The sequence below is a fragment of the Undibacterium sp. Jales W-56 genome (assembly GCF_025548535.1).
GTDB lineage: Bacteria > Pseudomonadota > Gammaproteobacteria > Burkholderiales > Burkholderiaceae_D > Undibacterium.
The window spans coordinates 460565-517190 of the sequence record NZ_JAJLQW010000002.1 but is presented as its reverse complement, the minus strand read 5'-3'; the positions used below and the strand labels follow the sequence as shown (position 1 = coordinate 517190).

Sequence of the window (56626 nt, the reverse complement as noted above, 5' to 3'; positions counted from 1 at the left end):
CGGCCGCTTTTATCGCAGGGTAAAGTCGCCAGCTATATTCCGCAATTGTCGAAGGTGTCGCCGCAACAGTTCGGCATGGCGATTTTTTGTCTTGATGGCCGTCAGTTCTCGATTGGGTCTGCTGGCGTGAAATTTTCATTGCAGAGCGTGACGAAATTATTTGCGCTGGCCCTGGCATTTTCTCGTGAAGGCGATGCGATCTGGACCCGGGTCGGCCGTGAACCGTCGGGTAATCCGTTTAATTCCCTGGTGCAGTTGGAATACGAGCGCGGCAAGCCGCGCAATCCCTTTATCAATGCGGGGGCCTTGGTCATCAACGATATTTTATCGAGCCGTTTCGTCCAGTCGGATATTGCGATTTTGCAGTTTGCACGGCTGTTGGCGGATCAGCCGGATATCGATTTTGATGTGACAGTGGCCCAATCTGAACGGGAAACTGCGCACAGAAATTATGCGATTGCGCATCTGATGAAAGATTTCGGCAATCTGCATAATCCTGTGAAGACTGTGATCGATAGTTATTGCCGTCAATGCTCGATTACGATGACGTGCGCAGAACTGGCTAAGGCCGGGAGTTTTCTGGCGCAGCATGGAACGATACCCTGGAGCGGTCAGCAGATTCTGGACGCGAGTTCTGCCAAGCGCCTGAATGCCTTGATGCTGACCTGCGGCACCTACGATGCGGCGGGTGATTTTGCGTATCGCGTGGGCTTACCCGCCAAGAGCGGCGTCGGCGGCGGGATTTTGGCCCTGGTGCCGGGGGAGCTGGCTGTCGCAGTCTGGTCCCCGGGCCTGGATCCGACCGGCAATTCGCTGGCCGGTACCTATGCTCTGGAGCGTTTCACGACTTTGACGGCGCGCTCGATTTTTTAACTGCTTTCAAACCTGTTCTCGTCAGGTCATGAATCCCAGGTTACGGTTGCTGAAATTCGTAATATTCGGGAATACGTCATTGATTTGCGTGGTGCTGAGGCCAAACCAATTTGCCAGTGTGGCGCCGTATTGATCTACCGAGAATTGCGGCAGCAAACTACCTGATCCAACATCCATATCATGCTTGAGCCCGGTGACAGGGAAGGTGCCATAGATGTCTTTGCCCTTGACCGCGCCGCCGACGATAAAGTGATGCGAACCCCAGCCATGATCGGTGCCGTCACCATTGCTGGTGAAGGTGCGACCGAAGTCCGATGCCGTAAACAGGGTCACGGAGTTACGTACGTCAGCCCCTTGCAGATTACCCATGACGCCATCGAAGTAGGCGAGGGCATGCGACACTTTGGCCAATAAATCGGCTTGTGAAGTACGCTGGAAATCGTGCGTATCGAAGCCGCCCATACTGACAAAAAATACCTGCCGTTTCGCACCTAATGCATTGCGGCCGGCGATAATCCGGGCAACCGTTTGCAGTTGAATCGCCAATCCGTTGTTGGCCAGCGTACCGGTATTGGGATTGGTGTACTGGGTCGGGTTGGGGACCCCGGTACCGCCTGCCGCCGCCATCGCCGGGCTCAGTAAGCTTTGCGCATTGATGGCGCGGCTGGTGACGATCGCATGTTCTTTTTGCAGCAAATGGCTAGCGTCTGCGGTGACAATGGCGTTTAAAGGATTGGCCCCGGCGCTGGCGCCGAATAATGGGCCGCTGAGTCCGCCTATCGGCACCGCACCGGACGCATTGACCTGATATTGTTTGACGGTTCTGCCTGCCAGAAAAACGGCGTTACCTGAAGCCGAAATCGAGGTAAAAATAGGATTGCTATTGTTGGCCGCCATCAGGTCGCCCATGCGACCGCCCCAGCCATACGCCGCGCCTTCCGGTGCATAGGCTTGCCAGAGCGATTGCTGATCGTTATGCGAAAATAATTTAGGAGGACGCGGCACACTTCCGGTCTTATATTGGGCAAGCGTAGTCGGCACCAGCAAAGGGCCGACGTTGCTGATAATCGCCGCGCGACCGTTGTCGAATAAGCCCTTGAGTTCGCCCATACTGGGATGCAGCGCAAAACTGCGTCCCGCCTGTGTCGAATTCGGAACGATAGGCAGCACCCCACCGGTCATACCAACTGCGGGCAAGGCGATTGAGCCGGCTTCGTTGGTGGTGCGAACAGACAGATATTGCGACCATGACGTGCTATCTGTCGCCAATACGGTATTCGCGTGATCATTCGCGCCAAACATGAATAGGCACACCAGCGCCTTGTAGTCATTTGGTGCCGTTTGCGCAGCAGCCGATGCCATGGTTGCCAGGTTCAGCGCGAAGGGCGCACCGGCAGCGCCCACCACGGACAGTGCGGAAGACATACGCAAAAACTCGCGGCGCGATGCATTGATTTTAGAACTCATCTTATTCTCCGGTTATTTTTGCGTCAGATATTCTGGTGATGCCATGGTCAGGAAGATGCTGAGATAGACGCGATTCTTTCTGGCAGTATCAGCGGCGGTCGTGCTGTTGGCCGGTATCGCCACTGAATTCACCGCGGCCAGGATCTGATTACGCAAGCTCGCGCTCATCTGATTCGCGGTGAGTAATAGGCTGATCTGGTCCAATAATTTGTCCGGGGTGTCTGCCAGAGGGATCAGGTTGGCGTAGTCGGCTTTGACGTCGCGTGAAAAACCGGTGCCATTGGGTATCACGTCACGCATGAAGTTCAGGTAGCCGACCACCGATGTTTCGCCGGTAATTTGAAATTCCGGCGCGACCAGGTTCAGGCCGGCGATACTCGTGTTGGGCGGGACATAACCCGGGCGATAAAAATTGAATACGGAAGAGGAACGCATCGGTGTTTGCCCCAATGCGTTGAGGGGATCATCTAAATTACCCATCAAAAAGCGCGCAGAGGTCGATTTGGCGCCGAAAGAACGCATCCAGTTGGCAAGCCGAACGACCGGCTCGCGCAATTTGCCGGCGATGAAATTACTGCTGTCGACATCGGCACGTGCTTCCGGATCGAGCAATATGGCCTTGATAACGGCTTTCATATCGCCCCGTATACCTTGTCCATTATTCGCGAAGGCTGCCGCGACCCGGCTCACGTAGGCCGGACTGGGATTGCTGGTCACCAGACGCTGTATCAATTGCTTGCCAATAAAAGGCCCGACATTTTCATGGTTGTAGAGCGTGTCTAAGGCCGTTTTCAGGCTAGCTTCGGGGTTTGCCGTGGTCTGGGCGGCCACGGTCACGCCCAGAAAAGTCTTGTCAGACGTGGAGTGAAATTTCGGATAGCTCTGCATCGGCTTCCAGTCGCGATCCGGATCCGCATTGCCGCCAAAAAAACGCGAATCTGTTTTATCCGGACCTGCCCAGCTCCATCCCGTGAATACTTTGGCCAATCCGGTAATGTCGGCATTGGTATAGGTCTCAATGGCCTTGCCATTGCTGAGCTTGGGCGTGCCGTCCTGGTTCAGTTGCACCAGACCGATGGTTAATAATTGCATGACCTCACGCGCATAGTTTTCGTCGGGAACTCGTGTGCCGGATTCTTTTTGATTGCGTAATGAGGTCAGATAAATTCCCATCATGGGATGCAGCGAAACGGCTTCCAGCAGAGTCCGGAAATTACCAAATGCGTTACTCGCTAAGGTGTCGTAATACGAAGCCACTCCTCGCGGGTAATTGTTGACCGTACTATCCTGAAACGAAACCACATAAATCTGCGACAAGGCATAGGCGACTCTTTGGCGTAATTGGTCATCGCCGGTAATTGCCTGCTGCCAGAATGATTCAAAAAATTGATTTTGATTGAGTGTGGTAGTCGCGGGTAGGGTAGCGCCGATGCTATCCATGTAATTGCGATGCAGCTTTTGAGGCGCGGCAAACTGCGTGTCGAGCCAGCCGCTGTAACCCTGGTTCACGACAGTGTTGATGTCTGAGCTGGTGACGCCAAAGCTTGCCTGACCGAGAAAACGCGCAGCCTGTGTCGCCGTAGGCGGTGCTGTCGTCACAGGCGGAGGATTTGGCGTGCTTCCGCCGGAACCGCTGCCGATACTGCCGCTTGAACTGCCACCGCCACAGGACGAGAGCAGCGCTGCCAACAGGCTGGTTGCGAATAATTTGAGAAATCGTTTCGGCATCTTACTGCTCCGTATTTGTGGGCGACGGCTATAACGGGTGATTTTAATATCCATGGGTGTGCGAATTAATCCGCATTTTAGACCGGACAAAGTACCATGACGGGCTTAATCGCTTCCCGGAAATGGTGTGAGATTATGTAAGGAAACTTGCGAAATGTAACAAAGGGTAAGCGACATGCTGAATCTGTCGTCAGGATGTCATCGCTCATTTACTCGGTCTCAGCCAGCGTTTGATGGACAAATGCCGATAAGATCAATTTTGCCTGGGTCGGGACTTCGATAAATTCAAATCCATGACGATATTCGTCGCCTGTTTCGGTCGGGCTGACGGATCTGAGGATGATTTTTAATACCAGATACTCATCATTGCCTGCTGCATTGACTTTGAATTTGATGGTGCCAATGTCGTTCTTTTTACCCAGCGGCTTTTTGATCACACCCGATGTGCCGCCCATACTCAAATCCCCCAGCGTGGCGGCAGCGGTCTGCTCCGGTTCTCCTATCGTTACTGCGGCAATTATTTTTACGCTTGCACGCGAGTTTTGACGAATCGTAGTGGAGCGCACTTGCTTGGGATAGCTTAAATGCAGATAAGCGTGTGGGCTAAAAACGGATTTCATGGCTGAGGCGGTGAAGGCATACGCTTTTTTACCGGGGAAGGCGCGCACGATAAAAGTTTGCCCGTCCCTGACTAAAGCGCCTTTACCTTCGATCATCGGTGCCGTGACCATGATAGATTTATTTTTGACGAAGCCAATCAGACGCACGGTGTAACGCAGGTTGGCATTGTCATGCACTTGCAGGTAAAAAATTTCACCGACATGCCAGCGCACGCTATCGAGCTCAATCATCGCTTCTTTAGTGAGTTCTGATGCAGGTCTTTCCGGTGCCGTTTCCGCTTTGTTTATGGCGGCGGGAGAGTTTTTTTTGCCGACGTCAGCCCATAAGGTGTCTGAGCAATAGCCGTTCTCTACTAAATCGTTTAATTGCTGTTCGTTCCTCACGATGGAACCTGATTCCAGCAGCAAATTTCCCCAGGCGTCATAAACTGGCCAAGGCGTTGCCTGACCGACTTTGACTTCTGTTTTTTTGATGGGAATTAACGAAGACAATTCATTCATGTATCAACTTTGATGCCTGTAGTGAACTGATTTTTATTGTATCTCGAAATGAGTGGTTTTAAGATAATGCCAGCTTAAGCGCCGCAAAGAAAAAAGCACTTGTACACACAAGTGCTTTTTATTTATCGCTATACCGATCGGTCGGCATCCGGCTGCTTACACTGCCAGTTCGGCGCCGAGTCGCACGCAGTCAACAAAATAACCGCGTTTTCCGTTAACCTCGGCTTTTACCAGGCCGTGACAGTCTGTCTCGAAACCCGGAAATTTCTCGTTGAAATCACGCACAAAGCGCAGGTAATCGACAATAGTTTTATTGAAGCGCTCGCCAGGAATCAACAGGGGAATACCCGGCGGATAAGGGGTCAGCAGGATGGCCGTAACGCGACCTTCCAACTCTTCAATTGCCACGCGTTCGATTTCTTTGTGCGCCATTTTAGCGAAGGCATCCGATGGTTTCATCGCAGGTTGCATATCCGACAGATACATTTCCGTCGTCAATCGCGCCACATCGTGCGATTTGTATGCCTCGTGGATGTTCTGGCATAAATCGCGCAGACCCATGCCTTCGTAGGTCGGATTCGCCGCTGCGAACTCAGGCAGAATCCGCCACATCGGCTGGTTCTTATCGTAATCGTCCTTGAACTGCTGCAAGGCAGTCAGCAAGGTATTCCAGCGACCTTTGGTAATGCCGATCGTGAACATGATGAAGAAGGAATACAAACCGCATTTCTCAACGATAACGCCATGTTCCGCCAGATATTTAGTGACGATCGATGCCGGAATGCCTGATTCACCGAATTTGCCTTCCAGTGACAAACCCGGTGTGACGATGGTCGCCTTGATCGGATCCAGCATATTGAAGCCCGGCGCCAGCTTGCCGAAGCCGTGCCAGTCGTCTTCTGCATGAATCATCCAGTCATTGCGCGAGCCTATGCCATCTTCAGACAGCACGTCTGGTCCCCATACCTGGAACCACCAGTCTTGCCCCCATTCTTGATCGACCTTGCGCATGGCACGGCGGAAATCGAGCGCTTCCAGAATCGATTCTTCTACCAGCGCAGTGCCGCCCGGCGCTTCCATCATGGCGGCAGCGATATCGCATGAGGCAATGATCGAGTATTGCGGCGATGTCGAGGTGTGCATCAGGTAGGCTTCGTTAAAGCTGTCTCTATCCAGTTTGACGGTCTCTGATTCGCGCACCAGAATTTGCGAGGCTTGTGAAATACCGGCCAGCAATTTATGGGTGGATTGGGTAGAAAAAATCATCGACTTTTTAGCGCGCGGACGTTCTTTGCCAATCGCATGCATGTCCTTGTAAAAGTCATGGAAAGTCGCATGCGGCAGCCAGGCTTCATCGAAATGCAGCGTGTCGATCTCGCCATCCAGCAATTCTTTTAAGGTCTCTACGTTGTACAAGACGCCGTCATAGGTCGATTGCGTAATCGTCAGAATACGTGGTTTTTTGTTCTTGGCTTCACGCGCAAAGGGATTGGCTTCGATTTTTTTGCGTATGCTTTCCATGGAAAATTCTTCCAGCGGAATTGGTCCGATGATGCCCAGATGATTACGGGTCGGCATCAGGAACACCGGGATCGCGCCGCACATGATGATCGAGTGCAAAATCGATTTGTGGCAATTGCGATCGACCACCACGATGTCGCCCGGCGCTACCGTGGAGTGCCAGACCATCTTGTTCGAGGTCGAGGTGCCGTTGGTCACGAAGTAGCAATGATCGGCGTTAAAGATACGCGCAGCATTGCGCTCCGACGCCGCTACCGGACCGGTGTGGTCGAGTAGCTGGCCGAGTTCTTCTACCGCATTACAGACGTCGGCGCGCAGCATGTTCTCGCCAAAGAATTGGTGAAACATCTGACCGATAGGCGATTTCAGAAACGCCACGCCGCCCGAGTGTCCAGGGCAATGCCATGAATAGGAGCCGTCATTGGCATAATGCACCAGCGCGCGGAAGAACGGCGGCGCCAGGCCATCCAGATACGATTTGGCTTCGCGGATGATGTGACGCGCGACGAATTCCGGCGTGTCTTCAAACATGTGAATGAAGCCATGCAATTCGCGCAGGATGTCGTTCGGAATATGGCGCGAGGTGCGTGTTTCGCCATACAGATAAATCGGGATGTCGGCGTTTTTGTAACGGATTTCTTCGACGAAGGCGCGCAGGGATTTCAGGGCGTAATCGGTTTCTTCGGTCGAGCCGCCGCCGAATTCTTCGTCGTCAATCGACAGGATAAATGCAGAGGCGCGTGATTGTTGCTGCGCGAATTGCGAGAGGTCGCCGTAACTGGTGACGCCCAGCACTTCCATACCTTCTTTTTCCATCGCGTCAGCGAGTGCGCGGATACCGAGGCCGGAAGTGTTTTCAGAACGGAAGTCTTCATCGATGATGACGATGGGGAAGCGGAATTTCATGAGGTCTCCAAAGAGCTTGTTACAAGGGAGACGCCTGGGCAAGTGAAGCCGGTAGGAAAAATAAATTGCCGACTTAGATCAACCGCTTGCGCGCCGAAAAATTCAAAGAGCGAATTTTCTCAGATATGGGGGCGAAGATGTGAAAAAAAATCCTCAATCGCAAGCTCTGGACGAAAATTTCATCCAAGCGTCATATTGAGGACTGATATTGTCAACTTTGTACCACGTCAGAAGCGGTAACTCGCTGCGGAAAAGATGGTGACTGGTGTTTTTTGAAATACAAAAGGACTTCGACTCGCATCGCCAGTCAGATACTTCACTGATGCACCGGTGGTCAAAGACCAGTTTGAATCGATGCTCCAGTTCCAGGTTGCTCCGACCTTGACATCGGTCAGGCCCGCGGATGGCGTGTATTGGGTATATCCACTGGCAGCAGATTGCGCTGCATTCACGCCAAAATACGATTGGGCAAACGCAGCATTCGCCCAATTCGCGCCAAAGCTCGCGGACAAGCGATGCTGGGTATTCAGCGAGGTGGTAGCGCGACCGCCAAGACTCAGTTGCAAGCCATTGTGATCCACTCCTGAGCCATAGCGGACAGAGGAAGTGAGCGAGTAATTCTGATTGACGATGTAGTTCAGGAAGGCGCCTGGCTCAATCGCGGCACCGACATCGCCAAGACCGTGCAGGCGATCCGAACGCGATTCATCGCGGGCCGCTTCGACGGTCATTCTCAAGCCATATTGCAGATTAGGGTCTTTAGAAAAATTATAGCCAAAGCCCGAGATCGTACTGGCAAAAGCACCGTTTCTCCACTGCGCATCCAGTAGCGGATAAGCGGCGAGCCGGCGTTCATCCGAGCCGGTATAGCGTGCCGCAGAATAGGCGGCGGCACCTAGTGAGAAGTTGACATCTTTAGGCAAATACGGACTCGGAACCAGCTGCGCATACTCAGAAGTCTGCGCATTGGCCGCGAGGCTCGCACAGACTAGTAGCAGGGGAAGGAATTTTTTCATTTTATGCCCTGAAATCAATCGCTTAGATATGTAACCAGGCCAGCACTGCCAATACTACACCTACTCCAGCAACGCCATAGGAGCCAAATTGTAACCATTTCTTTCTGGTCAGCAAGGCGATTGCCGCCAGTGCGATAGAGATTTGTAGCGCGGTCGTTGCCTGTGCCCAGCGATGATGCTGGTGCAGGGAAGCCTCAGATTTGTGGTCCCATTCCTGCGATTCTGCTTCTAACTTCTCGGCGTTTAACTTGATGGCTTCTTTTTCGGTTTCGTATCTAGCCACTTTTGCCTTGTATTTTTCCAGGTCGGCACCGGGCAAGATCATGGCTAATTCGGACAAATTCTGTTTATTGGACTTGGCCTGGTAAAAATTCCATTGATTCGACGCTTCGGTCTTTTTGATCGCCGCCTCATTTTTGAACATGGCGGCGTCGTTTTGCGTAGCGCCACCTTCGTAGCCAAACAGCGCGCCGACAGTTGCTATGATAGCGGTCATGACCGCGATTTTGCTGGCAAAGTCGTCGCCGCCGTGAGCGGCGTGCTCGAGTTCGTGATCATGGGGGCCGTGTACGTGAAAACCTTCATCTGACATGATATTTCCTCAATGGGTGAATGATTGACGCTGGTAAGTGACGAAAGCATACGCTAACCGGTTTTTTTCTGAAATAAAGTTCTCTCTTGCAATTTCTTTCCATTCTGAGCGATCGATGGCAGGAAAAAAAGTATCGCAATCAAAAGTTTGTTGTATTTCGGTGACGATCAAGGTGTCTGCCAATGGCAAGGCTTGTTGGTAAATTTCTGCGCCGCCAATAATAAATGTCTGTTGATCCGCCACCAGCGCTTGCGCCGCAGCCAATGAGGCAACTGATTCTACGCCCTCATGTTGCCAGTCGGGATTGCGTGAAATCACGATATTGCGCCGGTTCGGCAAAGGCCGGCCTATCGATTCAAAGGTCTTGCGTCCCATCACGATAGGATGGCCGCTGGTAGTCCGTTTGAAATGCGCCAGATCCTCAGGCAGATGCCAGGGCAGAGCGTTGTTAATGCCGATGCCGTTCTGGCGATCAGTGGCAACGATAATGGTGAACGATGACATGGTAATGAAATTGGCCTGAATTCGAATGTTAGACGGCGACCGGCGCTTTGATATGCGGATGAAATTGATAGTCGATGAATTCGAAATCATCAAACTGATAGTCGAAAATGGAATCCGGCCGACGTTTGATGTTCAATTTGGGCAAGGGCAGGGGATTGCGGGATAATTGCTCGGCGACCTGATCCATATGATTCGAATATAAATGGCAATCGCCGCCAGTCCAGATGAAATCACCCACATCCAATCCGGTTTGCTGCGCGACCATGTGCGTCAACAGCGCATAGGATGCAATGTTGAACGGTACGCCCAGGAATATGTCGGCGCTACGCTGGTACAACTGGCATGACAACTTACCGTCTGCGACGTAGAACTGGAAGAGCGCGTGGCAAGGCGGTAATTTCATTTGTGGGATATCGGCGACATTCCAGGCGGACACGATCAGGCGACGTGAATCCGGATTGCTTTTGATTTGGCTAATCAATTGGCTGATCTGGTCTATGTGTCCGCCATCCGGTGCCGGCCAGTTACGCCATTGCGAGCCATAGACCGGGCCGAGATTGCCGTTTTCATCGGCCCATTCATCCCAGATCGATACGCCGTTTTCTTTCAGATATTGGATATTGGTTGAGCCGGCCAAAAACCAGATCAGCTCATGGATGATCGACTTCAGGTGCAGTTTTTTGGTGGTCAGCAGGGGGAAGCCTTCCTGCAAATTAAAACGCATTTGATAACCAAAAACAGAGACAGTACCGGTGCCGGTACGATCTGTTTTGGCGGTGCCATGTTGTTGCACATGGCGCATGAAGTCGAGATATTGGCGCATGATCAGCTTTGAAAAAATTTGTGAGATTGTAACGGGTATTCGCGATTAGCAGGGGTTTGACAGATACTCCCCTGATTTTTTAAAGGGATGATGCTGAATCGGCAGTTTTTGATTGGGTTTTGGAAATATACTGGTCAGGAGTATATGTTGATTGCTTATTCCAATTCGGTGCTGAGCTTAGTTATTCAACAAAGGATCGTGGGACTCGGTCTGGCCTGGCGCAACCAGTGGGATGCTGATCTCAAAACGAGTGCCTTGACCGACGGCGCTGATGACGCGAATTTCGCCACCCAGCACATTGTTGATGATGTTGAAGGTGATAGACAGCCCTAGACCGCTGCCGCCCTGGCCGAATTTGGTGGTAAAAAAAGGCTCAAAAATGCGTTTAATGATATCCGGCGGAATGCCCTTGCCATTGTCTTCAAATACGATCAGCACATGATCTCCCTGGCGCTGCGCCACGCAACGCATATGACCTTCGGTGCAACCATCCAGACCATGCGATACCGCGTTGTTCACCAGATTCGTAAATACCTGGCCGAGTGGACCGGGATAGCTGTCGAGTTCAATGTCGGCAGGAATATCGATTTCCAGCGTGAAAGGTGTTTTGCGCAAACTCGAATTCAACAGGGCGACCAATTCTTGCAGCATGATCAGCAAACCAAACTGGCGTCTTTGCGCGCTCGATTGATCAACCGCGACTTGCTTGAAATCGCCGACCAGACGTGCAGCATGCTGCAGGCCGCGCAAAAGCAACTTGGTGGATTCGCTGGCCATCGCCGCGTAGCGCGTCAGGCTCGATTTACGCATAGCGCCTTCATCCATCATTTGATTCAGGTGGCGGGTTTCTTCTTCCAGTGTGCTGGCGACCAGTAGGCAATTGCCAAGCGGCGTATTCAATTCATGCGCGACGCCGGCAACCATGGAGCCGAGTGCCGCCATGCGCTCAATACGTGCCAATTCATTTTGTGCGCTGTTGACGTTGCTCAGGGCTGTTTCTAAGGTCAGATTTACCGTTTCGAGTTCCTGAGTGCGCTGCCTGACTTTGGATTCCAGCGTACCGGAGTATTCAAGCAATTGCTGATTCTTGACTTCGAGTTCGGAGAAGGAACGCTGCAAGGCTTGCCTGGTGGCTTCCAGACTGAGGGCTAAACGGCCGAGTTCATCTTCACGTTTGAGTGAAATAGGCTCATTGAGCTGGCCGTTAGCGAGGCGATCGGATTCGCCCATCAATAATTTGATGGGCTCGACTAGCCGCCATTGCAAAACCATCAAAATAAATACCACGGCAACGACCAGGGAAACTAAGGCGGAGCTGGCATAGCGTTTAAATTCCGAAGCCAGATTGTCGCGCAGAATGTCTTCTGCGAGCGTCAGTTCTACTTCACCAATAACCTGCTCACCATGCTTAATCTGGCGTTTTTCGACCTTAAACGGACCTTCCTGAGATTTTCTGCGGACATTGTTTTTGATGAATTCTTTGTGGTCGGGCAGGGTAACGACCCGAATTTCTGCGACGCGCGGATCCGAGTACACCACTTCGCTGGAGATGTTGGCGATTTCAGGGGTGATTTGCCACAGTGGTTCACTCAGGATCACTGCGAGAATATCGGCTAGTCGTTTGTGGTCCGCGTCAGTTCGCTCGTGCGCGACGCGTTCAATACTGCTTTGGTAATACGGGATTAGAACGACAAAGGGGGCGAGAAGACCGAATACAACAGCAAGAATGATGGCTAGCCTGAGTGTGAGCTGGCTGCGGATCGCAGATAGGAGATGTCGAAACTGCATTGCAAGATCCTTGTACATCACTTCTTGTTAGCGAGTGCTGGAGACGTTTCTCGTAGCGTGAATGACGTGTCAGCGTCAAACCAGAGAACGCGGACTTGCATGCGTCTATCCTCCAAGCCAGACGATATATATGCCGCTTCACAGCATCCATACTGAAGGCTTGTTGATAATAAAATATTTTGTACGCTTAGGCAAGATGCGAGTGAGATCGCTGTGGCGTTTTGCGTGTTTTAACAACTTACCGAAAGTTATCTGGTTTCTTCTATCCATGCCATCTGTATGGCTTCCAGAATTTTTTCGCCAGAATGATTCGGATCATCGTCAAATCCATCGAGTTCGCAGACCCAGCGATGCAGGTCAGTGAAGCGTATCTTTAGCGGATCGATATCAGGAAACTTGTCGTACAAGGCTTCTGCGATTTGAAAAGTGTCTATCCATTTCATGTTCGTCTCCTGATGTTGATGGTTACGGCAGGTAGCTTAGTGATTCTCACGAGCGTGATTGATCGTGTATTTCGGGATTTCGATCGTGATGTCTTCCTTGCCCAGCTTAACCTGGCACGACAGGCGCGAAGTCGCTTCTAATCCCCAGGCGGCATCCAGCAAATCCTCTTCATCATCCGTCGATTCATTCAGCGACTTGAAGCCTTCACGGATGACCACGTGACAGGTGGTGCAGGCGCAAGACATTTCACAGGCATGCTCGATTTCGACATCGCTTTCGACCAAAGCTTCGCACAAGGACTTGCCTTCCGGCGCATCGATCACGGTGCCTTCGGGGCACAAAACCGGATGGGGTAATACGATAATTTGGGGCATGGCTATCTCAATTCTTTCTTCATTCAATATGGCGTCATCATTCGATGCCGGGATGATGCGCGATGGCTTAAATATCGTCCAGTTTTTTCCCTGCCAGAGCAGTACGCACGCTTTGATCCATTCTGCGTGCCGCAAATTCTTCCGTACCATCGGCCAGCGCGCTGATCGCTGCTTTCAGATGACTGTGATCGTCGCCTTGCATCCGCGCTCGAACTGTTTGCATCAGGCTGGCAATGCCGGCACGTTCTGCCTCGCTAAGCAGCGCAGCATCGTTGTCCAAGGCTGATTGGGTCGCTAATAAAATACGTTCTGCCTCGACCTGTTCTTCCTTGAGTGCGCGTTGTTGCATGTCCGCCGAGGCAGAAGCAAAGGAGTCTTGTAACATGCGTGCCACTTCATCGTCGCCCAGGCCGTAAGAGGGCTTAACGCTGATCGATGCTTCAACGCCGGAGCGTAATTCACGCGCCGATACCGATAGCAGGCCATCCGCATCGACCTGGTAAGTAATCCTGATCCGCGCTGCACCGGCGGCCATCGGGGGAATGCCGCGCAACTCAAATCGCGCCAGCGAGCGGCAGTCGCTTACCAGTTCGCGTTCGCCTTGAACGATGTGGATCGCCAAGGCTGTCTGGCCATCTTTGAAGGTCGTGAATTCCTGGGCGCGTGCGCAAGGTATGGTTGAATTGCGGGGAATGACTTTTTCCGCCAGGCCGCCCATGGTTTCTACGCCTAAAGACAACGGGATCACGTCCAGTAATAGCCAGTCGTCGCCCGGCGCACGATTGCCGGCTAACAGGTTCGCTTGTATCGCCGCACCGAGCGCGACCACTTTATCGGGATCGATATTGGCCAATGGTGTGGTCTGGAAAAAATCGCCGACGGCTTTACGTACATGCGGCATGCGGGTTGCGCCGCCGACCAGTACCACACCGTCGATATCATCTGCCGACAACTCGGCGTCGCGTAGCGCTTTGCGGCATGGCGTGATCGTTTTAACGACCAGATTCTGCGTCATTTCGGCAAACGCGGCGGCGCTGATTTGCAGATGGACGCTTTCGCCTGAGCTTAATTTGGCATCAATGAAAGTTGACGGTTTACTGGATAAAATTTCTTTCGCCTCACGCGCCTTGACCATCAGCAAACTGGTGTCCTCATGCGACAAAGGCGCGACTTTGGCTGCCTGCAAGATCCAGCAAAATAAACGGTGATCGAAGTCGTCACCGCCGAGCGCAGAATCGCCGCCGGTAGACAAGACTTCAAAAACCCCTTTGCGCATTTTTAAAATCGAGATGTCGAAGGTGCCGCCGCCGAGGTCGTATACGGCATACGTGCCTTCCGACGCGTTATCGAGGCCGTAGGCGATCGCTGCCGCAGTAGGTTCATTCAGCAGGCGCAGAACATTTAATCCAGCCAGTTTGGCGGCATCTTTAGTTGCCTGGCGCTGCGCATCATCGAAATATGCAGGCACCGTAATCACTGCGCCGACCAGATCGTCGCCCAGTGCGTCTTCGGCTTGCTGGCGCAGGGTCGCCAGAATCTGAGCGGAAATTTCGACCGGGCTTTTGAGGCCTGCAACAGTCTTGAGTTGCACCATGCCGGGTTCATCATGAAAATCGTAGGGCAGATTTTCTGCGTAAGCGATGTCTTTCAGGCCGCGTCCCATGAAACGCTTTACCGACACAATGGTGTTCTTGGGATCGTTACTTTGTTCGGCTTGCGCCTTGAAGCCGATATGCGCGTGACCGTTAGGCAAATAACGCACAATCGACGGCAGCAGCGGCCGGCCTTGTTCGTCGTTCAAGACTTCGGGAATGCTATTGCGAACGGTCGCGACCAGGGAGTTGGTGGTACCCAGGTCGATCCCTACTGCAAGTCGATGCTGGTGTGGGGCGGTGGACATGCCCGGTTCTGAAATCTGCAGTAATGCCATGATGGTATGGTGGCGATGGCGAACCATCAACAAAATAGGGCAATTTAAAAAATTGCCAGGTTATTCGAAATTACCTGATCGAAATTGACTCGGCGAATATCACGATTAGTCTTCCAAGGCTGCAATGTCGGAAATATCGGCAATGAATTTTTCAAGAAACATACAGGCGCGAATCTGCTGTGCGGCCAAGCGGTAGTCATGCATATCGAGTGTTGTTCCGACCAGATCGAGTTGTTGCTTGAGTGCGGCTCTTAATTCATTTTCCAGCTGGTCCATCGCTTGCACATCGCTCGCCTGCCGCGCATCGTCGAAGGCTTCGCGCCATTCCATTTGCTGCATCAGGAAAGCGGCGGGCATGCTGGTATTGGATTCGGTCTGTAAATCGACGCCTTGCAATTCGCATAGATACTTGGCGCGCTTCAAAGGCTTTTTTAAGGTTTGATAGGCTTCATTTGCGCGGGTTGCCCATTGCATGGCGACGCGTTTTTCGGCATCGCTCGCCTGCACAAATTTATCAGGATGTACCTTGCCTTGCACCTCGCGATAAGCGGTATCCAGCTTGGCCTGATCCAGTGCAAATTGCTGCGGTAACTGGAACAGCTCGAAATGATTCTGCATCCGCTAACTAACTTTCTATCTCTGTACTTTAAATACGGAAGCTTTCGCCACAGCCGCATTCATCTTTGACGTTCGGATTGTAGAATTTGAAGCCCTCGTTCAATCCTTCGCGTGCGAAATCGAGCTCGGTGCCATCGATGTAGGGCAAGCTTTTCGGATCGACAAAAACTTTCACGCCATGCGATTCAAACACCTGGTCATCACTGCCGACTTCATCGACGTATTCAAGTTTATAAGCCATGCCAGAGCAGCCGGTCGTGCGCACACCAAAGCGCAGACCGATACCCTTGCCACGTCTTTCCATATAGCGGCTGACGTGTTTGGCCGCTTTTTCTGTCAATGTAATTGCCATGATGGTTCCGATACTTGATGCAAAAAATCAGGCGCTTTGTTCTGTGCCGTGCTTGGTTTTGTAATCGAGTACGGCAGCCTTGATCGCGTCTTCTGCCAAAATCGAGCAATGGATTTTGACCGGTGGCAAAGCAAGTTCTTCCGCGATCTGGGTGTTCTTGATGTCCAGCGCTTGATCCAGCGTTTTGCCTTTGACCCATTCTGTTACCAGAGAGGATGAGGCAATCGCGGAACCGCAGCCATAGGTCTTGAACTTCGCATCTTCGATAATGCCATTCGCACCGACCTTGATTTGCAATTTCATGACGTCGCCGCAGGCTGGTGCACCGACCATGCCAGTGCCGATAGTGTCGTCACCTTTGTCGAATGCGCCGACATTACGTGGATTTTCGTAGTGATCCAACACTTTTTCTGAGTAAGCCATTTTGATGCTCCTGACAAATTTGTTAATGCAACTTAATGCAAACTACGCAGTCTGCGCGAAATTAATGTGCCGCCCATTGGATAGTGCTGATGTCTATCCCGTCTTTATACATATCCCACAACGGCGAGAGTTCGCGCAATTTGGCGACTTTGGTTTTCAGCAGGTTGATCGCAAAATCAATATCTTCTTCGGTCGTGAAGCGACCGATGGTGAAGCGAATCGAGCTATGCGCGAGTTCATCGCTGCGACCAAGCGCGCGCAATACATACGATGGTTCCAGACTGGCCGAAGTACAGGCCGAACCGGACGATACCGCGATCTCCTTGATCGCCATGATCAATGATTCGCCTTCGACATAATTAAAGCTGACATTCAGGTTGTGCGGCACACGATGTTGCATGTCGCCGTTGACATAGGTTTCTTCGATTTCGCTTAAACCTTTGGCCAGGCGATCGCGCATGCTTCTCACATGCGAGAGCTCACTGTCCATCTCTTCTTTCGCAAGGCGGAATGCTTCGCCCATGCCGGCGATCTGATGCGGTGCCAAAGTGCCGGAGCGGAAGCCGCGTTCATGCCCGCCACCGTGCATTTGCGCCTCTAAGCGCACGCGTGGTTTGCGACGGATATACAAAGCGCCGATGCCTTTAGGCCCATACGATTTATGGGCAGATAAAGACACCAGGTCGACCTTGGTATTTTCCAGGTCGATGACAACTTTGCCGGTCGCCTGTGCCGCATCAGAGTGGAACACAATGCCTTTTTCACGGCACAGTTCGCCGATTTCAGCGATCGGCTGAATCACGCCGATTTCATTGTTGACCCACATGACGGATACCAGAATCGTGTCGGGACGGATCGCGGCTTTCAGTTGTTCCAAGGTGATCAGCCCGTTGTCTTGCGGCTGCAGATAGGTCGCTTCAAAACCTTGACGTTCCAGCTCACGCACAGTGTCCAGCACAGCTTTGTGCTCAGTCTTGACCGTGATGATGTGCTTGCCTTTGGATTTGTAAAACTGCGCCGCGCCTTTGATTGCCAGGTTATTGCTCTCGGTTGCTCCGGAGGTCCAGACGATTTCGCGCGGGTCGGCATTCAGCAAGGCGGCCACATGACCGCGCGCTTCTTCAACCGCGGCTTCTGCATCCCAGCCATACATATGACTGCGAGAAGCCGGATTGCCGAATTGCGCACGCAAATACGGCATCATTTTATCGGCAACGCGAGGGTCGACCGGTGTAGTCGCCGAGTAATCCATATAGATAGGGAAGTGCGGTGACCTGATCGTATCAATCAAGCTTTTTTCCAACGGGGCATTCATGTGTTACTCCAAAATGGCGACATGGTTAAGACGAATAGTTTAAGAAGCGATGTGCAGATTCGGTACGGTTTTGTGCTGTACTACCACGACATTTTTTTCTATATTTCTTTGGTGCTGCTGATTCACTAAATCTTGCAATGAGACGGAATCCAGGTAATCGACCATCTTCACATTCAATGTCGCCCACAGTTCGTGGGTCATGCAGTGGATGCCGTTGCTGTGATCGCTGCCGTGACAAGAACCTTTGCCGCCGCACTGCGTTGCATCCAGCGGTTCGTCAACGGCGATGATGATGTCCGCCACCGTAATTTTTTGGGCTTTGCGCGCCAATGTATAGCCGCCGCCCGGGCCACGCACCGATTCGACAATCTCGTGGCGCCGTAATTTGCCAAATAACTGCTCAAGATAGGATAAGGAAATATCCTGCCTCTGGCTGATGCCAGCCAGCGTGACAGGGCCTTTGTCCTGGCGTAATGCCAGATCAATCATAGCTGTCACAGCGAAACGGCCTTTGGTAGTCAGGCGCATGAATGGTTTGCTCCAAGCGAAAATTCACAATACTCTAAATGGTTGAGTATTTTGTTCAAGTATAGCAAACTTGAGTAATTTTGTCAGGTATAGGCTAAAAGCGGAATCTGGGAGGACAGGGCGGGATGGGAGAAACGATTGAATGAACCATGTTCGGATAGGAAGACGTATGTCAGATGCGCCTTCCGGCAGCCATTATAGCCTGAGAGGCGCAAGCGTGCTGCGGTAAGGCTTTTGGGAAGTCCCCTTGTGCGGATAAATGCGATAGACGCGCATCAATATCACAATGTCAGCGCCCATCCGATTGCAAATACATTTGCTCCACTTTTTCCCTGGCCCAGGGCGTTTTGCGTAAAAATTTCAGGCTCGACTTGATACTGGGATCGAGCGTAAAGCAGCGGATATTGACTTGCTGTGCCATTTCTTCCCAGCCATATTGCGCGACCAGGTGGGTAAGAATGGCTTCCAGTGTAATGCCTTCGAGTGCAGGTTTTTGCTTGGGCTGATTCATGATTGTTGGTCGAATGCCTGCATGTCGCGATAGGCGGCTTGTTGCCGGACTCTTTGTAGCCACGCCCTGATCGCAGGATAGGCATCCAGATCAAAGCCTCCTTCGTGGGCGACATGCGTGTATGCGTACAAGCCGATATCGGCAATCGTGTAGCGTTCCGCGACGAAGAAGCTGTGCCGTGTCAAATGTTGCTCCATGACATCAAGCGCATGGTAGCCCGGCGCCATTTTTTGTTGCAAGCGCTCTTCATGTTCTGCCGGACGCCCCAGATAGCGCACGATATAACGTGCCGTCGCGATATACGGTTCGTGGCTATATTGCTCGAAGAACAGCCATTGCAAGACTTGCGCATGCTGCAGGCGTTCGGTTGGCAGCAGCGCAGAACCCTCTGACAGGTAATGCAAAATCGCATTCGATTCAGACAGGCAGGTGCCATTTTCGAGTTCGAGTAAAGGGACTTTGCCGTTAGGATTTTTCTGTAAAAAACTCGCGGTCTCGGTTTCCTTGTTCAGGATATTGATTTTGATCCATTCGTGGGGGATCTGAAGTTGAGTTGCTGCCAGTTTGATTTTGTAGCAGTTGCCGGAATAAATGTCGCCGTAAATTTTAATCATCATGATGGAAGAGTCAGTAAATGTGCTTTGCGTTCCGCAGTGTAATCCCACCATGGCAGGGCAGGAGCGCCTTCCATGAATCGTACTGCAGAAATAAAGGTGTCGATCACGCAGGGATCATGTCTGGCATTGGTCAGGATGCAGAGATCGTGGTACATCGCATATGGATCGCAGCTTTTCAGTTGGCCGGGCTGATGAATGCCCAGCAAGCGCAAATCTGCTGCGCAGGCTTTACCGATATTGGGAATCTGCTCAAGTTGTTGCGCGTCCTGATGGTGTTTGACTTTTTTCATGCGGTATTGATGGGTGGCGTAGTTGATTGCTCACCGGCCTATTTAGCTTCTGGTCGGTACCAGAGTTCTGGCCGGTTAAATGGTGCTTTGTCGGTTTTAAGCAAAGGGTTTTTCAGTTCAATCACGATTCTTTGTTTGATGTTGGCCTTTTTTATGGCGGAACCCAAATGTTTTTGGAAAGTTTTTTCGAAACTACCATTCTTGATCATTTCTTCAAACCCGTTTTGCAATGCCTTTGCCATTTTGGGCTCTCTTGGCGTGACGAAAAAATATAGGGCCGATGGATAGTGTAAAACAATGTATTTATCGATGTGCAAGTTCAGATCTTGATGAATCTCAAGTTCTTTGTTGATTTCAAAAATGGAGCGTGGAAAATAATCAAACCGACCGGCCTTTAACATCCTGAATAAAGGTTCATAAGAGGTCGAGGTTTCGACCGGCAGATGATTGGCTTTTAAAATACGCACATCGGGCCAGTCAAATTCTTGTCCCGCCGAAAAACGACTTAACTCTTGGATGGATTTGATATCGCAAAATAGCTCGGCGTTAGTCTGAGTCAGCAAGGGGATGCGCCACCCAATCAAGCCTTTATCGATGGGCACCCGGATCGGGATGAGTTGCGCTTCCCGCTCGTCGGTAGTCATCGTCCACATGACGTCAATGCCACCTAGCCCTGACACCATCTCATAGATAGCCCGTGCTTGCTGCATAGGGTCGGAGTTCGGTACTAGCTGGAAAGGCTGGCCACTATATTGAATCGCCAGTTGCAGTAGTTCCAGAATGTAGTCGCCGTGAGGATCGGCGATGGCGGACAGGCGAGGGTAGCGTATGACTTTAGCAGGCTCGGCGATTACTGGCGCAGTCAGGCAGAACAGCATAGCGATCATTGATAATAATTTCCGCAACTGCCTGATAGTCATTTTGTCCCCATCCATGACGGTTGTGTCGTGCCTCCGCTTATTTTAGTGTATGCAATCGAACTCGTGGGGCCTAACTATGTCGTATGTCGTTATTTGTTGTAAGTAATAAAAAACCGTCAGTTCCTATGAACGTGACGGTTTTTTTATTGCTGCAATTTCGGCCTGGTCAGATGTCGAAACTGATGCCTTGTGCGAGCGGTAAGGCATTGCTGTAATTGACCGTATTGGTCGATCTGCGCATGTAGGCTTTCCAGGAATCGGAGCCGGATTCGCGACCGCCGCCGGTTTCTTTTTCACCACCAAAGGCACCGCCGATTTCTGCGCCGGAAGGGCCGATATTCACGTTGGCGATGCCGCAATCGCTGCCGCTGTCGGACATGAAGCGTTCTGCTTCCCGCATGTCGGTGGTGAAGATCGACGAGGACAAGCCTTGCGGTACTTCGTTGTTCCAGTCGATCGCCTGTTGCAGATCGGTGTAACGCGCAATATACATAATCGGCGCGAAGGTTTCATGGTGCATGCTCTGGGTTTGCGTCGGCATTTCTACTAAAGCCGGCTTGACGTAGAAACCGTTTTCGCAACCGTCTACCATCACGCGTTCACCGCCGAAGACCTGGCCTTGTTCGGCGCGGGCTGTTGCCAATGCGGTTTGCATTGCATCAAATGCAGCGCTATCGATCAATGGGCCGATTAGCGTGGATTTGCTGCCCGGATTGCCGATAGGCAGGCCAGCGTAGATTTTTTTCAGACGCGGCACCAGCGTGTCGTACACGCTGTTGTGGACGAACAGGCGGCGCAACGTGGTGCAGCGCTGACCTGCAGTGCCGACGGCCGAGAAGGTGATGCCGCGGACGGCCATTTCCAGATCGGCGCTGCCTGTGACGATCATGGCGTTATTGCCGCCCAATTCCAGAATCGTGCGTGTCAGGCGTTTGGCACAGGCTTCTGCGACCTGGCGACCCATGCGGGTGCTGCCCGTTGCGCTGACCAAGGCCACGCGTTTGTCGTTGACCATTTGGGCGCCGGTACTGCGGTCGCCGATGATCAGTTCTGCCAAACCTTCCGGTGCGTCGCTGCCAAATTTAGCGACGGCTTTCATGAACAAGGCATGCGTTGCCAATGCCGTCAGCGGTGTTTTTTCCGACGGTTTCCAGGTTACGCTATTGCCGCAGACGAAGGCCAGTGCTGCGTTCCAGGCCCACACTGCGACCGGGAAGTTGAACGCGGAGATCACGCCGACGACGCCGAGCGGATGCCAGACTTCCATCATGCGGTGCCCAGGACGTTCGGACGCGATCGTCAGGCCATACAATTGACGCGACAAACCGACTGCGAAATCGCAGATGTCGATCATCTCTTGCACTTCACCCAGACCTTCTTGTAGGATTTTGCCGGCTTCCATGGTGACGACCAGGCCAAGCGCTTCTTTATGCTGGCGCAGCTCTTCGCCGAACAATCGGACTAACTCGCCGCGACGGGGTGCCGGTACATTACGCCATTGCAAAAAAGCCGCTTGCGCCCGGGTGATTTTGGCATTGACCTGATCGGCATTGTCTGCGCGCAAAGTCGCTAGAGGCGCGCCGTTGACCGGTGAGATGCTAGGGATGTCCTGACCTTGATAGTCGGCGAGATTGACGCCGAGCTGGTTCAGGACAGTGACGATATTCATGTTTTCCATATTGGTCTCCAAATGGCCTATCTGGTTCCAGCAGCGCGTCTGGATAAGGCGCGCTGTGATGAGTGTTCTTAAAATGACTTGTCAAAAGCTGCGTCAAAATAAGCAGGGTGGGCAGTGTAAAACAGTGCCCACCCTTAGCTGCGATATTGTAATCGTTAATGAGCTTTGATCGCTAGTTGATCCGTCGCTCTAGCTTTATAGCGCGTAGTATTTGCCGAAACGGTTTGCCAGGAAGTCAGCCAGATTGGCTTGTTCCTGACGTACCATGCCGTGCTTAGGCAACTGGCCGTTGACGACCATATCGACCATCGCACAGATGCCGGAAGCAGTAGTCAATTGGATCGCTGACAGCAACTGGCCATTGACGACCTGGGCGTAGATTTTCTTCGCATAGGATTCTTGTTCCAGACGGCCGTCGCGCATGCCGACCACGCTGACGAACACCAGCACCACGTCTTGCTTGGTCATTGGAATCGAGGTTTCCAGCACGTCTTTCAGGATAGGGCGACGTTCGAGTTTGCCCAGCTCTAGATCGCGAATCAGCATTTTGACGATGTCGCGGTGACCCGGGTAACGCACGGTTTTGTAGTTCAGGTTTTGTACTTTGCCTTGCAGACTTTCGCACAAAGTGCCCAGACCGCCGGAAGTATTGAAGGCCTCGTAGTCGATACCGTCCAAGGAGAAATGTTCGATTTCTTCCAAAGCCGCTGTTTCGCGCAGTTGGCCGTCAACGATCGCTTCGCAAGGATTGCAGTATTCGTTGATCAGACCGTCGGTGCTCCAGGTCAGATTGTATTTGAGCGCATTGTTAGGGAAGGTTGGCAAAGCACCGACACGCATGCTGACGTCGCGCAGGCTGTCGAAACGTTTCGCGACATCGTTCGCAACAATCGAGATAAAGCCAGGTGCCAGGCCGCATTGCGGGACGAAGGCGCAATCCGCGCCTTCCGCGAGCTGCTTGACGATGCGTGTGCTTTCTACGTCTTCGGTCAGATCGAAATAGTGGGAATTCGCAGTTTTAGCGGCATTCGCAATGATCGGTGTCAGGAAGTAAGGGCAGGCTGACAAAGTGACCTGATGACCACGGATCAATTCGGTGACGGCGGTTTTATCGCCGAGATCGAGTTGTACGGTTTTTACATTAGGGAAACCGGCCTGGTCGACATATTTCAGGCGTTCGATATCGCGGTCAGCGACAGTGATCAGGTAGTCGCCGGTATGCGACAACAGATTCAGAATGGCGTCGCCGATTTTGCCCGCGCCTAGCAGAATGAGTTTGGTTGTCATGGTGTCTCCAGTGATTGTTGGGTGTTGGGGTTTAAATCAAAACGAATCGATGGAGTAAGTGTAAAAGCAAGTTTTGTCAGATAATAGAGTGTAAATTATCGTCATAATGAACTGTATAACTACATTTTGACTAAAATTTGATACTAATTGACTAAATGGTGCATAAATGAAGCCGACTCTGGATGATATCGACAATAAAATTCTTGCCTTATTGATGGACAATGCGCGGTTGCCGGTCAGCACGATTGCCAGGCAAGTCGGCATCGCCAGAACCACGGTGATTGCCCGCATCAGCGCACTAGAGAAGCGGGGCGTGATTGCCGGTTATGGCTTGAAATTGAGCCAGACCATGTATCAGCCCGCGGTGCGCGCCTATGTCGGGCTGTCGGTTGAGGCCCGCATGGCACCGGGCCTGATGAAATATTTGCAGCAGTTACCCGAAGTCGAGACCTTGTGTGCCGTCAGCGGCGCGATCGACTATATGCTGACCTTGCGCTGCGCGACGACCGAAGTGCTGGATAAATTGCTCGATCAGATTGGTGCGCAAGACGGCGTCAGGCAAACTTCGACTTCGATTATCCTGAGCAAGCGTATAGACAGGAGTGCTTTGTAATTGATACTGATAATATACTGAGTGGGTGTATTTTCAGTGTAGGCAGACAGATAGGCGGAAACAGGGCTGTTTTTTTAGATTAATCGGGGAGTATGCTGTTTTCCTTGGTGTTATTGATATCGCAGGTACAGCAGACATCGTCAGCCAAGAAGGAAATAGCGTTTCAACGAATTGGCGCAGTAAATTGTCGCGCGAGTAGTGAAGTAAGCAGCAAATGAGCAGGAAGCTGACCAAGGACGGACAATGCTTAAGGCAAATTTAAGAATTGTTTGCCGGCTTTAAGGTGGTTTTTTTATCGTCGCCCGGTAATTTTTTAGGCGTATTGCTATCGGCAAAATGCGGTGAAGTTTGCTGCAGAATCTGTAAATGCACAGACGCTCTGTCCATGCCGCCGCGCTCCAGCATCATCGATGAGCGCGCAGAGGCGCTGGCTGCCGAACCTTCTTGTACCTGGCTGCTGGATTGAACCGTCGGCGCAGAAATTGCCATGCAGGCAGAACTCTGGCTGAACGTGATGCCAGCCAAAAATGCCAGCATTGCAGCGCCGAAGTAGGTGGAGTGTTTTATTAACATGATTGCCTGCTATTTTAAATGAATTGCGACCAATGAAAAGCCTGATTGCAAAATTTTGTTACAAAACTTTTCAGAACTTGCTTCCAGTTAAATCGTGAGGCAACACTTATACCGACTGTTGTATGGTTTTTGCGTATTTCGCAGCAGCCTGACGTTGCTCGATGGCATCTCTGTCCATCGCCAGTTTTTGTTCAGCGCTCAAACGTTTAGCCGAAATCATCACGGTCTGGATATCTTGGGTTGACTGCAAATCATACGCGAGTTTTTGCTCGGCATTCAGACGCTTCGCGATAATGGTGACGGTAGGGATGGTGTCGTTAATGGCGGTGGAGACCGGCGCCTTGTAAGCCGACGATAGTGCCAGAACGCTGGCGATCAATGCGCTGGAACAGATGACTGTGCTGCTGAATTTATTGAATGCGCTCATGGTAATGCTCCTGTCTGAATTGGAAATTAAGTAGAATTTAAGTACTCGAATGGACATCTGGTGTTGCGATGTCAGCACTTTAGGCAAGCGCACTTGGTCTTGCCAGTTGTATGCGATGAAATGCATAAACTCAGGGATAAAGCAGGCTAAAGTCCGGCTGGAATGCGCGGGCTTTGTTAATCAATCGCTAAAACATCGATGGTTTTTATGATCATTTTATTTTTTAGCACTATGACTCCGCATTCTGAACGACGCAGTCGAACAAGGTCGCAAATAGATATCCTGTAGTCACCATCGCTGGGGCAATAGAAGCGCAATGCGTTCTCTTGCCATCTCGGCGCAGGTGTTGTTTGCTGCGCTGTACGGAGTTCATCCAGGCTACGTCAGGCATTTTTCCTGCGGTATTACAGTACAATCGGGAGCCCAGTTATGCGATGCCAATTATGAAGCGACCCCGTTTTTTACCTGACAACATGACCTTGTTGTTATTCGCTGTTGTTCTGACAGCCAGCATCTTCCCTTGTACCGGCAAAATCGCGGTCGGTTTCAATTATCTTACGACCCTGATGATAGGCCTGCTGTTCTTCATGCACGGCGCCAAGCTGTCGCGTGAAGCGGTGGTCGCCGGGATTACCCATTGGCGTTTGCATCTGACGGTCTTGCTATTCACTTTCGCTGTTTTTCCTCTGCTCGGTTTGCTGCTAAAACCCCTGATGTTATGGATGATCACGCCAGAGCTGTACGTCGGTATTTTATTTTTATGCGTATTGCCGTCGACCGTACAATCGTCGATTGCATTCACCTCGCTGGCGCGCGGCAATGTTCCCGCTGCTGTATGTAGTGCGTCGGCCTCGAATCTGCTGGGAATTTTTTTGACGCCGATGCTGGTCAGCCTGATCGTGGTCGCGCATGGCGATAGTCATTCTTCTCTCGATGCGGTCTTAAAGATTGTGTATCAGCTACTGGTGCCGTTTGTGCTCGGACAAATCGTCCGGCCCTGGATCGCGGCATGGATTACCCGCCATCAAAGCGTATTGAAGATGGTCGATCAAAGCTCTATCCTGCTGGTGGTCTACGTCGCTTTCAGCGAAGCGGTAGAGCAGGGCTTGTGGAAGCAATTGCCGCCCGTGATGTTGCTGAGTCTGCTGTTGATCAGCGCAGTGATGCTGGCGATTATCATGCTGCTGACTTCCTATGTCAGTCGACGTTTTGGCTTTAGCAAAGAAGATGAAATTACCGTGGTATTTTGCGGATCGAAAAAAAGTCTTGCCAGTGGCGTGCCCATGGCAAAAGTCTTATTTGCCAGCCAGGCTGTCGGCATGGTACTGCTGCCTTTGATGTTGTTCCATCAATTGCAACTGATGGTCTGTGCGGTGATGGCGCAACGCTATGCACAAAGAACTGCCGAAAAAAACCATCATAATGCGAAGGAGTAAAGATGCCGCGTTTTGCCGCTAATCTCAGTATGATGTACAACGAGCATGCATTCATCGAGCGTTTCGCGGCTGCCGCCAGAGATGGATTTACGGGAGTCGAGTTTCTGTTTCCATACGAGGTTCCAGCACCGCAATTGCGCCAGCAACTCGACGATAACGGCTTGCAGCAAGTCTTATTCAATTTATCGCCGGGGGACTGGGCAAAAGGCGAGCGTGGCATCGCGTCTCTACCCGGTCGCGAAGACGAATTTAAACAGTCACTTGAACAGGCGCTGGCGTATGCCAGGATATTGGGCAACCACAAGCTGCATATCATGGCAGGTCTGCTGCATGACGAGAACGACAGGGCGCGCCATCGCGCAGTGTATTTAAAAAATCTCGCGTATGCGGCCTTACTCGCTGCCAAAGAACAGATCACGATCCTGATAGAGCCTATCAATACGCGCGACATGCCTGGCTATTTTTTACATCGTCAGGATGAGGCGCAGGAGATTTGCGCCGAAATCGGCGTGGAGAATTTGCAAGTGCAATTTGACATCTATCATTGCCAGATCGTTGAAGGCGATGTCGCAGTCAAACTGCGGCGCGATATGCAGCGTCAACATGGCGGCATAGGACATATTCAGATCGCTGGCGTACCGGATCGTCACGAGCCGGATCTCGGAGAAATCAACTACCCGTATTTATTTGAACTGATTGACCAGCTCGGTTATCAAGACTGGATAGGCTGTGAATATCGACCGAAAGCAGCGACTTCTGCCGGACTGGGCTGGTTACGACCTTGGCTCGTCAAATAAGCTAACAGTGCAAATTAAAAAGCCCTTATTCATATCAAATAAGGGCTTTTTTCAATTCAGGCGCTCAAGTATTTGCACTCATTATTCTTCGCCCACCTGCAAAATCAGTTTGCCGAAGTTCTTGCCTTCAAACAGCATCATCAAAGTATCCGGGAAAGTTTCGATACCTTTGACGATATCTTCGCGTGTGTGGAATTTGCCTTGCGCCATCCACGCACCCATTTCTTTGACGGCATCGCCGTAGCGCGCTGCATAGTCAAATACCACGATGCCTTCCATGCGGGCGCGATTGACCAGCAAGGACAGATAATTCGCCGGGCCTTTGACTGGCGTGGTGTTGTTGTACTGGGAGATTGCGCCGCAAATGATGATACGGGCTTTCATATTGATACGGGTCAGTACCGTGTCCAGAATTTCGCCGCCGACATTGTCGAAATAAATGTCCACACCGTTCGGGCAATGTTCTTTCAAGCCGTCTTTGACTGAGCCGTTTTTATAGTCGATGCAGGCGTCGAAACCCAATTCCTTGACCGCGAAATCGCATTTGTCTTTGCCGCCGGCGATGCCGACCACGCGGCAACCTTTTTGCTTGGCGACCTGGCCGACGGTCTGGCCTACCGCACCTGCGGCACCGGAGACGACGACCGTTTCACCGGCTTTGGGCATGCCGACATCGAGCAAGCCGAAGTAGGCGGTCATGCCTGGCATGCCGAGGGCGTTCAGGTATTTGGGTAGGGGGGCGAGTTTCGGATCGACTTTATAAAAGCCCGCCGCTTTATCGTCGGCTGCGCCGACCCAGTAATTTTGCACGCCGATACTGCCGGAGACATATTCGCCGACCGCAAAGCGCGGTGATTTGGATGCGATGACCTTGCCCAGCCCGCCGGCACGCATGACTTCATTGATCGCAACCGGACGGATATACGACTTGCCTTCGTTCATCCAGCCGCGCATGGCCGGATCCAATGACAGATAAATCGCTTGCACCGCGATTTCGCCGTCGGCAATTTCGCGTACCGGCTCAGAGGTAAATGTCCAGTCGCTATGCTTGGGCGAGCCTACTGGGCGTGCTGCTAGTCTAAATTGCTGATTGATGAGTGCTGTTGTCATGATGTCTCCTGGATTGAAAGCGCAAATACAGTGGCCGGTAATAGCGTGGCGGTAAAAGCTCAATTAAATTTGAGGTGCACCACTATACCTTAATTAGAACGGTCGTGCTTTTTAATTCGATTGTCGTCCGCTCATGCGACAATACGGTGTGGCGCTACCGCGTTTCCTGCTATGCACAAGATAATCGGGATCAACACAAAACCTTCATTGCCGCGCCTATGCTTGCGGACAATGTTGCGCGGCCGACAGGACGATTGACTTACCCGTCAATGTTCTGAACTGAGACCCACCTCATTCATATTGAATTATTAACTACGCATTATGCACCCAGAATATATCCTCACGCTCTCTTGTCCTGATCAACGCGGTATTGTCCATAACGTTTCCGGTTTTTTAGTCAATCACGGTTGCAATATTATTGATTCTGCCCAGTTTGGCGATGCACAGTCAGCCTTGTTTTTTATGCGCGTCCATTTCGCGGCAGAAGATGCCAGCTTTGGCGATGCGGTATTGCGTGCCGACTTTGCGATGCTGGGAGCGCAGTTTCAGATGGAGTGGCAATTGCATGATGCACGCCACAAACCGCGTGTGATGTTGATGGTATCGAAAATTGGCCATTGTCTGAACGATTTGCTGTTCCGCTATAAGAGCGGATTGCTGCCGGTCGAGATCAAGGCGATTGTGTCGAATCACACCGATTTTTATCAGCTCGCCGCCAGTTACAATATTCCTTTTCACCACCTGCCACTCGCTGCCGGCGCCGGCGCGGATGCCAAGCGTACGCAAGAGCAAAAAGTGCTCGATATCGTCGAGAGCAATGAGATCGAACTGGTGGTGCTGGCACGCTATATGCAAATCCTGTCGCCCGAATTATGCAATGCCTTGAAGGGTAAGGCGATCAATATTCACCACTCGTTCTTGCCAAGTTTTAAAGGCGCCAAGCCTTACTATCAGGCGCATGAACGTGGCGTCAAATTGATTGGAGCCACTGCCCACTTTGTGACCGGCGATCTTGATGAAGGCCCGATTATTGAGCAGGACGTAGAGCGCGTTGACCACGCAATGGAACCGGAGACGCTGACAGCGATCGGACGTGACGTCGAATGTGTGGTGTTGGCACGCGCGGTCAAATGTTTTATTGAACATCGTATTTTGTTGAACGGTCATAAGACCGTGGTTTTTAAATAAACAACACCAATCGTACCAGGCGCACTGACAATGCCACCGATGGCGGGCTGCATACGCCGCCCCATTTGTTTTTTTAAAGTAGAAGTTGTATGGCACTCAAATCCACTATTTACAAAGCCGACTTGAACATTTCCGACATGGATCGCGGCTATTACGCCGACCATAGTCTGACTATTGCCCGTCATCCATCCGAAACAGACGAGCGCATGATGATACGGGTGTTGGCATTCGCTATCCATGCCAGTGAAAAACTGACATTTGGCAAAGGCATCTCCGATACCGAAGAACCCGATTTATGGGAAAAAGATTACACCGACGCGATCCAGTTATGGGTAGAAGTGGGACAGCCGGACGACCGCCGCCTGCTTAAAGCCTGCGGCCGCTCCGATAAGGTACTCGCCTATAGTTATGCCAGCACCAGCGACATCTGGTGGAAGCAGATGAATAGCCGTCTCGATCGCGCAAAAAATCTGCGCGTGATGAATGTGCCTGCCGCTGCCAGTCAGGCCTTGGCAAAAATGGCGCAAAGAAATATGCAACTCCAATGCACGATCCAGGATGGACAAATCTGGATGACGGCGGGTGAGGACTCGGTGCAGATCGATCTGGAAACCTTCAAGGCAGATTAACCGTATGCCGGATCGCTGTATGCATTTTCCATCCGTTCTGCCAATCGTCACGACATCCGAAGACGATGGCGTACGTTTTCTGCATCTCGGGACGCCGATGGTGCAAGGCGCGATGCGGTTGAGCAAGCCGGATGCGATCGAACTGGAATACGTACAGAACATGATGGCCTGGATGTTGTTTCAACATGCGCCAGCGCATATCGTGCAACTCGGCCTCGGCTCGGCAGCCCTGACCAAATTCAGCTATCGTCAATTCGCCGCGAGCAGGGTCACCGCGGTGGAGTTGAATCCCGCCGTGATCAGTACCTGCGAAGCTATGTTTGCCCTGCCGCCGAACGATGAGCGGCTGCGCGTGCTCAATGCCGACGCCCTGGCGTTCGTGCTCGATCAGGCCAATCATGGCGCGATCGACATATTGCAAGTTGACCTGTATGACGAAATTTCGAACGGTCCGGTGCTGGATAGTCCGGAGTTTTATCAGGCGTGCTTTGATTGCATGGCGCCAGACGGCATCATGACGACCAATGTATTCGGTGATTACGCCAGCTACGAAAAAAATATTCAGGCGATGGAATTGGTCTTTGATGCGGTAGTCTGGCTGCCCGCCGTCGATGATGAGAACCTGGTCGTCATCGCGTTCAAGAATGCGCCGAAAATAGATTTCAGCGAGCTGTATGAACGTGCCGGCATGATCAGGAAAAAATATAATTTGCGTGCCAAAGCCTGGGTGGATGGACTGAAGCAATGGATGAAATCACAGTTGGCGGAGTGACTTAATTCTGTGGTTGAGCGCACATCCGACGAATCAGGCCTCCTGCCGTTGAGCACCTTTGTCAGTCCGGCGTAGATTCTTAATCAGCGCCTCGCTCACCAGGCGACTCGACGGCATCAGCGTGTGCATCACAGGTAACAGAATTTCCTGCTCCGCCCACGCTGCATAGGCTTCCGAAATCGAGACGACGCCATCGTTATCTTCGTCGCCAAACGGACTGTATTTTCCCTTGATGCCTTTATTGCCGACAATCGCAATCGTGGGCGTGCTGACGCTGCCTATGGCTGACATGCGCTCTGGACTCGACAGCAATTGCCCGCAGTCGCCGCTGATGATTTGAAACGGCAACAGATCGCGGATGCGGCCGGCTATCCGCGAGGCAGTGATGGGAGAGCCGAGCAAAAATAATTGATCAGGCTGGCGCGTGCCCGCTGGCAATGCATTGAGCGCGGCGCGCAATAATACGCCACCCAGCGAATGACCAATCAAGACATACTCGCCCTTGGCGGCGATCGCGCAGAGTTGCTTGACCAGTCTGGCTTGTATCGTTGCAAAATTTTCCAGCGCAACGAAATAATGAAAGCTATAGGTTTGCAAGCCATGCTCGCGCAAGCGCGACAGCAAAGGAAATGCCGATAGCGGCGTACGCCCCATGCCGTGCACGAACAGCACCTGGGTTTGCCGGGGGACTTGCCTGGTCGCGGGTCCGGTCATGCGCTGTCTTTCCGTGAGTATAAGAAATGCGGGAGTATAGGTAAAAACATGTTCATTCCCGCATTATTTATCGCGTCATCTAAAAATACTCTATCGGAGTATATGTTTCATTGAGTTCCGCTAGCCCGGCTCATCAGCGTGTCCTGTCGAGCGAATTACGCCGTCAACACACGTTTTAACCAGGCGCTGATGTCGTCGATTTCTTCCTGGCAGACTGAGTGCTGCATCATGTATTCATGCCATTCGACCGGATAACCCAGAGTCTTCAGCAGATCGCGTGATTGTTCGGCGCGGTCGATATGAATGACGGGGTCAGCGCGACCATGTGCAAGGTAGATCGGCGTGTGCTGATTCGATGCATGACGCTCGCTGGCGACCACTTCACGCAAGGGCACATAGCCAGACAGGCATAGCAGGCCCGCGAGTTTTTCCGGATAACGCAGGCCGGTTTGCAAGGTCATCGCACAGCCTTGCGAGAAGCCGGCGAGCATGATGCGGCTGGCCGGGATGCCGCGCGCTTTTTCACGCGCAATCAATTGCTCGATCGCGGTTTGGGACCTGCGCAGCCCTTTTTCGTCTTCACGCCGTGCGATGTCAGTGCCCAGAATATCGTACCAGGCGCGCATCACATAGCCGCCGTTGATGGTCACCGGCATGCTGGGAGCGTTCGGGAAGACGAAGCGGATCGCCGGACAGCCTTTGAGATTCAGCTCTTTCACGATAGGCACGAAGTCGTTTGCATCGGCTCCCAGACCGTGCATCCAGATAATCGCGACGGTCGGATTCGGGGCGCTTTCGAGTTCAATGGTGTCGAGTAAGGATGTCATTTTGGATTTGGAGTTGGGTGTGGATTTGGTGGTGGCTGGGGACTGGCTAAAACTGTTGGTCGTGATGAGCGCCAGAATCGCGGTCAGGGCGCTGCGTCTGATGGCGTTGATTTTACTGTCGCTCATGGTTGCCGGTGTCAGCTTGCTTGGACTCGTTTCCTGTAAGCGGGAAGGGGAGATTATGGCTTCACGCGCAATGCGGATTTCGGGCGAAACACCTTGCACACCGCCTCATGCGTCTCGATGTAAGGTCCGCCTATCAGGTCGATGCAATACGGGACGGCGGCAAAAATACCGGACACCAGTTGCTTGCCGTCAGCGTCTTTCAAGCCTTCCAGCGTTTCTTTGATCGATTTCGGCTGGCCCGGCAAATTCAGGATCAAGGCAGCATGATCGCCGGCTTCGCGGATCACCGCGACCTGACGCGATAAAATCGCGGTCGGTACGAACTGTAGGCTGATCTGCCGCATCTGCTCGCCAAAACCTGGCATCTCTTTAGTTGCAACGGCCAGCGTGGCTTCCGGCGTGACATCGCGGCGCGATGGGCCGGTACCGCCAGTCGTGATCACCAGATGGCATCTGGCCTGATCGACCAGTTCAATCAAGGCCTGCTCTATCGCAGCACGCTCATCGGGAATCAGACGGGTTTCCATGCTCCATGAGCTGCTGAGGGCATTGCCAAACCAGTCTTGCAGGGCGGGTAAGCCCTGGTCTTGATAGATGCCCGCCGAAGCGCGGTCAGAGATGGACACCAGGCCGATTTTCAGATGGTCCGGTGCATTGCTGGCAGCGCTATTGAGCATATCAGTCTTCATGTTGCTCGTGATCACTGTCGGCATCATCGAGATCGTCTTCATCTTCCGCATCGTCAGCGTCGCTGGCATCACCGGAAGCTTTTTTCAGGGCGGCACGCTGCGCCATCTGAATTTCTTTCAGAATCTGGAAAATCTCCCGATAGGCTTTGGGCGGTTTGTTCTCGGCTTGTTCTTTGCGCGCATTGCGGATCAGCGTGCGCAGATGCTGGACGTCGAGTTCTGGATTTTGCTCTAGCAGTTCGGTCAAGGCTTTATCGTCCGTCAGCAGTTTTTCCCGCTTGCGCTCCAGCGCGTGCATGGCGGCGGTATCGGATTTGGATTTGCCTTTCCAGCTATCGATGGTCTTCTGGATCAGCGCGACTTCCGCTTCATCCAGGGTGCGCATTTTTTTACCGACGAATTGCAGCTGACGGCGGCGACCTTCGTGGTCCTTGATGGTCTGGCATTCCAGGATCGCATCGCGCACGTCTTCCGGCATCGGCACGCGTTTAACGCGATCACGCGGCTGGTCGATCAATTCTTGCCCGAGTTTCTGCAGGGCGTCGCTCTCGCGTTTGAGCTGGGATTTGGAGGGGCGTTCGTATTCTTGCTCGAATTCGCTGGATTGGTAGCCGCACGAGCCCCTGTTTGGATTTGGCATAATGTATGCGCCTTTATTCTATAAACTAATGAAACGGCTGCTATGATACCCTTTTTATCTTCGACTCCAAAGAAACCCAGCCTATGAGCAAGCCAGTTTTTACCCATACGCAAGATCAATTAAAGCAAATTGCACAAGATGTTTTGCGGTTTTCGCGCGAAAAAGGCGCTACTGACGCCGCTGTAGAAATCAGCGAAGGCGGCGGTTTGTCGATCAGCGTACGTAAAGGCAAGGTTGAAACTATCGAACAGAACCGCGATAAAGGCATCGGTGTGACCGTGTATATCGGCCAAAAGCGCGGCAACGCGAGTACCTCCGATTTTTCCGGTGCATCGCTGCAAGCGACGGTGGATGCGGCCTACAACATCGCCCGCTTTACCGCTGAAGATGATTGCGCCGGTTTGCCGGAGGCTGAATTGCTGGAAAAACATCCGCAGGATTTAAAGCTCTGCTATCCCTGGCTGATCAGCGCAGAAGAAGCGATCGACCTCGCCGCGCGCACCGAAGCGGCTGCCTTTGCGGTCGATAAGCGCATCACGAACAGCGAGGGCGCCAGCGTCCATGCGCAGCAATCGCATTTTGTCGCGGCAAATTCGCGCGGTTTCATGGGCGGCTATCCGTTTTCGCGTCATACGATTTCAGTTGCGCCGATTGCCGGCAAAGGCGCACGCATGCAGCGTGACGACTGGTATTCATCACAACGCAATGCCAAAAAACTCGCCTCCCCGGAAGCCATCGGTCGTTATGCCGCAGAACGCGCTCTGGCGCGCCTGAATGCACGCAGGCTCGGTACCCGCAAGTGCCCGGTATTGTTCGAGGCACCCTTAGCAGCAGGCTTGCTGGGAACGTTTGTGCAGGCGGTATCCGGCGGCGCGCTGTATCGCAAATCAAGCTTCTTGCTGGATAGTCTGGGCACACAGGTTTTTCCATCGCATATCGAGATTTTGGAAGATCCGCATGTGATCGGCGCGGTAGGCTCATCGCCCTTCGATGATGAAGGCGTCAAAACGCAGCGGCGCGATGTGGTGAAGAACGGCGTGGTGCAAGGATATTTCCTGTCCACTTATTCAGCACGCAAGTTGGGAATGAAAACCACCGGCAATGCAGGCGGCTCGCATAATTTGTCGATGACTTCGGCGCTTACGCAACGCACCGACGATTTCAAAGCGATGCTGAAAAAAATGGGTACCGGCTTGCTGGTCACCGAATTGATGGGCGAAGGCGTGAATTATGTGACAGGCGACTATTCACGCGGTGCCTCCGGCTATTGGGTAGAAAATGGCGTGATCCAATACCCGGTGGAAGAAATCACGATCGCCGGCCACATGCGCGAGATATTCCGGCAGATCGTCGCCATTGGTGCCGATACCCTGACACGCGGTACCAAGCAGACCGGTTCGATTTTGATTGAGAGTATGATGGTTGCCGGTAATTAAACGGAACTAAGCGGAACCTTGATTACTTGTCAGGGTTCCCTTTTATTCTCGATGCAAGCAGCGCTCCGAATGCAACGACGAATAAAGCGCCCGCGATCGGCGCATACGGGATTGCTGCTGGAATATGGTGTTTGATCCAGTCGCTGATCGCCGCATCTTCTGTGAACATCGCGCCGGCAATCCAGCCCAGCATGGCAGCGCCTATATAAATCACCAGCGGAAAACGGTCCATCAATTTCAGCACCAGTTGACTGCCAAGGACAATGATAGGTACGCTGAGCAATAAACCGAAAATCACCAGCACATTGTTGTCGCCGGCAGCGCCTGAAATCGCAATGACGTTGTCCATGCTCATCACGGCATCGGCAATGATGATGGTTTTGATCGCGGTGAATAGGGTTGTGCCGCCGTCGATCTCCGGTTCTTCAGCGGATTCCGGCATCAATAGTTTTACGCCTATCCATAGCAATAGCGAGGCGCCGGCAATTTTCAAATACGGAATGGCCAGCAAATTCAGGGCGAACATAATCAAGCCGGTGCGCAATGCAATCGCCCCCACCATTCCCCAGAAAATACCCAGCTTGCGCTGACGCTCAGGAAGTCTGCGGCATGCAAGACCAATCACCACCGCATTATCACCGCCCAGCAAGATGTCGATGGTCATGATTTGAAAGACTGCGAACCAGAATTGCGGACTGGTGATATCCATGAATTATTTTTTACCGGATCTGTGCGTGATTGAGAGGGTACTGGCGTGAGATTTTTAACTTGTTCACAATTTTAAAGCGAAACAGTATCTCGTTTTGCCCAATTGTAGAAACAAAGTTACCAGTCCGCACCAGAGCGCGTAAAAAAACAAATCATACCGGGAGGATTATTTTTGTTTTCCTGAACAGATGTTGCGTTGCAATACGAACATTTATTGCGAGCGACTAATTAGCCCCATAGAATGATTTCGGTTTTGTTGAGTCCGGAAATGGTTCCGGTCATTATTAACATATCGGAGATGGTATGGAACGTCGTTCCTTTCTAAAAAAAGCTGCAGTAGGTGCGTCTGCCGGCGCAGCGGGCTTACCCGCAATGGCATCGGATACCCCAATACTCAACTGGCGACTGGCGTCCAGTTTCCCCAAAAGTTTGGATACCATTTTCGGCACCGCCGAACTATTTTGCAACCGCGTCAAAGAACTGACCGAAGGGAAATTAAATATTCGGCCTTTTGCCGCTGGAGAGATCGTGCCGGGCGGGCAGGTTCTCGATGCTGTGCAAAATGGCACCGTAGAGATCGGACATACGGCAGGTTATTACTATTACGGTAAAGACGCGACATTCGCGTTTGATACAGCGGTGCCGTTTGGCCTGACATCGCGTCAGCAGACGGCCTGGATGTTGCATGGCAACGGCATGAAATTGATGCGCGAGTTTTATGCCGATTACAACGTGGTCAATTTTTTGGGTGGCAATACCGGTACGCAAATGGGCGGCTGGTTCCGTAAAGAGATCAAAACACTGGAAGATCTGAAAGGCTTGAAATTCCGTATCAGCGGATTTGCCGGCAAGGTCATGGCGAAACTTGGTACCGTGCCTCAGCAAATTCCCGGCGGCGATATTTACCCCGCTTTGGAAAAAGGTACGATCGATGCGGCGGAATGGGTGGGCCCCTACGATGACGAAAAACTGGGTTTTTATAAAGTGGCGAAGGTGTATCACTATCCAGGCTGGTGGGAGGGCGGCGCGCAATTGTCTTTCTACGTCGGCAAAAAAGAATGGGACAAGTTGCCTAAGCTGTTTCAACAGGCAATCGAGGTGGCAAGTTTTGAGGCGCATACCGATATGCAGGCCAAGTATGATGCAAAAAATCCGGCCGCGCTTGGACGCTTGCTGCAAAATAAAATTGTTCTGAAACCTTTCCCTCAACCGGTGATGGATGCCTGCTTTAAGGCGGCTCAAGAGGCTTTCACGGAAGAAGCTGCCAAGAATCCGAAATTCAAAAAAGTCTATGACGATTGGGTCGTGTTCCGCAACAATCAAGGTCAATGGTTCAACGTGGCAGAGCAATCATTCGCCCGCTTCAACATGGTACGGGCGTTGAAGTAATTGGAATCGGCCTGACGGAAAAAACGCACATGATGTGCGGTTTTTTTATGTTCGTTCAGGCTTTCATTCAGATATATTTAGATCGAGACCGCAGGCTGGATGCGGCTTTCAGAGACATTTCGCGCCAACAGGCGCACCCAGCTTGCGGGTTCATTTGCCTTTTTTTCCGTGTCTCTGCGGTGAAAGGTTTTGCTTTTTGCGTGAATCAAGTCAAGGGGAGGTCGACATAGAAGGTCGAACCTACATTGACCTCAGAAGTGAAGCCAATTTTTCCGTGCATTTGTTCAATGATCGTTTTGCAGATGCTGAGTCCTAAACCGGTGCCTCCCTTTTTCTTGATATTTGAACTGTCGACTTGCGAAAATTTTTGAAAAATCTTGTCATAAAAATCCCTGGGTATGCCGCAACCCCGATCGCTGATGCTGATGCGCACAGCTTGATTTCTATGCTCGATGCTGATGCGCACTTCGCCACCGGAATGAGAGAATTTGATGGCATTCGATATCAGGTTGGTGATGACTTGTGACAGACGGTCTTTATCGACCTGGGCGATGAACTCTGGTTCGACTGACTGAAAAAGCAGGCGTATATGGTGTTGCTCGGCGAATGACATAGTAGATGCCACCGATTCTTGTATCAGCGATATCAGGTTGACCGGGTGAATTGTAAATTCCATATTGCCCGATTCAATTTTTTCCATATCCAGGATGTCGTTGATCAATCTCAGCAATCGTTCGGAATTTCTGGTGGCGATATCGACCAGGTCTTGCGTTTTTTTGGAGATGTCACCCGCTAATCCTGCACCGATAAGCCGTAGCGCGCCGTTGATGGAGGTCAGCGGGGTGCGCAATTCATGGCTGACAGTCGCCACGAATTCACTCTTCATCAGTTCTATGCGCTTTCGTTCGGTAATATCGAACGTCATGGCATAAAATCCTTCAACGTCGCCGGCCGGATTTTTTGCCGGTATGTAGTTAAATTGATAGAAATGGCGCAGTTCGCCTACGGTGCGCTCACTCTCAAAATTCACGGCTTCTCCACGAAGCGCCGCCTGTACATAAGGGGCGAGTTCTGCATAGATATCGTCGCCGTTGACTTCTCTGACCGTTTTGCCTATCAGGTCTTGCGGTGCTATCTCGTACATGGTGGTGACGTAGGCATTCACGAAAACGTGACGTTCGTTAGCATCGATATAGGTGATGATGGAGGGCAGATTATCTGCTATCGCTTGTAGCCTGTTCTGTGCATTTTTTTGCTCCCTCAGAGAGAGTTCCAATTCATTGGCCTTTTTCGCAATTTCTCCGGTTCGTTGCGCTACAGTGGATTCCAGGTGTTCATTGATTTCTACCAGTGCAAGCCGGTTTTTTTCCTCGCTGGCAATCATTTCAGATAAGGTCTTGGATAATAAGCGGGCCTCATAAAAGCCGCTCACCAAGGGGATGGCGGTGGCATTTTGATTATCAGCCCGCGCCTCAACTGCCGCGCTGAGCTGGTTCAGCGGCTTTGACAGGCGTCGCGATAAGAGGGAGGCAAGCAGCGCCATGATCAGGCCCAGCAAGCCACCAAGCAGCATGATATTTTTTTGTAATTGATAAGAGGCCGCCATGGCAAGCTCTTCGCGCTGACGGACCAAAATGGTCCAGTGCAAATTGGGATGGCTGAGGGCTTGGTCGGTCGTTGCATAGCTCATCAGATAGGTATGACCGTCTGCCCAATGTTCCCTTTTCGTGTCGTTTTTATCTGCAAGCGATAGTTTTAATTTAGCAAGATCTATTTTTGTTTCTTCCATCGATTTTGGTCCCAGCAGAACGGTCCCATCCTCGCGGATGATCAGAATATCGGCAGCATACTGATTTCCGGCGGGGGTAAGCAGATTCTGCGCGGTTTGCCTTGCCCATGCCCAGCTAAGATGCACGCCCATGACACCACGGTAGCTGCCGTCGCTCCTGGTAATGGGAATAGATACGTCGACAAAGCGCCAGGGTTCGGCACTGTAGGGGAGTTTTTTTTCCAATAATAATGCGGGATGATAGTCGCCCATATACAGCGATTGCTGACCTTGCTGAAACCAGGGCCGTTGACTGACATCCTGGCCTTCTAATAATCCTTGTGTCGCCGCTAATACCGTGCCTTTGGGATCAGCTAACCCTATCCATGCATAGGAGGGGAAAGTTTTTTGCAAGCTGTCGAGGATGTTGCGGGTTTCCTTGAGATCATTGGCATCTTTGATTTCTTTTAGATTCGATACTAACTGCACATCCCCGACGGCTTTTTGCATCACCAGATCCAGCGAATCGCGCATTTGCCATGCGAGTCGTTGAAGTCGTTGCTCGGCCTCGTTTTGAGCATAGCTAAAGGTAAATTGACTTACTAATAATAGCAACGACAATACCGTCAGCAGGACCGCAGAAAATATACTGATTGTCCATAACGCAGGTAGTCGCAATAGCGGAATTGGTTTAAATGTCGTCATGAAATTAAAGTGAATGAATCCTGGCAAACCAAGTAGCTATGTTTAGCTATCAGTTGTTCATAAAACGATATTGAAATGATTGACCTATTCAACACTAGAATTGCTTTGAAGTATGAAGGATTTTTCGTACCTTGATTTTTTTTTGATGTTTTATTTAGGAAATTGAGCAAATCATTGCTGTTTAGCTCACTCAAGGACTATTGTATTGTCGTTTTCTGGCATTGGACGACGAATGTAATGACGAGCAGTTGTTTCAAAAAAGCTTCGTCATTTCTCAAGCCGTTCTATTAAACTTAGGCGTGATGCAAAAATTAACACTTTCCACCACCGAGACACGGAGAAAATACAAGAGCAACTGCGGTCTTTATCGTCGATCTGCGGAATTTTTTGCGTGAGGGGGATAAAGTGAGATTAGTGAGGAAGTAACGGATAAATCAAAACGCCAAGAACCGCCGCAACAGCGACCACGAGCGGTTCTTGAAGTTTTTTAAATTTCCATAACAACACGATCGTCGTTAGTGCAATGAGTGCAGTGGGAATATCAATAATCGAGCGTTTCGCGATCACAAACACAGAGCCTGCAATCGCGCCTATTGCGGCGGCCGTAATCCCATCGACAAAGGCAAGTACGCCGGGGACTTTGCCGTATTTCTTAAAGTATGGTGCCGGGATAATGGTGAATAGATAGCAGGGCAAGAAAGTCGCTAAAGCCGCAACCGTTGCCCCTGACAAGCCCGCCACCAGATAGCCGATAAAGCCGACGGTAATGACGACAGGACCTGGCGTAATCATGGCAACGGCAACTGCATCAACGAATTGTTTATCGGTCAGCCAGTGGTGTTCTGTTACCACGCCGCCATACAAGAAGGGAACGATAGCGAGCCCCGAGCCAAAAACAAATGCCCCCGCTTTGGCAAAGAACACGGCGATCTGCGACAACACTGACAACTCGACTTCATCCAGCAGAGCGAATGCTAACGGCGCTTGCGCCAAACCCGCCGCATGCAATTTACCTGAATTGAGCCATTTCGGCGGCGCACGCATGAGCCACACTAAGACACCTGCTGCAATAAACAACCAGGCAATTTCCGATTCGGTAATCGCCGTCACGGTGGCAAGCAACAGGTAAATCGCCCACAGCAATTTATCTTTACCCACACTCTTTTGCGTCAGTTTTTTTGCACTCATGACGATGATACCGATGACTGCCGCACCCACACCATAAAATACCGATTGCATCCAGGACAAACCGCCGAAATGCACGTACGCCCAGCCCAAACCCACTACCATCAAAAATGAAGGAAGTACGAAGGCGATACCCACCACTGTTGCACCGAGAATGCGATAGTGGACATAGCCCAGATAGATCGCTAATTGTGCCGCCAGTGGCCCTGGCGCAAGTTGTGCCAGGGCTAAACCTTCTTTGTAATCTTCTTCGGTAATCCAGTCACGTTCAACGACCAGATCCCTGTGCATATAACCCACCAATGCGACCGGTCCGCCAAAACCGAGAGTGCCCAAACGCAAAAAATACACAAGGAGTTGCCACAAGGTATAGGCCGGCTTGAACGGTTGATCTGAATTAGTCGGGGACGCTGAATTAGCCGATGGAATGAGGTCAGCCACCTGGATTCTCCTGTGTTTTGCTCGATTGAAAAGTCGCCAGCAAACCATCAAACACGCTGCTTGCAGCAAGTACGAGCTGGTCATCGCCAGTGATGGTGGTACGCATGCCAGCCAGCACACTTTCTATCCCTACTGATTCAGGTGGTTGTATGCCGCCTACGTCAAGGTAATGCACTAATGCGCATAATTGCCGTAAAGCGGGGGAGTCCAGACCAAAGCTTTCCAACAACACCTCGAAACTGACGCGATTCGCTACGTGACTGAATGTCGCGCCATCAAAGTCAAAACCCAATGCATCTGCCGGACAGTCGTCAGGCGACGTCAACCAGAGAAGTTGGGCCTGTGGATCAATAAAGCGCCGTATCAGCCAGGCACAGGCAAGACGGTCTACCCAAGGGCGGCAGCGTGTCGCCCAGCGGCGTCCTTGAAAATCGCTGATAGCGAGACGAGAAATGGATCCTGTCATAGCGTGAGGCTCATCAGGAGTTAGAACGCGGGCAATATTGAGTTCCAGTTCTTGTAAGGCGGCATTGGCGTGCGCCTGGGCTTCTCCCGGAAAGAAATCGATTTCTGCAATCGTGGCAAATACTTTGCGTAGCTTGCGCGTTTGCTTCAATGTTTCCTGCACGGTGTCATTGGATAGGCTGTCTTGCACTTTAGCGACATCGGCTAATAAGGCAGTGAATTCTTCATTACGCTTAAACAGACTGGCAAAATCAGTTGCATCCGGCTCTTCAACACGCAAGATTGATGCGCTACCCCCGCCAGAAATCACATCAGTGGCGATAGCATCAAGCGCTGCTTTACAGAAGTCATGGTCGGGCATCAGATAAACGCCATCACGCAAGACGACTGCGCCGGAAGTTTTAAGCGCCCGCCAGGCGCGCATCCTGACGGTTGCGTTCCCGGTGGGGAGACTGCTGATAAGTAATATCCATTTCATAAGGTAGATTATTTTACTTATTTGTAGAGATGTATACTAAATTAAATATTTTTAGTAAAAAAGCCAATTTCTTCCAACGTTAAATATTGACACTATGCAAATGCGGATTGTCAGCATCACGAAATTTGATGAGGAAATAATGTCATAGAGTTGATCGATTTATTGCTTAATTGTTGTTCAGTATCAGAGAGCAACAGCTTATGGTTTGCTAAACAGAACAAATGTAAGTGCGCCAAATAAGAAATGCCCGAAGCAAACCATACTTCAGGCATTTTACTAATGGGATGGGCTATTTCATTTCCGAAAAAATTATCGCTATGAAATGTATAAACCGGCATTCAATTTATTTCGGTGCTTCCTGAAACTGGAATTTTGGCGGCTCCTCTTCCGGGATCGATGCAGGTGCCTGGGCGGCGGGTTTGCGGGCTTCCGCACTAAAAACAGGCGGCTTGATCTCGGCCTCCGGTTCTTCCCGTTGCTGTTCAATCAGCAGATTATCCGAGACAGGTTGGTTGACTCCCTTGTCAAGCAGCGCCGTGACCATCACCGGGAAGCACATGACCAGCGCGACCATGATCAATTGCAGGCCGACCCAGGGTAACGCGCCCCAGTAAATATCGGAACTCTTGACTTCTTTCGGCGCCACGCCACGCAGGTAGAACAAGGCAAAGCCGAAAGGCGGATGCATGAACGAGGTTTGCATATTCACGCATAACATGACGCCGAACCAGACCAGCGCCGCAGAGGACGCGGCTTGCGGACTGCCCATGCTGTCAAGCAGCACCGGCGACAGGATTTTTTCAGCAACCGGGGCCAGCATCGGCACCACGATAAAGGCGATTTCAAAAAAATCCAGGAAGAACGCCAGGAAAAAAATGAACAGGTTCACGATCAGCAGAAATCCTATCCAGCCGCCAGGTAATGATGTGAACAGATGCTCAACCCAGGGACCGCCGTCCACACCTTGAAACACGACAGAAAAGCAGGTGGAGCCGATCAGGATGAACACCACCATCGCGGTGATACGCATAGTCGACTGGTAGCCGAGCGTGATCAGCCGGCGCAATTCGCTGATTCTGTAAGCGCGTGCGATCAGCCAGACGATGGCGGCGTAGACCACCAGCAAGGCAATTTGCAATAGGGATTTGAGCGGCTTGCTAAGACCGGCCTCATCCGAGTAAAAGAACAGGCCGATAGTCACAGCGACACCGATGGCGATCAATCCAAAACGGAAAGCCCAGCGATCTTTTTGGGTGAATTCCTTATCCCGCAATACCGCCAGAATGATTGCGCCAAGTGCCCCCATCGCGCCGGATTCAGTGGGCGTTGCAATCCCCAGCATCATGGTGCCGAGCACCATGAAAATCAGCACGGCTGAGGGAATGATCCCTTGCAGGCATTTTTTCCATAAAGCCCATCCTTGCAAGGTTCTGGCTTCTTTCGGCACGGCTGGCAGCCAGTCAGGCTTGATGCGGGCAAGAATGAAGGTGTAAAGAATAAACAGGAAAATCTGCACCAGCGACGGACCCCAGGCACCGAGATACATGCTGCCGACGTCAGCGCTGGAGGTTTGCGTTTTCAACTGATCGGCCAGCACTACCAGTACCAGCGATGGCGGCACCAGTTGGGTAATCGTGCCGGATGCTGCCAGTACGCCGGTGGTGTAGCGCATGTTGTAGCCGTAGCGCATCATGACAGGCAGCGAGATCATTGCCATCGCGATGACTTGGGCCGCGACCGTGCCGGTGATCGCACCCAGAATAAAACCGACGATGATCACGGAATAACCCAGGCCGCCGCGGACAGGACCGAATAATTGCCCAATGGAGTCGAGCATGTCTTCGGCCAATCCGCATTTTTCAAGGATCGCCCCCATGAAGGTGAAGAAGGGAATCGCCAGCAATAAGTCGTTGGCGAGCACGCTGCCAAAAATACGTTGCGGCACCGCCTGCAGAAATGCGACATTAAAAAAACCAAGCTGTATCGATAATATGCCGAACGAGAGCCCGACCGCCAGCAAGGAAAACGCCACGGGAAAACCGACCAGCATAAATACCACCAGGCCGGCAAACATCAGTGGCGGCATGTATTCTAAAGCGATCATTGGACTGGCCTTTCGTATTGCGCTTCCAGATGCGTCTTGCCAGCCAGCGAGGCAATGCGTTTGATCAGTTCAGACAGGCCCTGTAAGCTCAGTAAGGCAAAGCCGAGCGGCACGATCAATTTGATCGGATAACGCGGCAAGCCTCCCGAGTTACTGGATTGCTCGAGGATCTCCCAGGATGGCAGGAACAGTGATTTCCAGGCCAGCCACGAGAACAGGATGCAAGACGGGAACAGAAACAGCACGATGCCGAAGATATCGATCCACAGACGGGTGCGATCCGATACGTGGGCATAGATCAGATCGACCCTGACATGTTCATTTTTTTGAAAAGTATACGAAGCGCCCAGCATGACCGAGGCGCCGAATAAATACCATTGCAATTCCAATGGCCAGTTATCGCTCCAGTCAAATCCATAGCGTATTAACGCATTGGAGGCGCTGACGACGCATGACAACAAAATCATCAAGTTGGCCAGGCTGCCGAGACGCTCATTCATCACGTCGATCCATCTGGACAGGCGCAGAAATACTTGCATGTGATATCTCCAGTGTTTGTTTTATTTTTTATAGGTATTACGAAAGCTAAACAACGGCACTCATGACATGATCGAGGGCGCTCAAAAGTACGCCAGATATATCAACTGCGATGAGCAGATTTCTGCTCCGTGGCGTCACGGCGTCAAAAGCCGTAACGAGTATAAAGGAGCCGGGTGGAGTTTGGATGCCTGAAAGAGATAAAAGCAGTATTTTTATTCAGGCATCCCAAAGTAATTGGTCGCTTATCTTCAGGTCGGGAAATGCACTTGATTGCGCTGGCGTTGAGGCGCTGACAGCAATGATGATGTGAGCTGAAACAAGGCGGTGCGCTGTCACTAAGCGCACCTCTCCCAGTCGATTGATCCTGTTACGAAGCCGCCAGTTTGCTACGGGCGCGGGCGATCGCGGCCTTGACCTGATTCGGCGCGGTGCCGCCGATGTGATCGCGGGCGGCGACCGAGCCTTCCAGCGTCAGCACCGCAAACACGTCGTCTTCAATCAAGGTCGAGAAGGCGCGCAAATCTTGCAGACTCATATCGCTGAGATCGCAGCCCTTATCGACGCAGGTCTTGACCGCATGCGCCACTGCCTCATGCGCATCGCGGAACGGCAGGCCGCGCTTGACCAGGTAGTCGGCCAGATCGGTGGCTGTTGCATAGCCCTGCAAGGCCGCCGCGCGCATCGCTTCCGGCTTGACCGTGATGCCGCCTGCCATGTCGGCAAAAATCCGCAGGGTATCGGTAATCGTATCGACGGTATCGAACAGCGGTTCCTTGTCTTCCTGATTGTCTTTGTTGTAGGCCAGCGGCTGGCCCTTCATCAAGGTCAGCAGGGCGACCAGATGACCGTTCACGCGCCCGGTTTTGCCGCGCGCCAGCTCAGGTACATCAGGATTTTTCTTTTGCGGCATGATCGATGAGCCGGTGCAAAAACGATCGGCAATGTCGATAAATCCCACCCGCGGACTCATCCAGATCACCAGTTCTTCCGACATGCGCGAGATATGCGTCATGATCAAGGCCGATGCGGCGCAGAATTCAATCGCAAAATCCCGGTCGGATACCGCGTCCAGCGAGTTGTGGCAGACATCGTCGAAGCCCAGGGTCCTGGCGACCCGCTCGCGATCGATAGGGAAGGTGGTGCCTGCCAGGGCTGCGGCACCAAGCGGCAGGCGATTTACGCGTTTGCGGCAATCGATCATGCGTTCGGCATCGCGGCTGAACATCTCGACATACGCCAGAATATGATGGCCAAAGGTGATCGGTTGAGCCACTTGCATATGAGTGAAGCCGGGTAAGATCGTGCCTGCATTGTTCTCTGCCAGATCCAGCAGGGCAGAGCGCAGATCACCCAGCAGACCGACGATATTGTCAATCGCAGCGCGCACATACAGGCGGATATCGGTCGCCACCTGATCGTTGCGCGAACGACCGGTGTGCAGACGCTTGCCGGCGTCGCCGACCAGTTCGGTCAGACGCTTCTCGATGTTCAGGTGCACATCTTCCAGATCGAGCAGCCATGTAAATTTGCCGGACTCGATTTCTGCCTGAATCTGCGCCATGCCGCGCTGGATATCGGCATAATCTTGGGCCGTGATGATTTTTTGGGCCGCCAGCATTTCCGCATGCGCCAGAGAACCCTGGATATCGAAGGACGCCATGCGGTTATCAAAGAACACCGATGCCGTGTAACGTTTTACCAGATCAGAGACAGGTTCGGAGAAACGGGCAGACCATGCCTCGCTTTTTTTCGAGAATTGTGATGTCATAGCAGAAAGTTAATGAAAAGCGAGTCGACGTACATTCGACGGATCCCCCGATTATAAAACACCGAGGCTGTTTTCCCCTATGCATGAACAAACAAAGTACACGTCGGCGGATTGGCTGATTCCCGATTGCTGCAATATCGGCATCGTATTTCGCGTCTTAATCGTCGTCAATTTCTCGGTATTGCTGAGCTTGCTGGCGCGCGGACAGGGCTGGCTGCTGAATTTGCAAGATTTTATCGAAACCGCCATGCTGGTGGAAATGATCAGCCTGTTGTCGCTGTTCGTGCTCTGCGGCGTGCGACGACTGGCCGAGCGCGACACCCGGCAGCACAAGCCGCCGGCCTGGCTGCAGCGCCTGGCTTGCGGCCTGGTGCCGGCGATGGTGGCGATCTTGTTGTTACGCGCGCTGGAACCTTTTGAATGGTTTGTCTTCAGCTTTCCTCGCCTGAATGATATCTTCACGACGGTATTGTGTTTTGTGTTCGGCCTCGCGTTCCAGCATTATTTTGAATTGCGCAGCCGTGCCTATTCTCCGGCGTTGGGCGAAGCGCGTTTGCAGGCTTTGCAGGCCAGAATACGGCCGCATTTTTTATTCAATAGCCTCAATGCCGTGTTGTCGCTGATCCGGGTCGAACCGCGTCGTGCCGAGACCGCCCTGGAGGATCTGGCCGATTTGTTCCGGGTGCTGATGCGCGATACCCGCGACATCACGACCTTGAAGGAAGAGATCGATTTGTGTCGGCAATATCTGGCGATCGAAAAAATCCGGCTCGGCGATCGCCTGCAAGTGGAATGGAATACCGTCAACCTAACGCCGCAAGAATTGCGCGACACAAAAATAGCCAGTTTGCTGCTGCAACCTTTGCTGGAAAACGCCGTACATTACGGTGTAGAACCGTCCCAGAGCGCTGCCCTGATCAGTATCACGATACAGCGTAGTTTGGATAAAATAGAAATCCGCATCAGCAATCCTTTTCACACGGATGCGGATGTGCCTGGCGGCAATCAAATGGCACTGGAGAACATACGACAGCGCCTGCGCCTGCTCTACGATATCGAGGCGCAAATGACGAATTACATTGTCGATGATCACTTTGTAGTGCAATTGTATTTTCCGTATAAAAAATGACTAAACCCACAATATTCATAGTCGATGACGAGGCGCCCGCAAGACAAAGGCTGACCACGCTATTGACGGACATCCAGGCCGAGTGTCCCTGCGAATTAGTCGGCGAAGCCAGCATGGCGCAAGCGGCATTGGACGGGATACAGGCGCATCAGCCCGATATCGTGCTGCTCGATGTACAGATGCCGGGCATGACGGGATTGGAACTGGCGCAGCATCTGCGACAGAGGGCGCTGGAATCGAAAAAATCAGCACTGTCGTCGCAGGCCGTGATTGCGTCTCCCTCGATTATTTTTGTCACGGCCTATGATGAATACGCGCTGAAAGCCTTCGAAGTCCATGCCATGGATTATCTGCTCAAGCCGGTGCGCGCCACCCGTCTGGCCGAAGCTATCCAGCGCGTCAGTCACATGCAAAATGCGGCAACGCTGTCTGTCAATCATGCCGCGACCCAGCCCGCACTCGTCCTGCCGACCAGACGCCAGGCGTTCTCGGTGCTTGAGCGCAACCGGGTTCTACTGGTGCCGGTTGCCGAGGTTTTATTTTTAAAAGCCGAACAAAAATACGTGACTGTACATACCAGAGCACGTAATTATCTGCTGGAAGAATCGCTGACTTCTTTAGAAGAGGAAATGTCGGACCGGTTAGTCCGGGTACACCGCAATGCGCTGGTGGCGCGCAACGCCATCATGGGCGTAGAACGGGCGACCAGCATCGTCGATGCCGATAGCGAGAATGAAAAAATTTCCGAATCCTGGCAAGTGATCGTGCGCGATTGCACCGAGCGGTTACCGATTTCCCGCCGCCAGTGGCCGGTGATTAAGGCATTGGTGCGCTAACTTTAAAAACATATTATTAATCCGGTAGTTAAATACGACGAAAGATGTGGCGCATTTGGCGGGCAAGAGAAAATAGAGCGATCCGTAAAGCGCGTCATTCCTGCCTGCTTTGCTGTTGATTTTGCCGTCTTTGACCAATCAGTAAACGTGCCGAATTCGGTTAGGCCAGAGTATCGACGTTGCTGCCGAGATGCGGATTCGCGGTAGAGGCGATCGCTCCCGTCCCGCTATTATTTTCTTTACCTGACGATATGTTCAAGACCTTACCGGGATCAATATCGGCATCCTGATTCGTTGCTGATGGAACTGTTTGCCTATTCGCATTGGTACTGCTCACCTGATCGATACGGGCCCTGACGCCACTAATTTTGGCGGATAGGGATTGGATTTGCTCTTTGCCTTCTATGGTTTTCGATGAAGCGCAATTGACGCAATCGGATAGCTGTTGTTGGTAGATGGCCAACTGCGCTTGCAGGCTGGCCGCAAGCGCGGCGGAATTGGTCGGGTTCGTCGCATTGATAGCGCCGGAAGCGGATGAGCCAATCGCCTGCACCATATTCTCTCCTTCTGGCATATCAATCGCAACAAGCTATGTCCAGATAAGTCGACTGGGTGGGAGAATCCTTACAATAATAGGGTTATGCAAAACCAAGAAAATTGTTCAACGCAGAGACGCAGCATCTATGAGGCTTACAGAGCAATATCGGTCTGAAAGCCGCATGCAGATTGCGGATAGATTTTAAATTCTTCCAAAAACCACGCCTGCTTTGGCGGCGAATCTTTCGCCAGATCAGTTAATGCATCATCAATACGCATCATCAAAACACGTCATCAAAAACAATGCGCTAGCAGCGCATGCAATGGTTCAGGCTTGCAATAGACGACCTCGATCTGATCGCAGGCGTGCCAGCCCGCAAACTCCTGGACGACTCTGGCGATATCGGTTGCCAGCGCCTGGCTGATGCGGACGCCGGCTTCCAGATGCAAGGCCTTGATCTCGAACCGGCCTTCTTTGCGATGGGCTTTGGCATCCATCCTGGCGATCAGCGCACCGTTACGCAAGATCGGTAAGGTGAAATAGCCGTATTGCCGCTTCGGTGCCGGGGTATAGCACTCCAGTTTGTAGTCGAAATCGAATAGCTCGATCGCCCGTTTCCTGTCCCAGACCACGGGATCGAAGGGCGACAAAATACGCGTGTTGCTTGCCTTGAGTTTACCTGCGACGGCACGCTCCAGCAGAGCGGCATGGTCGGGGTGCACGTACACCGCCTGATCCCAGCCAGCGACGGTGGCTTTGAGCAGCAAGCCTTGTTCTGCCAGGATTTCCGGCTGCAGGCGTTTGTCAAGTTTGGCCATCCGGAAATAGTCGGCGATCCAGCTCGCTTTGGCGACACCGAGTGCGCGTACCGCTCGCAGCACTTGCTGCTGATGGCAATCATGCTGCGACAGCAGATGCTGCTGGTCTTTCCAGCTGGGATGGACGCGTTCACGCAGGTCGTAAATCCGCTGGAAATTATGGCGTCTGGCGACCATCACTTCGCCCGTCGTGAACAAGACTTCTAAGGCGCGTTTTTCGGGTTTCCATTCCCACCAGCCGCCGGCCTTGCCATCGGTGCGTTCAAAATCTGCCGAACGGGTTGCGCCGTGCTGCTTGATATGTTGTTTGACGCGCGTGACCTGCTCTTGGTTTTCGCTGAGCCAGTGCTGATTGTATTTCCAGCCCATCTTGTGCGGCGAGATCATCTGGTGGCGGTACCAGCCGTAATCTTCTATCGGTAAAAAGCAGGCTTCATGCGACCAGTATTCAAAGATTTTGCCTTCTTCCAGCAGCTCCTCCAGCCAGGCATGCGGATAATGGCCGAGCCTGCTCCACAGCACCAGATAAGGGCTGCGGGCGACCACGCTGATGGTGTCGATTTGCAGTGCCGACATATTGCGTATCTGTTGCAGCACATCTTGCTTGGTGGCTGGCCGGCGCGGCGCGTCAAGCAAGCCTTGGGCGGCCAGATGCAGTGCGCGTGCGGATGCCAGGCTGAGGTCGGGACCGGGATCGAGGATTGTCATGTGTTTAAATTAATGTCATTCGGTCAGGAAAAGCTTTTGACCAAAATGAAATTTCAACTCGTTCTCTCAGCCCTGCTTTCCAAAAAGGATCTTCTACCAAGAGTTGTTCTATTTGATTTTTCTCTTCAGCTTGTACAATCCACAATCCACCAATAGCCCCTTGATCTGGAGATAATCGCAAAGAGCCAGCTACTAAAATCGTATTTTTATGTATATTTAACCAATCTAGGTGTGCTTGCAAAAATTGACTACGAGTCGCTAATTTATCTGGTTTGTCATGAAAACGCACAGCAAACAAGTTCATCGTTTAATCTCAATTCGTTAAAAATGTTTCAGGCCGATGGCTGCTTTGACTTCATCGGTGGTCCTGGCAGCAACTTCTCTGGCTCTTTCTGTGCCTTGTTTCAGGAGTTGCAGAACTTGTCCCCGGTCCTTGGCGAACTCTTCGCGACGGGTCCGTATCGGTGCCAGCATGTCTTGCAAAATGCTTTCGAGACGGGCTTTGACTTTGCTGTCGCCCAGGCCGCCGCGTACATAGTGATCCTTCATTTCCTGCAGCGCGATTTTATCGGCATCAAATGCATCGAGATAGATAAAGGCGACATTGCCTTCCAGATGGCCGGGGTCTTCTACACGCAGATGCAGCGGGTCGGTATAGACGTTTTTGACTGCCGCCTTGATCTCTGCCACGCTGGCGCCGAGGTTGATGGTATTGCCGAGCGATTTACTCATTTTGGCTTTGCCGTCGATGCCTGGTAAGCGACCGATTTCAGGAACCAGTGCCTGGCATTCAACCAGGATGTCTTTTTTCGCCAGACGGTTGAAGCGGCGCACGATCTCGTTGGTCTGTTCTATCATCGGAATCTGATCGTCGCCGACCGGCACCAGGCTGGCTTTGAATGCGGTGATATCGGCAGCCTGACTGACCGGGTAGGTCAGGAAGCCGGCTGGAATATCGCGCTCAAAATTGCGCAAGACGATTTCTTGCTTGATCGTAGGATTGCGTTCCAGGCGCGCTACCGTGACCAGATTCAGGTAGTAAAAAGTCAGTTCGGTCAACTCGGGAATTTGCGACTGGATAAAAATCGTCGACTTGGCCGGATCGATACCCACCGCCAGATAATCCAGTGCGACTTCCAGCACATTGTTATGCACTTTGGCGGGATCATCCATGTTGTCGGTCAGGGCCTGGGCATCGGCCAGCATGATGTATTGCTGGTATTCATGCTGGTATTTGACGCGGTTACGCAAACTGCCGACGAAATGGCCGAGGTGCAATGGACCGGTAGGGCGGTCGCCGGTCAGGATCAGATGCTGTTTGCCGGCTTCGAGTATGGTGCTGCTCGAATTTTCTGCTGCTTGATTGATATCGCTCATAGTGTGCTTTGTATATGCTGTACTGGTTCTTGTCGGCTAATCAAGCGAGCGTTTGCCCGCTTCATTGGCACATAAAAAATGCCGCGCATTGGGGCGGCATGGTGATGGACTGTATTCGGTATTGCTTTCAGGGGCAGATTGGTTCGGTGGATTCGTTACTTTAGCGTGCCGCTAGCTTACCATATCGGATAAGTCATTTTTGCTGCGCCATGATGCCGCCAGCCTCAATATTTTGTCAAGTTGGCCGATCCGTATGCGTGATCTGCACCATAGTCTAGTGGTGTACGCATGATAAAATTCGGCACTATTTTACTGAAGGTTGTTGTCTTGAACGCATCTCATCCCACCAAATTAGTCATTGCTTCGCGCGAAAGCCGGCTCGCCATGTGGCAGGCAGAGCATGTCCGCGATCGCCTGGCGGCACTGTACCCCGATTGTGTAATCGAAATCCTCGGTATGACCACACGTGGCGACCAGATTCTGGATCGCGCTTTGTCCAAGGTCGGTGGCAAAGGTTTGTTCGTGAAAGAACTTGAAGTGGCGATGGCAGAAGGACGTGCCGATCTGGCAGTGCACTCGCTGAAAGACGTGCCTATGGATTTGCCCGAAGGTTTTGCCTTGGCCGCCGTGCTGGAACGGGAAGATCCGCGTGATGCCTTCGTGTCCAACGATTATGCCGGTCTGGATGCTTTGCCTGCCGGCGCTGTCGTCGGCACCAGTAGCTTGCGTCGTCAGGCTTTGATTGCGGCACGTTTCCCGCAGTTGATTATTCGCCCTCTGCGCGGCAATCTGGATACGCGTTTGCGCAAGTTGGATAGCGGCGAATATGCCGCGATTATTTTGGCGGCGGCCGGTTTAAAACGCCTGGGTTTGCCAGAGAGAATTCGCGCCTGCCTCGAACCTGCGCAAAGCTTGCCGGCGGCTGGGCAAGGTGCCATGGCGATTGAAATCCCGGCGCATCGACCGGAGCTGGCGGCCTGGCTGGCCGCTTTGAACCATGCGCCAACCGAGCAGGCCGTCAGTGCAGAGCGTACCGTGTCTAAAGCCTTTGGCGGTAGCTGCCAGATTCCGCTGGCGGCATTCGCCACCATGTCGGGCGGCGTGATGCAGTTGCGCGCGATGGTCGCGACGCCCGATGGCAGCCGCATTGCGACTGCCGGCGTCAGCGGGGCCGTGCATGATGTGGCGACTGCGCAGGCTTTGGGGCAGCAGGTCGCGCAGGCGCTGGCCGACCAGGATGCCGCAGCGATTTTGGCTGCGTGTAAAGTGGAACCCCTTGACACCGCTGGCTAATAATTCTTCCGCTATGCCGAATCCTGTCGTTCTTACCCGTCCTGCCGAGCAGGCAGCAGATTTTGCTGCGCGCATTTCCGCCATGGGACGTGTTGTGATTCCCTTTCCCCTGTTGGAAATTCACGGCCTGGATGACTACGCCGAGCTGGACCGTGTCTTGGCAAATTTAGCCGATTTTGCCTTGATTGCTTTCGTCAGCCCGAATGCGATCCGTGCTGTTTTTTCCCGCATCAAGAGTTTGCCTCCGCAACTCGCGGTAGCGGTGATGGGGCAAGGCAGTCTGGCGGCGCTTGCTGAATTTGGCGTCCAGGCGAACGATACGAGTAATGCAAACACAAACAAGACGACGATCTTTTATCCACGCAATCCTGAGCGTACCGATTCAGAAACCTTGCTCGATGAATTGGATCTCCCGGCGTTACAAAGCAAAAAAGTATTGATCGTGCGCGGCGAGACCGGACGTGAATTGCTGGCAGAACGTTTGCGTGCGCATGGCATTGATGTCACGCAGGTCGCAGCTTACCGCCGTGCCGCACCTGTTTTCACGTCGGCGCGCCGCCAACTGCTGACGGAGATGCTGGAATCACAAAATGACTGGATCGTCACAAGTTCCGAAGCATTGCAGACGGCAATGGTTTGGGCGCAGCAGCTAGGCCACATTAATTTCGTGGCAAAATTGCAACACCAACATTTAATTGTGCCGCACGTTCGTATTGCTGAAACTGCGCAACAATTAGGTTTTAAATCGATCACTCTCTCAGGTTCTGGCGACGAACATCTGCTTGTCGCGTTACAATCTCGTCTATGAACGACACGCACTCATCATCCGACACCATATCGATGGATAAAACGCCTGAAACATCTACATCACAGACTTTGCCCCAGATTCAGCCTGATGGTGCGAAAACCCTGGGCTGGACCCAGCCAGCCTACATCGTGGCAGGCGTATTGGCCGTGTTGTTGGCCGCTAGCTGGTGGTCTTCGCAAAATCAGATCAGCGCCTTGCGCGAAGAAGTCGCCAAGCGCCTGCAAACGGCAGACAGCACCAGCAGCGAAACCAAAGTCCTGGCCAGGACGGTGCAAGAGACCAGCAAAGAAATTCAAGCCAAGGTCACTTTACTGGAAGGCAAACAGACTGAAGCGCAGGGACAGCAGTTGGCTCTGGAGCAGTTGTATCAGGACTTGTCCAAAAATCGCGACGAATGGGCTCTGGCTGAAATCGAGCAAGTGCTGGCGACCGCCAGCCAACAGCTTCAACTGGCGGGCAATGTGCAGGGCGCCTTGATCGCTTTGCAAAACGCGGATAGCCGCCTGGCGAAATCCGAAAAACCGCAATTCATCACGATACGCCGGGCCATCGCCAAAGATATAGAGAAACTCAAGGCTTTGCCTGTGCTTGATTTGACGGGTATTGCTTTGCGACTCGATAGCGTCATTGCGCAGGTCGATCACATTCCTTTGTGGGCGGATGAAAAATCGGTGGTCTCAGCAACGCCGCCGAAGGCGCCGTTACGGGTCTTGCCAAGATCGTCCAGCGTGAGCAAAAGCGGCAAGAAAACCGCAGCAGATGAGATCCCGGAAAACACCTGGAGCATGCGTGCACAGGATGCCTGGCAAAGTTTTTCGAGCGAGATGTGGAATGAGGTCAAACAGTTGATACGCGTGCGCAATGTTGAATCACCTGATGCCTTGTTGCTGAATCCTTCGCAAAGTTATTTTGCGCGTGAGAATTTGAAATTACGTTTGCTGAATGCTCGCCTGGCGCTGTTGTCGAGGAATGAAAGCACCTTCCGCAGTGACATGATTGCGGCGCAAGATGCGATCACCAAATATTTTGATACGCGTGCCAAGCAGACGCAAGCCGTGCAGGCTTTGCTGAGACAGGTTCAGGGAAGTAATTTGTCGATAGAGATGCCGACCTTGTCAGATAGCCTGAATGCGGTTCGTAATTACAAAGTGAAGCCTTAAGGGTATTTGAGAATATGCGTCTTTTTATCCGGCTTGTGATTTTATTTTCGCTGGCAGTTGGCCTGGCTGTCGGTGCGCGCTTCAATCCCGGCAATGTGGTGTTGTTTTATCCGCCGTACAGGATCGATCTGTCGCTGAATTTTTTCCTGTTCTTGATGCTGGTCTTGTTTGTGGTGCTGTACCTGGTCATCCGCACCATCGTCACAACGCAAACAATGCCGCGCAAAGTTGCAGCCTATCGTCAGGGCAAGCGTGAGCGCGACGGAAATAAAGCCTTGCGGGAATCGCTGAAAGCCTTATTTGAAGGGCGTTTCGGGCATGCTGAAAAAGCGGCCTTGCGTGCCATCGAATTGCCGGAAAACACCGGCGTCGCCTCATTGATCGGTGCGCGCGCTGCACATCATATGGGCCAGTTCGAGCGGCGCGATGCCTGGTTTGCCAGCATCGAAGACGATGCTCCACATAAAACTGCGCGCCTGGTCAGCATGACGGAATTGCTGGTCGATCAGCATCAGGCCGAGCAAGCCCTGGAAGCCGTCAAGGAATTGAACGCCAGCGGCACGCGCCATATCCAGGTACTGCGCTGGGCTTTGAAAGCCAATCAGCAAGCCAAGAAATGGCCTGAAGTATTAAAACTGGTGCGCACTTTGGACAAGCATCGCGCACTGCATCCGGCATTATCGAATCGTTTGCGTGAACTCGCTTATGAGGATTTGCTCAAGGATCACGGCCATGATGTCGAATCCATCCGGCGCGTCTGGTATGAAATCCCTGCCGCCGACAGAAAAAATCGCTTCGTTGCCTT

At 52.1% G+C, this 56626-nt stretch carries 58 protein-coding genes (2 of these 58 cut by a window edge); 16 read left to right on the top strand and 42 right to left on the bottom strand.

The features are described 5' to 3' along the window. A protein-coding gene (locus tag LPB67_RS08280; RefSeq protein ID WP_262836645.1) for a glutaminase crosses the window boundary here: on the top strand, positions 1-873 show its 3' portion. It extends 60 nt beyond the left edge of the window; the window shows 873 of its 933 coding nt (coding positions 61-933); its start codon lies beyond the left edge, outside the window; its stop codon occupies positions 871-873. Positions 874-894: 21 nt separating this feature from the next. Here the strand turns inward: LPB67_RS08280 and LPB67_RS08275 are convergent, their stop codons facing one another. The 23 genes from LPB67_RS08275 to LPB67_RS08165 all read right to left on the bottom strand — a co-directional run bounded on the left by LPB67_RS08275 (position 895) and on the right by LPB67_RS08165 (position 23626). Next, a complete protein-coding gene (locus LPB67_RS08275; protein WP_262836644.1) occupies positions 895-2340 on the bottom strand; it encodes a DUF1501 domain-containing protein in 1446 nt (481 codons plus the stop codon). Positions 2341-2352: 12 nt separating this feature from the next. Continuing rightward, positions 2353-4068 carry a DUF1800 family protein gene (locus LPB67_RS08270; RefSeq protein ID WP_262836643.1) on the bottom strand — a complete coding sequence of 572 codons (1716 nt, stop codon included), beginning with the start codon at positions 4066-4068 and terminating at the stop codon, positions 2353-2355. A gap of 209 nt (positions 4069-4277) precedes the next feature. Next, positions 4278-5189, bottom strand: a complete 912-nt coding sequence (locus LPB67_RS08265; RefSeq protein ID WP_262836642.1) for a flagellar brake protein — start codon at positions 5187-5189, stop codon at positions 4278-4280. Positions 5190-5345: 156 nt separating this feature from the next. After that, entirely contained in the window at positions 5346-7616 is a 2271-nt protein-coding gene (locus LPB67_RS08260; protein ID WP_262836641.1) for an arginine/lysine/ornithine decarboxylase, read from the bottom strand. Positions 7617-7843: 227 nt separating this feature from the next. Continuing rightward, entirely contained in the window at positions 7844-8632 is a 789-nt protein-coding gene (locus LPB67_RS08255; RefSeq protein ID WP_262836640.1) for a MipA/OmpV family protein, read from the bottom strand. Between the two features lie 22 nt (positions 8633-8654). Continuing rightward, on the bottom strand, positions 8655-9224 hold the full coding sequence (locus LPB67_RS08250; RefSeq protein ID WP_262836639.1) for a DUF4337 domain-containing protein: 570 nt from the start codon (positions 9222-9224) through the stop codon (positions 8655-8657). A 9-nt stretch (positions 9225-9233) separates the two neighbouring features. Further along, on the bottom strand, positions 9234-9728 hold the full coding sequence (locus tag LPB67_RS08245) for a dihydrofolate reductase (protein WP_262836638.1): 495 nt from the start codon (positions 9726-9728) through the stop codon (positions 9234-9236). Between the two features lie 28 nt (positions 9729-9756). Further along, a complete protein-coding gene (locus LPB67_RS08240; RefSeq protein WP_262836637.1) occupies positions 9757-10551 on the bottom strand; it encodes a thymidylate synthase in 795 nt (264 codons plus the stop codon). Between the two features lie 177 nt (positions 10552-10728). Then, positions 10729-12339 (bottom strand): sensor histidine kinase, encoded by a 1611-nt coding sequence (locus LPB67_RS08235; protein WP_262836636.1) that lies wholly within the window; start codon positions 12337-12339, stop codon positions 10729-10731. A gap of 248 nt (positions 12340-12587) precedes the next feature. After that, a complete protein-coding gene (gene iscX, locus LPB67_RS08230) occupies positions 12588-12782 on the bottom strand; it encodes a Fe-S cluster assembly protein IscX (RefSeq protein WP_262836635.1) in 195 nt (64 codons plus the stop codon). Positions 12783-12818: 36 nt separating this feature from the next. Beyond that, a complete protein-coding gene (fdx, locus tag LPB67_RS08225; RefSeq protein WP_262836634.1) occupies positions 12819-13157 on the bottom strand; it encodes an ISC system 2Fe-2S type ferredoxin in 339 nt (112 codons plus the stop codon). 67 nt (positions 13158-13224) lie between these two features. Next, on the bottom strand, positions 13225-15087 hold the full coding sequence (gene hscA, locus LPB67_RS08220; protein ID WP_262836633.1) for a Fe-S protein assembly chaperone HscA: 1863 nt from the start codon (positions 15085-15087) through the stop codon (positions 13225-13227). A gap of 105 nt (positions 15088-15192) precedes the next feature. After that, entirely contained in the window at positions 15193-15705 is a 513-nt protein-coding gene (gene hscB, locus LPB67_RS08215) for a Fe-S protein assembly co-chaperone HscB (protein WP_262836632.1), read from the bottom strand. Between the two features lie 28 nt (positions 15706-15733). After that, on the bottom strand, positions 15734-16057 hold the full coding sequence (iscA, locus tag LPB67_RS08210) for an iron-sulfur cluster assembly protein IscA (protein WP_186883599.1): 324 nt from the start codon (positions 16055-16057) through the stop codon (positions 15734-15736). 27 nt (positions 16058-16084) lie between these two features. Beyond that, positions 16085-16480 carry a Fe-S cluster assembly scaffold IscU gene (gene iscU, locus LPB67_RS08205; protein ID WP_262836631.1) on the bottom strand — a complete coding sequence of 132 codons (396 nt, stop codon included), beginning with the start codon at positions 16478-16480 and terminating at the stop codon, positions 16085-16087. A gap of 61 nt (positions 16481-16541) precedes the next feature. Further along, positions 16542-17795 (bottom strand): IscS subfamily cysteine desulfurase, encoded by a 1254-nt coding sequence (locus LPB67_RS08200; protein WP_262836630.1) that lies wholly within the window; start codon positions 17793-17795, stop codon positions 16542-16544. Between the two features lie 39 nt (positions 17796-17834). Continuing rightward, positions 17835-18323: a Fe-S cluster assembly transcriptional regulator IscR gene (iscR, locus tag LPB67_RS08195; protein ID WP_262836629.1), complete on the bottom strand. Its 489-nt coding sequence runs from the start codon at positions 18321-18323 to the stop codon at positions 17835-17837. Positions 18324-18612: 289 nt separating this feature from the next. Beyond that, positions 18613-18834: a VF530 family protein gene (locus LPB67_RS08190; protein WP_262836628.1), complete on the bottom strand. Its 222-nt coding sequence runs from the start codon at positions 18832-18834 to the stop codon at positions 18613-18615. After that, positions 18831-19451: a glutathione S-transferase family protein gene (locus LPB67_RS08185; protein ID WP_262836627.1), complete on the bottom strand. Its 621-nt coding sequence runs from the start codon at positions 19449-19451 to the stop codon at positions 18831-18833. The genes LPB67_RS08190 and LPB67_RS08185 overlap by 4 nt, the downstream gene beginning before the upstream one ends. Beyond that, entirely contained in the window at positions 19448-19741 is a 294-nt protein-coding gene (locus LPB67_RS08180; RefSeq protein WP_262836626.1) for a helix-hairpin-helix domain-containing protein, read from the bottom strand. Before LPB67_RS08180 ends, LPB67_RS08185 begins: the two co-directional genes overlap by 4 nt. Positions 19742-19779: 38 nt before the next feature. Beyond that, complete coding sequence (locus tag LPB67_RS08175; protein WP_262836625.1) at positions 19780-20628, bottom strand: transporter substrate-binding domain-containing protein; 849 nt, start codon at positions 20626-20628, stop codon at positions 19780-19782. A 199-nt stretch (positions 20629-20827) separates the two neighbouring features. Next, on the bottom strand, positions 20828-22330 hold the full coding sequence (locus LPB67_RS08170; RefSeq protein ID WP_262836845.1) for an aldehyde dehydrogenase family protein: 1503 nt from the start codon (positions 22328-22330) through the stop codon (positions 20828-20830). A 204-nt stretch (positions 22331-22534) separates the two neighbouring features. Beyond that, positions 22535-23626, bottom strand: a complete 1092-nt coding sequence (locus LPB67_RS08165; RefSeq protein WP_262836624.1) for a saccharopine dehydrogenase family protein — start codon at positions 23624-23626, stop codon at positions 22535-22537. Between the two features lie 166 nt (positions 23627-23792). Here LPB67_RS08165 and LPB67_RS08160 point away from each other — a divergent pair, with 166 nt between their 5' ends. Further along, positions 23793-24239, top strand: a complete 447-nt coding sequence (locus LPB67_RS08160) for an Lrp/AsnC family transcriptional regulator (RefSeq protein ID WP_262836623.1) — start codon at positions 23793-23795, stop codon at positions 24237-24239. Positions 24240-24497: 258 nt separating this feature from the next. Here LPB67_RS08160 and LPB67_RS08155 read toward each other — a convergent pair whose 3' ends face one another. Continuing rightward, the gene (locus LPB67_RS08155) at positions 24498-24812 is read right to left on the bottom strand and encodes a hypothetical protein (protein WP_262836622.1); all 315 of its coding nucleotides are present in this window, start codon (positions 24810-24812) and stop codon (positions 24498-24500) included. 106 nt (positions 24813-24918) lie between these two features. Next, positions 24919-25239 (bottom strand): hypothetical protein, encoded by a 321-nt coding sequence (locus LPB67_RS08150; protein ID WP_262836621.1) that lies wholly within the window; start codon positions 25237-25239, stop codon positions 24919-24921. A gap of 316 nt (positions 25240-25555) precedes the next feature. Here LPB67_RS08150 and LPB67_RS08145 point away from each other — a divergent pair, with 316 nt between their 5' ends. Genes LPB67_RS08145 through otnI form a run of 3 tightly spaced genes read left to right on the top strand, consistent with a single transcriptional unit; the run spans position 25556 to position 27472 of the window. Beyond that, on the top strand, positions 25556-25708 hold the full coding sequence (locus LPB67_RS08145; RefSeq protein WP_262836851.1) for a hypothetical protein: 153 nt from the start codon (positions 25556-25558) through the stop codon (positions 25706-25708). After that, entirely contained in the window at positions 25683-26675 is a 993-nt protein-coding gene (locus LPB67_RS08140; protein ID WP_262836620.1) for a bile acid:sodium symporter family protein, read from the top strand. Before LPB67_RS08145 ends, LPB67_RS08140 begins: the two co-directional genes overlap by 26 nt. A 2-nt stretch (positions 26676-26677) precedes the next feature. After that, positions 26678-27472 carry a 2-oxo-tetronate isomerase gene (otnI, locus tag LPB67_RS08135; protein ID WP_262836619.1) on the top strand — a complete coding sequence of 265 codons (795 nt, stop codon included), beginning with the start codon at positions 26678-26680 and terminating at the stop codon, positions 27470-27472. An 81-nt stretch (positions 27473-27553) separates the two neighbouring features. On the opposite strand, the gene LPB67_RS08130 is transcribed toward otnI, so the two are convergent. Next, the gene (locus LPB67_RS08130) at positions 27554-28582 is read right to left on the bottom strand and encodes an NADP-dependent oxidoreductase (RefSeq protein WP_262836618.1); all 1029 of its coding nucleotides are present in this window, start codon (positions 28580-28582) and stop codon (positions 27554-27556) included. Between the two features lie 318 nt (positions 28583-28900). Between LPB67_RS08130 and purU the strand changes: the two genes are divergently transcribed. The 3 genes from purU (at position 28901) to LPB67_RS08115 (ending at position 31171) form a co-directional block, all read left to right on the top strand. Next, entirely contained in the window at positions 28901-29770 is an 870-nt protein-coding gene (gene purU, locus LPB67_RS08125) for a formyltetrahydrofolate deformylase (protein ID WP_262836844.1), read from the top strand. Positions 29771-29859: 89 nt separating this feature from the next. Beyond that, positions 29860-30399, top strand: coding sequence for a YaeQ family protein (locus LPB67_RS08120; protein ID WP_262836617.1), 540 nt, complete (start codon positions 29860-29862; stop codon positions 30397-30399). Positions 30400-30418: 19 nt separating this feature from the next. After that, positions 30419-31171, top strand: a complete 753-nt coding sequence (locus LPB67_RS08115; RefSeq protein WP_262836616.1) for a spermidine synthase — start codon at positions 30419-30421, stop codon at positions 31169-31171. 33 nt (positions 31172-31204) lie between these two features. On the opposite strand, the gene LPB67_RS08110 is transcribed toward LPB67_RS08115, so the two are convergent. From LPB67_RS08110 to yjgA, 4 genes are all read right to left on the bottom strand, one after another. Next, entirely contained in the window at positions 31205-31885 is a 681-nt protein-coding gene (locus LPB67_RS08110) for a hypothetical protein (protein WP_262836615.1), read from the bottom strand. Between the two features lie 155 nt (positions 31886-32040). After that, on the bottom strand, positions 32041-32712 hold the full coding sequence (locus LPB67_RS08105) for an alpha/beta hydrolase (protein ID WP_262836843.1): 672 nt from the start codon (positions 32710-32712) through the stop codon (positions 32041-32043). Positions 32713-32891: 179 nt separating this feature from the next. Further along, complete coding sequence (gene mog, locus LPB67_RS08100; protein ID WP_262836614.1) at positions 32892-33527, bottom strand: molybdopterin adenylyltransferase; 636 nt, start codon at positions 33525-33527, stop codon at positions 32892-32894. Further along, the gene (gene yjgA / locus LPB67_RS08095) at positions 33517-34167 is read right to left on the bottom strand and encodes a ribosome biogenesis factor YjgA (RefSeq protein WP_262836613.1); all 651 of its coding nucleotides are present in this window, start codon (positions 34165-34167) and stop codon (positions 33517-33519) included. The genes mog and yjgA overlap by 11 nt, the downstream gene beginning before the upstream one ends. A gap of 83 nt (positions 34168-34250) precedes the next feature. Here yjgA and pmbA point away from each other — a divergent pair, with 83 nt between their 5' ends. Then, positions 34251-35603: a metalloprotease PmbA gene (gene pmbA / locus LPB67_RS08090; protein ID WP_262836612.1), complete on the top strand. Its 1353-nt coding sequence runs from the start codon at positions 34251-34253 to the stop codon at positions 35601-35603. Between the two features lie 22 nt (positions 35604-35625). Here the strand turns inward: pmbA and LPB67_RS08085 are convergent, their stop codons facing one another. Continuing rightward, positions 35626-36312 (bottom strand): TerC family protein, encoded by a 687-nt coding sequence (locus LPB67_RS08085; RefSeq protein ID WP_262836611.1) that lies wholly within the window; start codon positions 36310-36312, stop codon positions 35626-35628. Positions 36313-36614: 302 nt separating this feature from the next. Between LPB67_RS08085 and LPB67_RS08080 the strand changes: the two genes are divergently transcribed. Then, on the top strand, positions 36615-37700 hold the full coding sequence (locus LPB67_RS08080) for a TRAP transporter substrate-binding protein (protein ID WP_262836610.1): 1086 nt from the start codon (positions 36615-36617) through the stop codon (positions 37698-37700). 205 nt (positions 37701-37905) lie between these two features. Here LPB67_RS08080 and LPB67_RS08075 read toward each other — a convergent pair whose 3' ends face one another. The 6 genes from LPB67_RS08075 to argH form a co-directional block, all read right to left on the bottom strand. Continuing rightward, positions 37906-40173, bottom strand: coding sequence for an ATP-binding protein (locus tag LPB67_RS08075; RefSeq protein ID WP_262836609.1), 2268 nt, complete (start codon positions 40171-40173; stop codon positions 37906-37908). 411 nt (positions 40174-40584) lie between these two features. Beyond that, positions 40585-41799 (bottom strand): chromate transporter, encoded by a 1215-nt coding sequence (locus tag LPB67_RS08070; protein WP_262836608.1) that lies wholly within the window; start codon positions 41797-41799, stop codon positions 40585-40587. Next, on the bottom strand, positions 41792-42742 hold the full coding sequence (locus LPB67_RS08065; RefSeq protein ID WP_262836607.1) for a chromate resistance protein: 951 nt from the start codon (positions 42740-42742) through the stop codon (positions 41792-41794). Before LPB67_RS08065 ends, LPB67_RS08070 begins: the two co-directional genes overlap by 8 nt. A 343-nt stretch (positions 42743-43085) precedes the next feature. Then, a complete protein-coding gene (locus LPB67_RS08060; protein ID WP_262836606.1) occupies positions 43086-44846 on the bottom strand; it encodes a TRAP transporter large permease subunit in 1761 nt (586 codons plus the stop codon). Beyond that, positions 44843-45385, bottom strand: coding sequence for a TRAP transporter small permease subunit (locus LPB67_RS08055; RefSeq protein WP_262836605.1), 543 nt, complete (start codon positions 45383-45385; stop codon positions 44843-44845). The genes LPB67_RS08060 and LPB67_RS08055 overlap by 4 nt, the downstream gene beginning before the upstream one ends. Positions 45386-45753: 368 nt before the next feature. Continuing rightward, a complete protein-coding gene (gene argH, locus LPB67_RS08050; RefSeq protein ID WP_262836604.1) occupies positions 45754-47154 on the bottom strand; it encodes an argininosuccinate lyase in 1401 nt (466 codons plus the stop codon). 79 nt (positions 47155-47233) lie between these two features. Between argH and LPB67_RS08045 the strand changes: the two genes are divergently transcribed. Further along, the gene (locus tag LPB67_RS08045; RefSeq protein ID WP_262836603.1) at positions 47234-48283 is read left to right on the top strand and encodes a sensor histidine kinase; all 1050 of its coding nucleotides are present in this window, start codon (positions 47234-47236) and stop codon (positions 48281-48283) included. Then, the gene (locus tag LPB67_RS08040; protein WP_262836602.1) at positions 48280-49119 is read left to right on the top strand and encodes a LytR/AlgR family response regulator transcription factor; all 840 of its coding nucleotides are present in this window, start codon (positions 48280-48282) and stop codon (positions 49117-49119) included. Before LPB67_RS08045 ends, LPB67_RS08040 begins: the two co-directional genes overlap by 4 nt. A 160-nt stretch (positions 49120-49279) precedes the next feature. On the opposite strand, the gene LPB67_RS08035 is transcribed toward LPB67_RS08040, so the two are convergent. The 5 genes from LPB67_RS08035 to trpS form a co-directional block, all read right to left on the bottom strand. After that, entirely contained in the window at positions 49280-49675 is a 396-nt protein-coding gene (locus LPB67_RS08035; RefSeq protein WP_262836601.1) for a FlxA-like family protein, read from the bottom strand. A gap of 134 nt (positions 49676-49809) precedes the next feature. Beyond that, on the bottom strand, positions 49810-49938 hold the full coding sequence (locus LPB67_RS08030; RefSeq protein WP_262836600.1) for a hypothetical protein: 129 nt from the start codon (positions 49936-49938) through the stop codon (positions 49810-49812). A 12-nt stretch (positions 49939-49950) separates the two neighbouring features. Continuing rightward, complete coding sequence (locus tag LPB67_RS08025) at positions 49951-51183, bottom strand: winged helix-turn-helix domain-containing protein (protein ID WP_262836599.1); 1233 nt, start codon at positions 51181-51183, stop codon at positions 49951-49953. Positions 51184-51187: 4 nt separating this feature from the next. Continuing rightward, complete coding sequence (locus LPB67_RS08020; protein ID WP_262836598.1) at positions 51188-51487, bottom strand: YciI family protein; 300 nt, start codon at positions 51485-51487, stop codon at positions 51188-51190. Positions 51488-51504: 17 nt separating this feature from the next. Further along, positions 51505-52560 (bottom strand): tryptophan--tRNA ligase, encoded by a 1056-nt coding sequence (gene trpS / locus LPB67_RS08015; protein ID WP_262836597.1) that lies wholly within the window; start codon positions 52558-52560, stop codon positions 51505-51507. 288 nt (positions 52561-52848) lie between these two features. On the opposite strand from trpS, the gene hemC reads away from it, so the two are divergent. The 4 genes in view from hemC to LPB67_RS07995 are tightly spaced (at most 14 nt apart) and all read left to right on the top strand, a layout consistent with a single transcriptional unit that may run on beyond the window. After that, positions 52849-53853: a hydroxymethylbilane synthase gene (gene hemC, locus LPB67_RS08010; protein ID WP_410482716.1), complete on the top strand. Its 1005-nt coding sequence runs from the start codon at positions 52849-52851 to the stop codon at positions 53851-53853. A 13-nt stretch (positions 53854-53866) separates the two neighbouring features. After that, positions 53867-54661, top strand: coding sequence for a uroporphyrinogen-III synthase (locus tag LPB67_RS08005; RefSeq protein ID WP_262836595.1), 795 nt, complete (start codon positions 53867-53869; stop codon positions 54659-54661). Next, positions 54658-55821: a uroporphyrinogen-III C-methyltransferase gene (locus LPB67_RS08000; RefSeq protein ID WP_262836594.1), complete on the top strand. Its 1164-nt coding sequence runs from the start codon at positions 54658-54660 to the stop codon at positions 55819-55821. Before LPB67_RS08005 ends, LPB67_RS08000 begins: the two co-directional genes overlap by 4 nt. A gap of 14 nt (positions 55822-55835) precedes the next feature. Next, positions 55836-56626, top strand: partial view of a heme biosynthesis protein HemY gene (locus LPB67_RS07995; protein WP_262836593.1) — the 5' portion only. 406 nt of this gene lie beyond the right edge of the window; 791 of the gene's 1197 nt are visible here — the first part of the coding sequence; it begins with the start codon at positions 55836-55838; its stop codon lies off the right edge, out of view.

Excerpts from the sequence above, each read along its gene's own strand:
- LPB67_RS08160 (WP_262836623.1), top strand. The coding sequence starts at position 23,793 with ATGAAGCCGACTCTGGATGATATCGACAATAAAATTCTTGCCTTATTG.
- hemC (WP_410482716.1), top strand. The coding sequence starts at position 52,849 with ATGATAAAATTCGGCACTATTTTACTGAAGGTTGTTGTCTTGAACGCA.
- LPB67_RS08005 (WP_262836595.1), top strand. The coding sequence starts at position 53,867 with ATGCCGAATCCTGTCGTTCTTACCCGTCCTGCCGAGCAGGCAGCAGAT.
- LPB67_RS08030 (WP_262836600.1), bottom strand. The coding sequence starts at position 49,938 with ATGATGCGTATTGATGATGCATTAACTGATCTGGCGAAAGATTCGCCG.
- LPB67_RS08180 (WP_262836626.1), bottom strand. The coding sequence starts at position 19,741 with ATGAAAAAAGTCAAACACCATCAGGACGCGCAACAACTTGAGCAGATT.
- LPB67_RS08025 (WP_262836599.1), bottom strand. The coding sequence starts at position 51,183 with ATGACAATCCTCGATCCCGGTCCCGACCTCAGCCTGGCATCCGCACGC.
- LPB67_RS08110 (WP_262836615.1), bottom strand. The coding sequence starts at position 31,885 with ATGACCGGACCCGCGACCAGGCAAGTCCCCCGGCAAACCCAGGTGCTG.
- pmbA (WP_262836612.1), top strand. The coding sequence starts at position 34,251 with ATGAGCAAGCCAGTTTTTACCCATACGCAAGATCAATTAAAGCAAATT.
- LPB67_RS08145 (WP_262836851.1), top strand. The coding sequence starts at position 25,556 with ATGCGTTCTCTTGCCATCTCGGCGCAGGTGTTGTTTGCTGCGCTGTAC.
- LPB67_RS08105 (WP_262836843.1), bottom strand. The coding sequence starts at position 32,712 with ATGACATCCTTACTCGACACCATTGAACTCGAAAGCGCCCCGAATCCG.
- LPB67_RS08275 (WP_262836644.1), bottom strand. The coding sequence starts at position 2,340 with ATGAGTTCTAAAATCAATGCATCGCGCCGCGAGTTTTTGCGTATGTCT.
- trpS (WP_262836597.1), bottom strand. The coding sequence starts at position 52,560 with ATGAGCGATATCAATCAAGCAGCAGAAAATTCGAGCAGCACCATACTC.
- LPB67_RS08240 (WP_262836637.1), bottom strand. The coding sequence starts at position 10,551 with ATGCGCCAATATCTCGACTTCATGCGCCATGTGCAACAACATGGCACC.
- LPB67_RS08000 (WP_262836594.1), top strand. The coding sequence starts at position 54,658 with ATGAACGACACGCACTCATCATCCGACACCATATCGATGGATAAAACG.
- LPB67_RS08185 (WP_262836627.1), bottom strand. The coding sequence starts at position 19,451 with ATGATGATTAAAATTTACGGCGACATTTATTCCGGCAACTGCTACAAA.
- LPB67_RS08035 (WP_262836601.1), bottom strand. The coding sequence starts at position 49,675 with ATGGTGCAGGCGATTGGCTCATCCGCTTCCGGCGCTATCAATGCGACG.
- LPB67_RS08255 (WP_262836640.1), bottom strand. The coding sequence starts at position 8,632 with ATGAAAAAATTCCTTCCCCTGCTACTAGTCTGTGCGAGCCTCGCGGCC.
- iscU (WP_262836631.1), bottom strand. The coding sequence starts at position 16,480 with ATGGCTTACTCAGAAAAAGTGTTGGATCACTACGAAAATCCACGTAAT.
- LPB67_RS08040 (WP_262836602.1), top strand. The coding sequence starts at position 48,280 with ATGACTAAACCCACAATATTCATAGTCGATGACGAGGCGCCCGCAAGA.
- LPB67_RS08170 (WP_262836845.1), bottom strand. The coding sequence starts at position 22,330 with ATGAATATCGTCACTGTCCTGAACCAGCTCGGCGTCAATCTCGCCGAC.
- LPB67_RS08075 (WP_262836609.1), bottom strand. The coding sequence starts at position 40,173 with ATGACGACATTTAAACCAATTCCGCTATTGCGACTACCTGCGTTATGG.
- mog (WP_262836614.1), bottom strand. The coding sequence starts at position 33,527 with ATGAAGACTGATATGCTCAATAGCGCTGCCAGCAATGCACCGGACCAT.
- fdx (WP_262836634.1), bottom strand. The coding sequence starts at position 13,157 with ATGCCCCAAATTATCGTATTACCCCATCCGGTTTTGTGCCCCGAAGGC.
- LPB67_RS08190 (WP_262836628.1), bottom strand. The coding sequence starts at position 18,834 with ATGAATCAGCCCAAGCAAAAACCTGCACTCGAAGGCATTACACTGGAA.
- LPB67_RS08055 (WP_262836605.1), bottom strand. The coding sequence starts at position 45,385 with ATGCAAGTATTTCTGCGCCTGTCCAGATGGATCGACGTGATGAATGAG.
- LPB67_RS08165 (WP_262836624.1), bottom strand. The coding sequence starts at position 23,626 with ATGACAACCAAACTCATTCTGCTAGGCGCGGGCAAAATCGGCGACGCC.
- iscA (WP_186883599.1), bottom strand. The coding sequence starts at position 16,057 with ATGGCAATTACATTGACAGAAAAAGCGGCCAAACACGTCAGCCGCTAT.
- iscR (WP_262836629.1), bottom strand. The coding sequence starts at position 18,323 with ATGCGCCTGACTACCAAAGGCCGTTTCGCTGTGACAGCTATGATTGAT.
- hscB (WP_262836632.1), bottom strand. The coding sequence starts at position 15,705 with ATGCAGAATCATTTCGAGCTGTTCCAGTTACCGCAGCAATTTGCACTG.
- LPB67_RS08200 (WP_262836630.1), bottom strand. The coding sequence starts at position 17,795 with ATGAATGCCCCGTTGGAAAAAAGCTTGATTGATACGATCAGGTCACCG.
- LPB67_RS08020 (WP_262836598.1), bottom strand. The coding sequence starts at position 51,487 with ATGAACTTGTTTGCTGTGCGTTTTCATGACAAACCAGATAAATTAGCG.
- yjgA (WP_262836613.1), bottom strand. The coding sequence starts at position 34,167 with ATGCCAAATCCAAACAGGGGCTCGTGCGGCTACCAATCCAGCGAATTC.
- argH (WP_262836604.1), bottom strand. The coding sequence starts at position 47,154 with ATGACATCACAATTCTCGAAAAAAAGCGAGGCATGGTCTGCCCGTTTC.
- LPB67_RS08270 (WP_262836643.1), bottom strand. The coding sequence starts at position 4,068 with ATGCCGAAACGATTTCTCAAATTATTCGCAACCAGCCTGTTGGCAGCG.
- LPB67_RS08235 (WP_262836636.1), bottom strand. The coding sequence starts at position 12,339 with ATGCAGTTTCGACATCTCCTATCTGCGATCCGCAGCCAGCTCACACTC.
- LPB67_RS08245 (WP_262836638.1), bottom strand. The coding sequence starts at position 9,728 with ATGTCATCGTTCACCATTATCGTTGCCACTGATCGCCAGAACGGCATC.
- LPB67_RS08085 (WP_262836611.1), bottom strand. The coding sequence starts at position 36,312 with ATGGATATCACCAGTCCGCAATTCTGGTTCGCAGTCTTTCAAATCATG.
- LPB67_RS08155 (WP_262836622.1), bottom strand. The coding sequence starts at position 24,812 with ATGTTAATAAAACACTCCACCTACTTCGGCGCTGCAATGCTGGCATTT.
- LPB67_RS08120 (WP_262836617.1), top strand. The coding sequence starts at position 29,860 with ATGGCACTCAAATCCACTATTTACAAAGCCGACTTGAACATTTCCGAC.
- LPB67_RS08130 (WP_262836618.1), bottom strand. The coding sequence starts at position 28,582 with ATGACAACAGCACTCATCAATCAGCAATTTAGACTAGCAGCACGCCCA.
- hscA (WP_262836633.1), bottom strand. The coding sequence starts at position 15,087 with ATGGCATTACTGCAGATTTCAGAACCGGGCATGTCCACCGCCCCACAC.
- LPB67_RS08045 (WP_262836603.1), top strand. The coding sequence starts at position 47,234 with ATGCATGAACAAACAAAGTACACGTCGGCGGATTGGCTGATTCCCGAT.
- iscX (WP_262836635.1), bottom strand. The coding sequence starts at position 12,782 with ATGAAATGGATAGACACTTTTCAAATCGCAGAAGCCTTGTACGACAAG.
- LPB67_RS08175 (WP_262836625.1), bottom strand. The coding sequence starts at position 20,628 with ATGATCGCTATGCTGTTCTGCCTGACTGCGCCAGTAATCGCCGAGCCT.
- LPB67_RS08265 (WP_262836642.1), bottom strand. The coding sequence starts at position 5,189 with ATGAATGAATTGTCTTCGTTAATTCCCATCAAAAAAACAGAAGTCAAA.
- LPB67_RS08250 (WP_262836639.1), bottom strand. The coding sequence starts at position 9,224 with ATGTCAGATGAAGGTTTTCACGTACACGGCCCCCATGATCACGAACTC.
- LPB67_RS08140 (WP_262836620.1), top strand. The coding sequence starts at position 25,683 with ATGAAGCGACCCCGTTTTTTACCTGACAACATGACCTTGTTGTTATTC.
- LPB67_RS08065 (WP_262836607.1), bottom strand. The coding sequence starts at position 42,742 with ATGAAATGGATATTACTTATCAGCAGTCTCCCCACCGGGAACGCAACC.
- LPB67_RS08150 (WP_262836621.1), bottom strand. The coding sequence starts at position 25,239 with ATGAGCGCATTCAATAAATTCAGCAGCACAGTCATCTGTTCCAGCGCA.
- LPB67_RS08115 (WP_262836616.1), top strand. The coding sequence starts at position 30,419 with ATGCATTTTCCATCCGTTCTGCCAATCGTCACGACATCCGAAGACGAT.
- LPB67_RS08260 (WP_262836641.1), bottom strand. The coding sequence starts at position 7,616 with ATGAAATTCCGCTTCCCCATCGTCATCATCGATGAAGACTTCCGTTCT.
- LPB67_RS08080 (WP_262836610.1), top strand. The coding sequence starts at position 36,615 with ATGGAACGTCGTTCCTTTCTAAAAAAAGCTGCAGTAGGTGCGTCTGCC.
- otnI (WP_262836619.1), top strand. The coding sequence starts at position 26,678 with ATGCCGCGTTTTGCCGCTAATCTCAGTATGATGTACAACGAGCATGCA.
- LPB67_RS08060 (WP_262836606.1), bottom strand. The coding sequence starts at position 44,846 with ATGATCGCTTTAGAATACATGCCGCCACTGATGTTTGCCGGCCTGGTG.